This is a genomic window from Leifsonia sp. McL0627 (assembly GCF_058244615.1).
The window spans coordinates 1-54,852 of sequence record NZ_JBZCGM010000002.1 but is presented as its reverse complement, the minus strand read 5'-3'; the positions used below and the strand labels follow the sequence as shown (position 1 = coordinate 54,852).

General features: G+C 68.3%; 55 protein-coding genes, 3 tRNA genes and 1 pseudogene (1 of these 59 only partly in view). 36 read left to right on the top strand and 23 right to left on the bottom strand.

Annotated features, from left to right (window positions below; all coding sequences use genetic code 11):
• Together AC37TH_RS00715 and AC37TH_RS00710 are read left to right on the top strand one after the other, a co-directional pair.
• A protein-coding gene (locus tag AC37TH_RS00715; protein ID WP_490762433.1) for a M20/M25/M40 family metallo-hydrolase crosses the window boundary here: on the top strand, positions 1–1,315 show its 3' portion. 35 nt of this gene lie to the left of the window's left edge; only the last 1,315 of its 1,350 coding nucleotides appear in the window; its start codon lies beyond the left edge, outside the window; its stop codon occupies positions 1,313–1,315.
• A 21-nt stretch (positions 1,316–1,336) separates the two neighbouring features.
• Positions 1,337–1,600, top strand: coding sequence for a hypothetical protein (locus tag AC37TH_RS00710; protein WP_490762432.1), 264 nt, complete (start codon positions 1,337–1,339; stop codon positions 1,598–1,600).
• Here the strand turns inward: AC37TH_RS00710 and AC37TH_RS00705 are convergent.
• Together AC37TH_RS00705 and AC37TH_RS00700 are read right to left on the bottom strand one after the other, a co-directional pair.
• Entirely contained in the window at positions 1,582–2,109 is a 528-nt protein-coding gene (locus tag AC37TH_RS00705; RefSeq protein WP_490762431.1) for a DUF1269 domain-containing protein, read from the bottom strand. The two genes, AC37TH_RS00710 and AC37TH_RS00705, sit on opposite strands and share 19 nt — an antisense overlap.
• A 77-nt stretch (positions 2,110–2,186) precedes the next feature.
• On the bottom strand, positions 2,187–2,399 hold the full coding sequence (locus AC37TH_RS00700) for a DUF8691 family protein (RefSeq protein ID WP_490762430.1): 213 nt from the start codon (positions 2,397–2,399) through the stop codon (positions 2,187–2,189).
• 156 nt (positions 2,400–2,555) lie between these two features.
• On the opposite strand from AC37TH_RS00700, the gene AC37TH_RS00695 reads away from it, so the two are divergent.
• Positions 2,556–5,165, top strand: coding sequence for a winged helix-turn-helix domain-containing protein (locus tag AC37TH_RS00695; protein WP_490762429.1), 2,610 nt, complete (start codon positions 2,556–2,558; stop codon positions 5,163–5,165).
• 13 nt (positions 5,166–5,178) lie between these two features.
• On the opposite strand, the gene AC37TH_RS00690 is transcribed toward AC37TH_RS00695, so the two are convergent.
• Positions 5,179–5,670, bottom strand: a complete 492-nt coding sequence (locus AC37TH_RS00690) for a hypothetical protein (protein ID WP_490762428.1) — start codon at positions 5,668–5,670, stop codon at positions 5,179–5,181.
• 110 nt (positions 5,671–5,780) lie between these two features.
• Here AC37TH_RS00690 and AC37TH_RS00685 point away from each other — a divergent pair, with 110 nt between their 5' ends.
• The 6 genes from AC37TH_RS00685 (at position 5,781) to AC37TH_RS00660 (ending at position 16,149) form a co-directional block, all read left to right on the top strand.
• On the top strand, positions 5,781–7,022 hold the full coding sequence (locus AC37TH_RS00685; RefSeq protein ID WP_490762427.1) for an ROK family protein: 1,242 nt from the start codon (positions 5,781–5,783) through the stop codon (positions 7,020–7,022).
• A gap of 187 nt (positions 7,023–7,209) precedes the next feature.
• Positions 7,210–8,550, top strand: a complete 1,341-nt coding sequence (locus AC37TH_RS00680; RefSeq protein WP_490762426.1) for an ABC transporter substrate-binding protein — start codon at positions 7,210–7,212, stop codon at positions 8,548–8,550.
• Between the two features lie 7 nt (positions 8,551–8,557).
• Positions 8,558–9,502: a carbohydrate ABC transporter permease gene (locus AC37TH_RS00675; protein WP_490762425.1), complete on the top strand. Its 945-nt coding sequence runs from the start codon at positions 8,558–8,560 to the stop codon at positions 9,500–9,502.
• A complete protein-coding gene (locus AC37TH_RS00670; protein WP_490762424.1) occupies positions 9,499–10,356 on the top strand; it encodes a carbohydrate ABC transporter permease in 858 nt (285 codons plus the stop codon). Before AC37TH_RS00675 ends, AC37TH_RS00670 begins: the two co-directional genes overlap by 4 nt.
• Positions 10,357–10,424: 68 nt before the next feature.
• On the top strand, positions 10,425–13,148 hold the full coding sequence (locus AC37TH_RS00665) for a glycoside hydrolase family 38 N-terminal domain-containing protein (protein ID WP_490762423.1): 2,724 nt from the start codon (positions 10,425–10,427) through the stop codon (positions 13,146–13,148).
• Positions 13,149–13,167: 19 nt separating this feature from the next.
• Positions 13,168–16,149 (top strand): glycoside hydrolase family 2 TIM barrel-domain containing protein, encoded by a 2,982-nt coding sequence (locus AC37TH_RS00660; RefSeq protein ID WP_490762422.1) that lies wholly within the window; start codon positions 13,168–13,170, stop codon positions 16,147–16,149.
• Positions 16,150–16,185: 36 nt separating this feature from the next.
• On the opposite strand, the gene AC37TH_RS00655 is transcribed toward AC37TH_RS00660, so the two are convergent.
• Positions 16,186–16,707, bottom strand: a complete 522-nt coding sequence (locus tag AC37TH_RS00655) for a DUF2127 domain-containing protein (protein WP_490762421.1) — start codon at positions 16,705–16,707, stop codon at positions 16,186–16,188.
• A 142-nt stretch (positions 16,708–16,849) separates the two neighbouring features.
• A complete protein-coding gene (locus AC37TH_RS00650; protein WP_490762420.1) occupies positions 16,850–17,833 on the bottom strand; it encodes an AraC family transcriptional regulator in 984 nt (327 codons plus the stop codon).
• 541 nt (positions 17,834–18,374) lie between these two features.
• Between AC37TH_RS00650 and AC37TH_RS00645 the strand changes: the two genes are divergently transcribed.
• The 11 genes from AC37TH_RS00645 (at position 18,375) to AC37TH_RS00595 (ending at position 30,170) form a co-directional block, all read left to right on the top strand.
• Complete coding sequence (locus AC37TH_RS00645) at positions 18,375–18,695, top strand: hypothetical protein (protein ID WP_490762419.1); 321 nt, start codon at positions 18,375–18,377, stop codon at positions 18,693–18,695.
• Positions 18,696–18,833: 138 nt separating this feature from the next.
• Positions 18,834–19,919 (top strand): nitrilase-related carbon-nitrogen hydrolase, encoded by a 1,086-nt coding sequence (locus tag AC37TH_RS00640; protein WP_490762418.1) that lies wholly within the window; start codon positions 18,834–18,836, stop codon positions 19,917–19,919.
• Between the two features lie 121 nt (positions 19,920–20,040).
• Complete coding sequence (locus AC37TH_RS00635) at positions 20,041–21,144, top strand: sugar ABC transporter substrate-binding protein (RefSeq protein WP_490762417.1); 1,104 nt, start codon at positions 20,041–20,043, stop codon at positions 21,142–21,144.
• A 100-nt stretch (positions 21,145–21,244) separates the two neighbouring features.
• The gene (locus tag AC37TH_RS00630; RefSeq protein ID WP_490762416.1) at positions 21,245–22,753 is read left to right on the top strand and encodes a sugar ABC transporter ATP-binding protein; all 1,509 of its coding nucleotides are present in this window, start codon (positions 21,245–21,247) and stop codon (positions 22,751–22,753) included.
• A gap of 53 nt (positions 22,754–22,806) precedes the next feature.
• Positions 22,807–23,874: an ABC transporter permease gene (locus AC37TH_RS00625; RefSeq protein ID WP_490762415.1), complete on the top strand. Its 1,068-nt coding sequence runs from the start codon at positions 22,807–22,809 to the stop codon at positions 23,872–23,874.
• Between the two features lie 55 nt (positions 23,875–23,929).
• Entirely contained in the window at positions 23,930–24,937 is a 1,008-nt protein-coding gene (locus AC37TH_RS00620) for a LacI family DNA-binding transcriptional regulator (protein WP_490762414.1), read from the top strand.
• 61 nt (positions 24,938–24,998) lie between these two features.
• The gene (locus AC37TH_RS00615; RefSeq protein WP_490762413.1) at positions 24,999–25,940 is read left to right on the top strand and encodes an aldo/keto reductase; all 942 of its coding nucleotides are present in this window, start codon (positions 24,999–25,001) and stop codon (positions 25,938–25,940) included.
• Positions 25,941–25,983: 43 nt separating this feature from the next.
• On the top strand, positions 25,984–27,633 hold the full coding sequence (locus AC37TH_RS00610) for a GMC family oxidoreductase (RefSeq protein WP_490762412.1): 1,650 nt from the start codon (positions 25,984–25,986) through the stop codon (positions 27,631–27,633).
• Between the two features lie 38 nt (positions 27,634–27,671).
• A complete protein-coding gene (locus AC37TH_RS00605; protein WP_490762411.1) occupies positions 27,672–28,388 on the top strand; it encodes a gluconate 2-dehydrogenase subunit 3 family protein in 717 nt (238 codons plus the stop codon).
• Between the two features lie 155 nt (positions 28,389–28,543).
• Positions 28,544–29,530: a LacI family DNA-binding transcriptional regulator gene (locus tag AC37TH_RS00600; RefSeq protein ID WP_490763837.1), complete on the top strand. Its 987-nt coding sequence runs from the start codon at positions 28,544–28,546 to the stop codon at positions 29,528–29,530.
• 31 nt (positions 29,531–29,561) lie between these two features.
• Positions 29,562–30,170 carry an NADPH-dependent F420 reductase gene (locus AC37TH_RS00595; protein WP_490762410.1) on the top strand — a complete coding sequence of 203 codons (609 nt, stop codon included), beginning with the start codon at positions 29,562–29,564 and terminating at the stop codon, positions 30,168–30,170.
• Here AC37TH_RS00595 and AC37TH_RS00590 read toward each other — a convergent pair.
• Entirely contained in the window at positions 30,167–31,333 is a 1,167-nt protein-coding gene (locus tag AC37TH_RS00590) for a low temperature requirement protein A (RefSeq protein ID WP_490762409.1), read from the bottom strand. The two genes, AC37TH_RS00595 and AC37TH_RS00590, sit on opposite strands and share 4 nt — an antisense overlap.
• Before the next feature lie 7 nt (positions 31,334–31,340).
• A complete protein-coding gene (locus tag AC37TH_RS00585; protein ID WP_490762408.1) occupies positions 31,341–32,123 on the bottom strand; it encodes an SDR family NAD(P)-dependent oxidoreductase in 783 nt (260 codons plus the stop codon).
• Positions 32,124–32,246: 123 nt separating this feature from the next.
• Here AC37TH_RS00585 and AC37TH_RS00580 point away from each other — a divergent pair, with 123 nt between their 5' ends.
• Positions 32,247–33,152, top strand: a complete 906-nt coding sequence (locus tag AC37TH_RS00580) for an AraC family transcriptional regulator (protein ID WP_490762407.1) — start codon at positions 32,247–32,249, stop codon at positions 33,150–33,152.
• Here the strand turns inward: AC37TH_RS00580 and AC37TH_RS00575 are convergent.
• Positions 33,149–34,081, bottom strand: coding sequence for an EamA family transporter (locus tag AC37TH_RS00575; protein WP_490762406.1), 933 nt, complete (start codon positions 34,079–34,081; stop codon positions 33,149–33,151). The two genes, AC37TH_RS00580 and AC37TH_RS00575, sit on opposite strands and share 4 nt — an antisense overlap.
• Before the next feature lie 84 nt (positions 34,082–34,165).
• Here AC37TH_RS00575 and AC37TH_RS00570 point away from each other — a divergent pair, with 84 nt between their 5' ends.
• Complete coding sequence (locus AC37TH_RS00570) at positions 34,166–35,050, top strand: LysR substrate-binding domain-containing protein (RefSeq protein ID WP_490762405.1); 885 nt, start codon at positions 34,166–34,168, stop codon at positions 35,048–35,050.
• A gap of 83 nt (positions 35,051–35,133) precedes the next feature.
• Here AC37TH_RS00570 and AC37TH_RS00565 read toward each other — a convergent pair whose 3' ends face one another.
• Both AC37TH_RS00565 and AC37TH_RS00560 read right to left on the bottom strand, forming a co-directional pair.
• Positions 35,134–35,481, bottom strand: a complete 348-nt coding sequence (locus tag AC37TH_RS00565) for a DUF7882 family protein (protein ID WP_490762404.1) — start codon at positions 35,479–35,481, stop codon at positions 35,134–35,136.
• A 131-nt stretch (positions 35,482–35,612) separates the two neighbouring features.
• Positions 35,613–36,041 (bottom strand): Hsp20/alpha crystallin family protein, encoded by a 429-nt coding sequence (locus AC37TH_RS00560; protein WP_490762403.1) that lies wholly within the window; start codon positions 36,039–36,041, stop codon positions 35,613–35,615.
• 151 nt (positions 36,042–36,192) lie between these two features.
• Between AC37TH_RS00560 and AC37TH_RS00555 the strand changes: the two genes are divergently transcribed.
• The 3 genes from AC37TH_RS00555 (at position 36,193) to AC37TH_RS00545 (ending at position 37,451) form a co-directional block, all read left to right on the top strand.
• The gene (locus tag AC37TH_RS00555; protein WP_490762402.1) at positions 36,193–36,522 is read left to right on the top strand and encodes a MerR family transcriptional regulator; all 330 of its coding nucleotides are present in this window, start codon (positions 36,193–36,195) and stop codon (positions 36,520–36,522) included.
• A complete protein-coding gene (locus AC37TH_RS00550) occupies positions 36,522–36,959 on the top strand; it encodes a VOC family protein (protein ID WP_490762401.1) in 438 nt (145 codons plus the stop codon). The genes AC37TH_RS00555 and AC37TH_RS00550 overlap by 1 nt, the downstream gene beginning before the upstream one ends.
• Before the next feature lie 153 nt (positions 36,960–37,112).
• Positions 37,113–37,451, top strand: a complete 339-nt coding sequence (locus AC37TH_RS00545; protein WP_490762400.1) for a hypothetical protein — start codon at positions 37,113–37,115, stop codon at positions 37,449–37,451.
• A gap of 51 nt (positions 37,452–37,502) precedes the next feature.
• On the opposite strand, the gene AC37TH_RS00540 is transcribed toward AC37TH_RS00545, so the two are convergent.
• The 3 genes from AC37TH_RS00540 to AC37TH_RS00530 are packed head-to-tail and all read right to left on the bottom strand — an operon-like array spanning position 37,503 to position 40,915.
• Positions 37,503–38,519 (bottom strand): SDR family oxidoreductase, encoded by a 1,017-nt coding sequence (locus AC37TH_RS00540; RefSeq protein WP_490762399.1) that lies wholly within the window; start codon positions 38,517–38,519, stop codon positions 37,503–37,505.
• 26 nt (positions 38,520–38,545) lie between these two features.
• A complete protein-coding gene (locus AC37TH_RS00535; protein WP_490762398.1) occupies positions 38,546–39,211 on the bottom strand; it encodes a DUF1345 domain-containing protein in 666 nt (221 codons plus the stop codon).
• A 30-nt stretch (positions 39,212–39,241) separates the two neighbouring features.
• Positions 39,242–40,915 (bottom strand): alpha-amylase family protein, encoded by a 1,674-nt coding sequence (locus AC37TH_RS00530; protein WP_490762397.1) that lies wholly within the window; start codon positions 40,913–40,915, stop codon positions 39,242–39,244.
• Positions 40,916–41,089: 174 nt separating this feature from the next.
• Here AC37TH_RS00530 and AC37TH_RS00525 point away from each other — a divergent pair, with 174 nt between their 5' ends.
• Positions 41,090–41,809, top strand: coding sequence for a histidine phosphatase family protein (locus AC37TH_RS00525; protein ID WP_490762396.1), 720 nt, complete (start codon positions 41,090–41,092; stop codon positions 41,807–41,809).
• A gap of 10 nt (positions 41,810–41,819) precedes the next feature.
• Complete coding sequence (locus AC37TH_RS00520) at positions 41,820–42,671, top strand: ADP-dependent NAD(P)H-hydrate dehydratase (protein WP_490762395.1); 852 nt, start codon at positions 41,820–41,822, stop codon at positions 42,669–42,671.
• Positions 42,672–42,690: 19 nt separating this feature from the next.
• Here the strand turns inward: AC37TH_RS00520 and AC37TH_RS00515 are convergent, their stop codons facing one another.
• The 4 genes from AC37TH_RS00515 to AC37TH_RS00500 all read right to left on the bottom strand — a co-directional run bounded on the left by AC37TH_RS00515 (position 42,691) and on the right by AC37TH_RS00500 (position 45,204).
• On the bottom strand, positions 42,691–42,891 hold the full coding sequence (locus tag AC37TH_RS00515; protein WP_490762394.1) for a CDGSH iron-sulfur domain-containing protein: 201 nt from the start codon (positions 42,889–42,891) through the stop codon (positions 42,691–42,693).
• On the bottom strand, positions 42,888–43,925 hold the full coding sequence (locus AC37TH_RS00510) for an iron-containing redox enzyme family protein (RefSeq protein WP_490762393.1): 1,038 nt from the start codon (positions 43,923–43,925) through the stop codon (positions 42,888–42,890). Before AC37TH_RS00510 ends, AC37TH_RS00515 begins: the two co-directional genes overlap by 4 nt.
• An 86-nt stretch (positions 43,926–44,011) precedes the next feature.
• Entirely contained in the window at positions 44,012–45,079 is a 1,068-nt protein-coding gene (locus tag AC37TH_RS00505; protein WP_490762392.1) for a carboxylate-amine ligase, read from the bottom strand.
• Positions 45,076–45,204 carry a hypothetical protein gene (locus tag AC37TH_RS00500; protein ID WP_490762391.1) on the bottom strand — a complete coding sequence of 43 codons (129 nt, stop codon included), beginning with the start codon at positions 45,202–45,204 and terminating at the stop codon, positions 45,076–45,078. The genes AC37TH_RS00505 and AC37TH_RS00500 overlap by 4 nt, the downstream gene beginning before the upstream one ends.
• A gap of 35 nt (positions 45,205–45,239) precedes the next feature.
• On the opposite strand from AC37TH_RS00500, the gene AC37TH_RS00495 reads away from it, so the two are divergent.
• From AC37TH_RS00495 to AC37TH_RS00485, 3 genes are read left to right on the top strand one after another with little or no spacing between them, the layout of a single operon-like run.
• Entirely contained in the window at positions 45,240–45,962 is a 723-nt protein-coding gene (locus tag AC37TH_RS00495; RefSeq protein WP_490762390.1) for a hypothetical protein, read from the top strand.
• A complete protein-coding gene (locus tag AC37TH_RS00490; protein ID WP_490762389.1) occupies positions 45,959–46,375 on the top strand; it encodes a phage holin family protein in 417 nt (138 codons plus the stop codon). The genes AC37TH_RS00495 and AC37TH_RS00490 overlap by 4 nt, the downstream gene beginning before the upstream one ends.
• Positions 46,372–46,944 (top strand): DUF3618 domain-containing protein, encoded by a 573-nt coding sequence (locus tag AC37TH_RS00485; RefSeq protein ID WP_490762388.1) that lies wholly within the window; start codon positions 46,372–46,374, stop codon positions 46,942–46,944. Before AC37TH_RS00490 ends, AC37TH_RS00485 begins: the two co-directional genes overlap by 4 nt.
• 74 nt (positions 46,945–47,018) lie before the next feature.
• Here AC37TH_RS00485 and AC37TH_RS00480 read toward each other — a convergent pair whose 3' ends face one another.
• A complete protein-coding gene (locus AC37TH_RS00480; protein WP_490762387.1) occupies positions 47,019–47,297 on the bottom strand; it encodes a hypothetical protein in 279 nt (92 codons plus the stop codon).
• 91 nt (positions 47,298–47,388) lie between these two features.
• Positions 47,389–48,603: pseudogene (locus tag AC37TH_RS00475) on the bottom strand (cation:proton antiporter).
• 141 nt (positions 48,604–48,744) lie between these two features.
• Between AC37TH_RS00475 and AC37TH_RS00470 the strand changes: the two are divergent.
• The 4 genes from AC37TH_RS00470 to AC37TH_RS00455 all read left to right on the top strand — a co-directional run bounded on the left by AC37TH_RS00470 (position 48,745) and on the right by AC37TH_RS00455 (position 52,186).
• A complete protein-coding gene (locus AC37TH_RS00470; RefSeq protein WP_490762386.1) occupies positions 48,745–48,924 on the top strand; it encodes a multidrug transporter in 180 nt (59 codons plus the stop codon).
• 87 nt (positions 48,925–49,011) lie between these two features.
• Complete coding sequence (locus AC37TH_RS00465; RefSeq protein WP_490763836.1) at positions 49,012–50,445, top strand: serine hydrolase domain-containing protein; 1,434 nt, start codon at positions 49,012–49,014, stop codon at positions 50,443–50,445.
• Positions 50,446–50,549: 104 nt separating this feature from the next.
• Positions 50,550–51,329 carry a class I SAM-dependent methyltransferase gene (locus AC37TH_RS00460; RefSeq protein WP_490762385.1) on the top strand — a complete coding sequence of 260 codons (780 nt, stop codon included), beginning with the start codon at positions 50,550–50,552 and terminating at the stop codon, positions 51,327–51,329.
• A gap of 167 nt (positions 51,330–51,496) precedes the next feature.
• Positions 51,497–52,186, top strand: coding sequence for an SDR family NAD(P)-dependent oxidoreductase (locus AC37TH_RS00455; RefSeq protein ID WP_490762384.1), 690 nt, complete (start codon positions 51,497–51,499; stop codon positions 52,184–52,186).
• Between the two features lie 21 nt (positions 52,187–52,207).
• Here AC37TH_RS00455 and AC37TH_RS00450 read toward each other — a convergent pair whose 3' ends face one another.
• Positions 52,208–52,489: a helix-turn-helix domain-containing protein gene (locus AC37TH_RS00450; RefSeq protein WP_490762383.1), complete on the bottom strand. Its 282-nt coding sequence runs from the start codon at positions 52,487–52,489 to the stop codon at positions 52,208–52,210.
• Between the two features lie 53 nt (positions 52,490–52,542).
• Here AC37TH_RS00450 and map point away from each other — a divergent pair, with 53 nt between their 5' ends.
• A complete protein-coding gene (map, locus tag AC37TH_RS00445; protein ID WP_490762382.1) occupies positions 52,543–53,331 on the top strand; it encodes a type I methionyl aminopeptidase in 789 nt (262 codons plus the stop codon).
• A gap of 84 nt (positions 53,332–53,415) precedes the next feature.
• Here the strand turns inward: map and AC37TH_RS00440 are convergent.
• From AC37TH_RS00440 to AC37TH_RS00430, 3 genes are all read right to left on the bottom strand, one after another.
• Positions 53,416–53,491 (bottom strand) — tRNA-Phe (locus tag AC37TH_RS00440).
• A 62-nt stretch (positions 53,492–53,553) separates the two neighbouring features.
• Positions 53,554–53,630: transfer RNA gene (locus AC37TH_RS00435), tRNA-Asp, on the bottom strand.
• Positions 53,631–53,681: 51 nt separating this feature from the next.
• Positions 53,682–53,749: transfer RNA gene (locus AC37TH_RS00430), tRNA-Glu, on the bottom strand.
• A 490-nt stretch (positions 53,750–54,239) separates the two neighbouring features.
• On the opposite strand from AC37TH_RS00430, the gene AC37TH_RS00425 reads away from it, so the two are divergent.
• Positions 54,240–54,852: coiled-coil domain-containing protein (locus tag AC37TH_RS00425; protein WP_490762381.1), on the top strand; the 613-nt coding region annotated here is incomplete at its 3' end.

Here is a 54,852-nt window from a genome sequence, read left to right as displayed (position 1 = left end):
CGCACTGATGCCGGATGTGCTCGAGCGCCTTCGTGCGCTGGTGCGCATCCCGTCGGTCGCCTTCCCCGGCTTCGACCCAGAACCCGTGAAGCGCATGGGCGAAGCGGTCGTGGAGATGTATAAGGCGGCCGGCGCCACCAATGCCGAACTGCTGGAGGTGCCGGGCGGCTATCCGTGCGTGTACGCCGACCTGGAAGGGCCGGCCGGATCGCCGACGGTCCTGCTCTACGCGCATTACGACGTTCAGCCGGCTCCGGCGAGCCAGGGCTGGTCGAGTGAGCCGTTCGAGCCGACGACGAAGGAGGACGGCCGCATCTACGGCAGAGGCGCCGCCGACGACAAGTCCGGCCTCGTCATCAACTACGCCACGCTCAAACTCCTCGCCGACCAGCTGCCCTGCCACATCAAGCTGCTGTCGGAGGGCGAGGAGGAGACGATCTCGCACCTGGAGCAGTTCGTCGAGGACAACCCGGAGCGGTTCGCCTGCGATGTCGCCGTGATCGCCGACATCGGTCCGCAGGACGTCAACCGTCCTGGGCTGACCACCGCCCTGCGCGGGGACGTCGCCTGCACACTGACCGTGCGCACCCTCGCCAACCCGGTGCACTCCGGGATGTTCGGGGGAGCAGCGCCCGACGCGATGACGGCCATGATCCGGATCCTGGACACGCTTCACGACGAGAACGGCGACACGGTGATCCCCGGCGTCGATTCGGGGCAGTGGTCTGGCGCCGACATGGACGAACCCGTGTACAGGGACGGTTCGGCGATCCTGCCGGGCGTCGACTACCTCGGCACGGGTTCGCTGTCCGACCGGATCTGGATGAAACCGTCCGTCACGGTGCTGGGCATGGACCTGCCCAACACGGCGGAGGCGTCGAACGTCCTCCTGCCAGAGGTGACCGCCAAACTCTCGATGCGGATCATCCCCGGGTCGGACGCCGACGCGCAACTGGACGCACTGATGGAGCACCTTCGCTCGCAGCGCCCGTGGAACTGCGAGGTGACGGTCGAGAAGGTGAAGGCCGGTCATCCGTTCGCGGTCGACGAGTCCCACCCGGCGATCGCTGCGGCCGTCGAGGCGCTCGGCGAAGCATACGGTGCGTCGGTCGAGACGATCGGGAGTGGGGCGTCCATCCCGTTGGTGTCCTCCCTGCAGAAGATCGCCCCGAAGGCGGCCATTGTGCTGTGGGGCGTCGAGGACACGAAGAAGTCGCGCATCCACGCGTCGGACGAGTCGGTCGATCCGGACGAGATCCAGCGGATGATCGTGGCGCAGGCGCGGTTCATCCAGAGGGTCTCCGACGCGATGTGAGCGGACCCGGTCAGGTGAGTGATGGAGCAGAGTCTTCGTTCGGTGGCCGGGTTCGCGGCCGCGGTCGCTGTGACCGCTGCCGTCCTCCTGCTCACCTCGCCCTCCGGCGACCGCGAAGCCGTGCGGATCGTCGACGCAGTGGTGGCGCTCGTCGCGGCAGCGGTCTCGATCGGGGCGCTGCTCGCTGCCCGGCATCGTCGCCGGGAACAGGGAACCGCCGCCCGGTCGGCTGTCGAGCCGAGTGATCTCCGAGCGGCGGAAGCGACCTACTCGAACGCGTCCTGAACCTCGTTGTCCAGCTTCTCGTCATCGACGGTGATCTCCTTCTTTGTGACACCGGTGGCGTGGGTCAGCAGCGCAATGACCTCATCCGCGGTGGCCGGGTCGACGACGACCACGATCCCGGCGCTCCCCGCATTCAGTGTCTCGCTGATGGTCTTCAGATCGTCTGCGGACGTGTTGTTGGAGATGTGCCCGGCCAGGGCCCCGATCCCCGCACCCGTGCCTCCGGCCGCCAGCAGGGCGCCACCTAGGGCGACCGCGGGGAAGAGCGCGACGACGACCCCGCTGGCGAGACCGATGGCCAGGCCTTTTCGTCCGCCGTGATGCTTGGCCTTGTCGTCGCGTTTCGGGATGGAGACCTTGCCCTCCTTGTCCCGCACGACCACGGCGGCATCGAAGGACGCATGCTTTCCCGCGTCCTTGAAATGCTCGTGGATCCTGTCGAAGTCGGCGACCGCTTCTTCCTCGCCGGCGTACTGCGCGGCAATCGCCACGTAAGGCTGATCAGACATGCTCGTGCTCCCGTCTCTTCCCAGAAGCATCGAGCCCGGCGGGGCGCTCGTGCATCACCCGCGCAGGATGATCCGGCTCAGTTCTGATCGACCCTGTTCACCGATACCAGCTCCACAGTCAGGTCGCGCAGCAGTTCGAGGATCCCCTGCAGCCGCGCCTGATCGGGGACCTCGCCGACCAGATGGGTGTTGCCGCTCTCGACCCGGCTGACCGCGAAGCCGTCGAGCGCCGCGACCAGGGGTGCGCTCAGCGTTCCCTTCACCACGATCTCGAAGACTTCGGGATGCACGGCCGAACCTCCCCCCGGTTGTGCCGGGAACCGTCATGTTCCCACTCATGTTCCGCGCGTCGCGCCCTCGCGTCATCATCCCTGGAGGGTGATGCGGTACCTAGCCGAGACGGCCGCAGCGTGTCACACTGAGCACATCCTCTGGAGGGCGGCGCCATGCTGGGAGGGCAATACATACCTGCGTATGCGGTCGACCGGCCGCAGTTGCTTCACCACCTCGACGTGGCGCTAGCGCGGCCTCTGACCCTCCTGGTCGCTCAGGCCGGGTCCGGAAAATCGGTGCTGCTGAGCCAGTGGGTCGAGTCGCATCCCGAGGTCTGCGCCACCTGGGTCGACGTCGTCGAAGCCGATGACGACCCGACGGTCTTCGGGGCTCATCTCGTGGACGCGCTCGTCGGGAGCAACCCGGCGTGCGGCGACCTCGGGTCCATCGTGCTCGGGGCGGGGACCCCGTTCGGCCGTGAGTTCGTCTCCGCGCTGATCCCGAAGCTGAGCGCGGCGATCGAGACCGTGATCATCCTGGAGGATCTCCACCATCTGACCGATCAGGGGATGCTGACCGTGCTGGGCGACATCGTCGAACTGCTGCCGCCGAACATCCACCTGCTGATCTCCAGCCGCTCCGACTCCCCGGTGGCGTGGAGCAGGGTCCGGCTGCGCTACGAGGTCCCCGAACTCCGGCAGGCCGCCTTCGCGATGTCGTTCGACGAGTCGGCAGAGCTCGTGTCGGCGATCGCCGGGCACGAACTGGACAGAGCAAGCCTGGCGACCCTGCTGGATCGCACGGAGGGGTGGGTGGCCGGGATCCAGATGGCCGCGATGACCTTGCGGCTCCGCCAGGACCCCGCGCGGTTCATCGCCGAGTTCGGCGGTTCGGACCGGCTCGTCGCCGACTACCTCACCGGCGAGGTCCTGGATGCGCTGCCCGCACCGGACCGCGAGACCCTCTTCGGGCTCTGCGCGCTCGACCATTTCAACGCAGAGCTCATCTCCGAGCTCGATCTCGGACAGTCCGGCCCCGACCTGCTGGCCAGGCTCGAGCACCACTCCATGTTCCTGGTGCCACTGCACGATTCGCGCGAGTGGTTCCGATTCCATCAGCTCTTCCGCGATCTCCTCCGCTACCGGATGCGGTCGGAGGTCCCGGCCGCCGAAGCGCGGATCCTCATCCGGGCTGCCGCCTGGCATCGGGCGCACGGCGACGACGAGCGGGCGATCGAATACCTCTTGCGCGCGCACGAGTGGGACAGGGCCATCGACGTGATCCTGTTGAACGCCGTCGCCGCGATCGAGGCGGGGGAGGTCGGCACGGTGATGCGGTGGATGAACGCCCTCCCTGCGCCGGTGCTCGCCGACCGTGTCGATGTGCAGCTCCTGCGAGGAATCCTCACCGGGATGAGCGGCGACGCCGCCCTGGCGGAGGACCGGTTGCGCGCCATCGTCGCAGGACCGGAGAGCTCCCTGTTCGAGACGGCGTGCGCGCAGACCTTCCTCGCGGCCCTGGTGCACTGGGGCCACCGGCCGCACGCCGCGATGGTGTGGGGCGAGCGGGCACTCTCGTCGGTCGCGCTGCTCGGCGACTCCGTCACTCCCGATCACCTTCCGGACACGGCAGCGATGACCACGATCGCGATGCTCTCGCTGGGCCGAGCCCATTTTCTGGCCGGTGATCTTCCGAGCGCCCGGCGCTGGCTCACCGAGGCCCGTGAGACGGACGGGGCAGGTCACTCCATCTGGCGGGTCTCGGTCCTCGGCTCTCTCGCCCTCCTTGACGCCTGGTGCGGGCGCACCCACGACGCCGTCGACGTCGCCGGTGAAGCGCTCGCCGTCGCCCGCGAGACGAACAACTGGCGGCACGCGGCGACGGCGGAGGCACATCTCGCCCTGTCCATCGTCGCGATCGAGCGGGCGCAGTTCGACAGGGCGGGCATCGAGTATCGGGAGGGCGTCGTCCGTGCCGAGGCGAACGGTCGCCACCAGCTCTCCTGGGTCGCCTTCGCCGTGATCTGCGAGGTGAGCGATCTGGTGGAGGGCGGCAGGATTCCCGGGTCGCCGACCGGTCCGATGCCGCCCATCGTCGCGGACCGGCTGCTCGCGCGGCAGAGCCGTTCCCTCCGGCTGAACGGCGCACCGGACAGCGCGAGGCGACTGCACAGCGACGCGGGAGCGACCACCACCTCCGTGGCGTTCGAGGAGGCGGCGGCAGAACTCACCGTCGGCCATCCGGAGGTCGCCAGGGAGTATCTGCGGCGCCTCACCGACCTCCCGGATGCCGATGAACCGCTCGGCAGGGTCAGGGCGCTCATCCTGGAATCGTGGTGTGCCGCAGCGGTCGGACGCGACGAACGAGCGGACGGCCTGCTCGCCGAAGCGTTGGATGTCGCAGAGCAGGACGGGCTCGTCACCGTCTTCCTGCAGGCGGGCGGGGTCGTCATCCGGAGGATGGGGATGCTCGCGGACGGCGCGCTCCATTCCACGTCCCGTGCGGTGCTCGCGATCGCCGCCGACCAGCTGGAGGGGCCCGACCGGCTCGACCAGGTCGGCGAGTTCACCAACCGCGAACTGGACCTGATCACCCTGCTCCCCACCCGGCTGACGAACAACGAGCTGGCCGCCAGGTTCGTCGTCTCGGTGAACACGATCAAGACCCACATGGCGCACATCTACCGCAAGCTGGGCGTCGCGAATCGTCGGGACGCGATCGCGAGGGCGACGCAGTTGGGCCTGATCGACAGGACGGCCGTGGTGGTCGAAGGCGCGCGGTAAGCGCGTCGGCCGGCTATCTCGGAGCGGAGTCCGGACCGGGGCCGCCGGTGTCGATGCGCGGTTCGCTGTGGCGCGGTTCGGCTCGGACGCCGTCGGCGGTGCCGCCGGCCGGAGCCGTGCCGCCGGCCGGCGCGGTGCGGTCCGTGCGGTCGGCACGGTCGCTGCGGTCGGTGCGGACGTCGGGGTCGACCTCGTCGGCGCGCGTCAGCTTCTCGTCGACGGAGGAGCGGGCGTCGCGGGCTTCGGCGGCGTGCGCCTCCGCCTCCCGGCGTCTGCGCTCCGCCTCGACTTCGGCCGCCTTCGCATCCGCCTCTGCACGGGAGGCCTTCGCCTCCCGTTCCCTGGCTGCGAGGTCGTCATCGCGTGCTGCCACGCGAAGCTCCTCAGCACGATGCCTGTCGGCTTCCTGCTTCCGCCGCCGCCCGACGGTCATGGCGATCACGACGATCAGTGCGATCACGACGATGACGACGACGATCAGGACGATCCATCCGGTTGCGTTCATGTCGGGTCATCGTACGCGCGCGGTGCGCGGTTGCTAGGGGTGGCGGACGAAGTCATCCACCGACCGTGAGTAGGCTTTCGGGGTACGCCGTCGAACGAGAGGGGTGGTCGGTGGATCGCACAGGCACCAACCTTCCGGCGGTGGGGGAGTACAACCAGGCGGTCGTGCTCGACGCCATCCGGAGGCGGCCGGAGGGGATCACACGGTCCGAGCTCGCCGGCCTGACCGCGTTGAGTGGGATGACCGTCACCAAGGTGTGCAGGCGGCTGCTCGACGCCGGGCTCGTTGAGGAGCACGGCACACGCATCACCGGGCCGGGGAAACCGGCGGCGGTGGTGAAACTGAACCCGAGCGGCGGGTTCGCCGTCGGCGTCCACATCGACCCGGCAGCCGTCACTTACGTCCTGGTCGATCTGTCGGGGGAGGTCCGCGACCATTCCCGCACCGGCACCCCGACGGCCGGCGATCCGAGAGCGGTCATTTCCGAGATGGCGGACGCAGTCGAGGTGCTCATCGACCGGTCCGGGGTGGATCGCACCCGCATCCTGGGCATCGGGATCGCGTCTCCGGGTCCGGTCAACGTGGACGACGGCATCGTGCTGAACCCGCCGATGATGCCCAACTGGCACCTCGTCCCTCTGCGGCGCGCCCTCGGCGAGGCGACGGGACTGCCCGTGCTGCTGGAGAAGGACACGACGGCGGCCGTGGTGGCCGAGCTCTGGTTCGCGGAGCCTGGCAGCAGCAGAGACTTCGCCTTCATGTACTACGGTACCGGCCTCGGCACCGGGATCGCCGTCTCCGGTGAGGTCGTGCGCGGCATCAGCTCGAACGCCGGAGACGCCGGGCACATCACCGTCGACCCCACCGGCCCTGTCTGCACCTGCGGGCGGCGCGGCTGCGTCGGGTACATCACGGTTCCCCGCGCCCTGGTCGAACGGGCGGTGCTGGACGGGGTGCTGACTGCCGCCGAAGCTGGCAGTCTCGACGACATGGACGACGTGGATGCCGCGTTCACGCGGCTGGCGACGCTCGGTGCGCGTGGCGACGAACGCGTGGGCATCATCCTCGACGACACGGCGCGGGCGCTGGCGCGCTCGATCGTGGTGATCGTGAACCTCCTCGACATTGACGAGGTGATCTTCGGCGGGCCGTTCTGGGGGCCGGTCTCCGCCGCCATCCTCGCAGCGCTCCCGGATGCGGTCCGGTCGGATCCCGCGCTCATTGCCGAGCATCCTGTGCGGTTCGTCCAGTCGACAATTCCCGTGGATGTCGCCGCCGTCGGCGCGGCGACGCTGGTCCTCGACAACGCGTTCTCGCCGCGTCCGTCCGCTCTCCTGCTGACCGCGGACTGAACGCTCGCGCAGTCGTGCATTCTCGTGTTGCGCTGAATTAGAAAATATGATTTGCTAATTCAGCTCGACACCCGGAACCCTGCCGGGACGTCGTATCGCATCCATTCCAACCTGAAGGCAGCACCCCCTGCCTCCCTGTCAAAGTCGACCCGTTTTGCGCTGCCGCAGACGGCCCCGGAAGGAAAACATGAGTACCAGAAGCACGCGCACCCGCCTCGCGGGCGCCGTCATCGCCGCCGTCGCCAGCATCGCTGTCCTGGCCGGTTGCTCCTCCTCCGCCCCCACGGAAGGCTCGTCCGCAGCATCCTGCGAGCCGTCGAAAGGCAAGGTCACCCTGCAGTACTGGAACACCGTGCCCGGCATGGACAAGGTCGTCGACCTTTGGAACTCCAAGCACCCGGATGTCCAGGTCCAGACCAAGAACATCTCCAACGACCAGTACGGCACCATCGGCAACGCGCTGAAGGCAGGCAAGGCGCCCGAACTCGCGCAGGTCGGCTACGACGAGCTCCCCGATCTGCGGACACAGGACGCGTTCGTCGACGTCTCGGCGTGCAAGGCGGCCGTCGCCGCCAAGTCGAAGTTCGTGCCGTGGACCTGGTCGCAGGCCAGCTTCGGCGGCACCGGCGTCTTCGCCTTCCCGCAGGACACCGGCCCCATGGCCCTCTACGTGCGCAGCGACATCTTCGCCCAACACGGCCTCGAGATCCCGAAGACGTGGGACGAGTACGCGGCCGACGCGCAGAAGCTGCACGCCGCAGACCCGAACCTCAGCATCACATTCTTCGACCCGAACAACGCCGAGTGGTTCAACGGTCTGCTCTGGCAGAACAGCGCAGAGATGTACAAATACTCCGGCGACAAGTGGCACGTGTCCGTCGACAACGACAAGAGCAAGCAGGTCGCCGACTATTGGCAGAAGCTGATCGACGCCAAGCTCGTCCGCAGCGACCTGGCCAACGGCTCCACCCCGATGTACGCCGCCTACCAGCAGAACCAGATCGCCAGCTACGTCGGCGCTGCGTGGGGCTACAGCATGTTCCGCGACAACCTGCCAGACCAGGCCGGCAAGTGGTCCATCGTCCCGATGCCGACCTGGGGCAGCAGCCCCGCCTCCGGCGACTGGGGCGGATCGACCGTCGCGTTCATGAAGGGAAACACGCACCTCTACGAGTCCGTCGAGTTCAACGAGTGGCTCAACAGCGACCCGGAGGCACTGGCGCTGGAGAACAAGCTCGGGGGCCTCTACCCGGCAGCGCTCGCAGGCTCGAAGCTGCCCGCGCTGTCCGAAGGCGTCCCGTACTACAACAACGAGAAGATCTTCGACGTCTTCGCGGAGTCGTCGAAGAACATCGACACGAGCTTCACCTGGGGCCCCACCCAGAAGACCGTGAACCTCGCCCTCCAGGACTCGATGGCCAAGGCCACCGCCGGAAGCGGCACCCTCACCGACGCCCTCGGCGCGGCCCAGGCCGCAGCGCTGAAGTCGCTGAAGGACCAGGCCATCCCGGCGACGGCGGCCAAGTAATCCCCGCATGACCGAGATCGCAACCCGCGCGCCTCGCGCTGTCGCAGTACCCCTGGGTCGTCGCCGTAGCGGCGGCGGCCCTGGGGCCCGCACCATCGTCGCCTTCCTCCTCCCGTTCTTCCTGCCGTTCGTGCTCTTCTACCTGGTGCCGGTCTGTTACGCCATCTGGCAGAGCTTCCTCGTCGTTCGGCGCTCCGGCGGACAGTACGGAGTCGCGTACACGACGTTCGGCGGTTTCGAGCAGTACGTGCAGGTGTTCCAGAACACCGAGTTCTGGGCGAGCATCGGCCGGATCGGCCTTTTCGGCATCGTCCAGGTGCCGCTCATGCTGCTCATCTCGCTCGTCATGGCGCTGCTGCTCGACACCCCACTGCTCAAGCTGAAGTCCTTCTTCCGCATCTCGGCGTTCATGCCGTATGCGGTGCCGGGCGTCATCGCCGCGATCATGTGGTCGTTCCTCTACTCCCCGCAGCTCAGCCCGGTCGTCGACCTGCTCAAGGCCGTCGGACTCCAGCCCGACTTCCTCGGCCCTGGTGCCATCCTGTGGTCGACGGCGAACGTGTCCACCTGGCTGTGGACCGGTTACAACATGCTGATCATGTTCTCGGCGCTGCAGTCCATCCCGCAGGAGCTGTACGAGGCCGCCAAGCTCGACGGCGCTTCCAACTGGACGATCGCCTGGCAGATCAAGGTGCCGATCATCGCGCCGTCGATCATCCTCACCACGGTGTTCTCGATCATCGGAACCCTGCAGCTCTTCGCCGAGCCTGCCGTGCTTCGCCAGATCTCCTCGAACATCTCGAGCACCTTCACCCCCAACATGCTGGCGTACGCCGTCGCCTCCGGGAACAACTACCAGCAGGCAGCGGCGATCTCCGTCGTGATCGCGCTGATCACTTTCGTGCTGAGCTTCGGCTTCATGCGCCTGACGTCGAGGAAGGCCGGACTGTGAGCACAGCGCAGGCAAGCCGGGAGAAACTGCTCAGCAGGACGGGGGCGATGGCCCTGATGTTCCTGCTGGCGATCTACTTCCTGCTCCCCATCTACTTCCTCATCGTGGCGGCCACCAAGCCGCAGGGGGACCTCGCGTCCACGTTCGGTCTCTGGTTCTCGCATTTCGATCTGTTCGCGAACCTGAACACGCTGTTCAGTCGCAGCAACGGGATCTTCGGGCAGTGGGCGGTGAACAGCGTGATCTATGCGGTGTTCGGCGCCGCCATCGGCACGCTCATCTCGGCGCTCTGCGGCTACGCGCTCGCGAAGTTCCGGTTCCGCGGACGCGAGGTCCTGTTCTCGGTCATCCTCGGCGGCGTGCTCGTTCCGACGACCGCGCTCGCGCTCCCGCTGTTCCTGCTGTTCTCGGCGACAGGGATCGTCAACACGTACTGGGCGGTGCTGCTGCCGAGCATCGTCAGCCCATTCGGCGTTTATCTCGCGCGCATCTTCGCCTCGGCAGCGGTGCCGGAGGAGCTGCTGGAGTCCGCCCGCCTCGACGGCGCCGGCGAGTTCCGCACATTCTTCTCCGTCGCCTTCAAACTCATGACGCCGTCGCTGGTGACGATCTTCCTCTTCCAGTTCGTCGGGATCTGGAACAACTTCTTCCTGCCGATGGTGATGCTGCAGAAGGAGTCGCTCTTCCCGATCACGCTCGGCCTCTACGAGTGGAACGGCCAGACCGCCCGGGTGTCGCTGTTGCAGGGATCTGTCATCACCGGCTCGCTCGTGTCGATCATCCCGGTCATCATCCTGTTCATCCTGCTCCAGCGGTTCTGGCGCACGGGCCTGGCCGCCGGCTCGCTTAAATGACGAGCTGACCGCCGCGCTCCACCCGCACGCCGCTCCACCCTCCCCGACTCAGAAAGTACGTCCCCTCCATGCAGAACTCCGCCGTCTTCGTGCCCCATTTCCACTGGGACAGGGAATGGTACGAGCCTTTCCAGGTCTTCCGGCACCGGCTCGTCACCGCCCTCGACACGGTGATCGCCACCGCGGAGACCGACAGGGACTTCCGGTTCACGGTCGACGGCCAGATGGCGGCGATCGAGGACTACCTCGAGATGCGGCCGGAGAACCGCGACAGGATCGCTGCCCTCGTCGCGAACGGGCAGCTGGCCATCGGGCCATGGCTGATCCTGCTCGACGAGTTCCTCTGCTCCGGCGAGACGATCGTGCGTAACCTGCAGATGGGCTGGGCCGCGGCCGAGTCCCTGGGCGGCTCCATGCCGATCGGCTACTTGCCGGACATGTTCGGGCACGTCGCGCAGATGCCGCAGATCCTGGCGAGGGCCGGGATCGAACACGCGGCCCTGTGGCGGGGAGTGCCTGGCGCGATCGAGGGGCACGCCTTCCGTTGGCGTGCGCCCGACGGCTCCGAGGTGCGCACGGAGTTCTTGTTCGACGGCTACGACAACGGCCTGGATGTGCTGCTCGTGCCGGAGCAGATCGGCCGGGCACTCGGCGACTACGCGGAGATGACGGCCGACCGCTGGGGAGACGACCCGGTGCTCGCGATGGCGGGCACCGACCACAACGCTCCGGATCCGCGCCTCGCCGACTGGCTGCGCCGCGCGTCCAGCGAGGAGCGCGCCATCACGATCGCCACCCTCGACGAGTACATCCGCGACCACGTCCGCGACGACGTCTCCGCTGTCGTCACCGGGGAGCTGCGCAGCCATGTGCGCGGCAACATTCTGCCCGGTGTGCTGTCGGTGCGGCTGGCGTTGAAGCAGCGGATGGCAGCGGCAGAGCGAACGATCGCGCAGGCGGAGCGGGCCGGTGCACTGTGGGCGCGGAGCGACGATGCGCCGTTCCTCTCCCTCGCCTGGCACAAGATCATCGAGTCGACCGCACACGACTCGGTGGTCGGCTCCGGCACGGACGAGACGTCCGACCAGGTCGAGGCGCGCCTCGCCGAAGCTGCGCAGACGGCACGCGCCGTCCGGGATGCGGCACTCGCCGTGCCGGCGAGCCTGGTGCCGAGCAACGCCTACCTGGTCGCGAACCCGCTCCCGGCGCCGCGCACGGCCGTGGTGGAGCTCGACGTGCTCGCCCCGGCCGCCGGGACTGTGCTCACGGCGGTCGCCGACGACGGGATCGCGCGTCCCGTCCAGCTCACCTCCGAGGCGCCCACGGTGCTCAGCGACGAGTTGATGGACGCGACGCAGCTCGAGCGGGTGCTGCGGCGCATCCATCGGCGTGAGCTCTTCGGCCGGCTGATCGACCACTACGAGCTCACCTCCGGGTCGCTCGTCTTCCACCTGGCGGAGGTCCCGAACACCGACGAGTTCGACCTGCTGACGCTCCGCAAGGAGGTCGCAGCGGCCGCGGCGGCGACTCCGGGGGAGTGGCGCGTGCTGACCGTCGAGGAGGCCAGGGCGACAGCGCTCGTCGCCGTCGACGTTCCCGCGTCCGGTCTCACGTCGTTCCGTCTGGAGGAGCGCGCCCCCGAAGACGCCGCGACCACCGCGGCACCGGCGACCTGCACCGGCAGGACGCTGGGCAACGGAATCGTTTCGGTGACGGTCGCCGACGACGGAACGCTGGACATCGCCGGAGCGGACGGCACCCTGCTGCGCGGGGTCGGACGCCTCGTCGACGGCGGAGACCGCGGAGACAGCTACAACTACGCCCCGCCCGCACAGGACACGCTCATCTCCGAGCCCGTCTCCGTGTCGCTGGAGACCCTGGAGGCCGGTCCGCTGCGCTCCCGACTGCTGGTCACCCGTGTGTACGAGTGGCCGGCAGCGCTGACTTCCGACCGGGATGTCCGGTCCGGCGACACCGTGTCGACCCCCGTCGAGACCATCGTCGAGGTGCGCGCGGGTGAGCCGTTCGTTCGCGTCTCCACCTCGTTCCTCAACCAGTCGGCCGACCACCGCCTCCGGTTCCAGCTGCCGCTGCCGGAGCGGGTGGCCGTCTCCGCCTCGTCCGGGCAGTTCTCGGTCACCGAGCGCGGGTTGGCCGCCGAGGGCGGCTGGGGTGAGTTCCCCCTCCCCACCTTCCCCGCCAGTGAGTTCGTGTCGGCGGGATCCGCGACCGTGCTCGTCGACAACGCCACCGAATACGAGGTCGTCGGCGACGGCACCGAGCTGGCCATCACGCTGCTGCGCGCGATCGGGTCGATCAGCGTCAACATCCACCCGCTGCGCGACGAGCCCGCCGCCAGCGAGATCGCGGCGCCCGGCGCTCAGGACCTCGGGGTCCGCATCCAGAACCGGTTCGCCATCGTGCCGTCCGCCGCCGGGTGGCAGGGCGCCGACGCGGTCGCCCTCGCCGAGGACTTCCGCACCGACCTGCTCGTCACGCGCGGCACCGCTTCCGCCGACGGCCCGCTGCCCCGCACCGTGGCCGGTCTCCGAGTGGACGGCGCCGGCGTCCTGGTCACGAGCATCCGCCGGGTCACGACCGACGGCCGTGCTGGAACCGAGGTGCGTCTCGTCGCCATGTCGGACCGCGGCGCGACGCCGTTGCTGACCGGCGACTTCGCCGAGGCGGTCCAGGTCGACCTGCTCGGCCGACCGCTCTCCACCATCGCGGCCCCTGGATCGCTCGAGTTCACGCTCGGCGCCTGGGAGATCCGCACCGTCGTCCTCCGCTAGCCAGAGCGAAAGCAGCAGCATGACCACTCCGTCGTACCTCTCCGACACCGCACCCGGCCACGGCGCCCGCCGTCCGGCGCGCTCCTGGCTGCACAGCGACGCCCCCAGGCTGTCTCTGAACGGCGACTGGCGGTTCCGGCTCTCGCCGTCCGCGCCGGCGGCAGAGGACATCGCCGAGGTGGACTTCGGCGACGCGGGCTGGGACAGCATCCCTGTCCCGTCGCACTGGGTGCTCGAAGGCGACGGCGCGTACGGCAGGCCGATCTACACGAACGTGCAGTACCCGTTCCCGATCGATCCGCCGCACGCGCCGGATGAGAACCCGACCGGCGACTACCGTCGCTCCTTCGAGTGGCCGGGCGCGTGGCCGGACCGGGCCCGTGCCTCTCTCCGCTTCGACGGCGTGGAGTCGACGTACAAGGTGTGGCTGAACGGCCGCGAGATCGGCGTCGGCACCGGGTCGCGTCTCGCCCAGGAGTTCGACGTCACGGAAGCGCTGAGCCGGGGGACCAACACCCTCGTCGTCCGAGTGCACCAGTGGTCGCCCGCCAGCTACCTCGAAGACCAGGATCAGTGGTGGCTGCCGGGCATCTTCCGGGATGTGACGCTCGAAGCCCGTCCGGCCGACGGCCTCGAGGATGTCTGGCTGCGCACCGGGTTCGCCCGCGGCGTCGGCACGGTCGAGGCGGAGATCGTGGCGGACGCAGCGGCCTTCCCCGTCACGCTGCGCATTCCGGAGCTCGGCGTTGAGGAGGTCTGGGCGAGCGCGGCCGACGTGCAGCCGGTGACCGTGGATGCGGTGGAACCGTGGTCGGCGGAGACGCCACGGCTCTACGACGTGACGGTGACCGCGCAGGGAGAGACCGTGTCGCAGCGCGTCGGCTTCCGCACGGTCGAGATCCGGGGTGACCGGTTCCTCGTGAACGGCCGTCGGGTGGTGTTCCACGGGATGAATCGGCACGAGACGCATCCGGTTCGTGGCCGTGTCTTCGACGAGGAGCACGCCCGTGCCGACCTCGCCAGGATGAAGCGGTTCAACGTCAACGCCATCCGCACCAGCCACTACCCGCCGCACCCGCGCCTGCTCGACCTCGCCGACGAGCTCGGCTTCTGGGTGGTCCTCAAGTGCGACCTCGAAACCCACGGCTTCGAGTCGATCAGCCCAGAGCGCGGCGGCCGAGTGCTGACGCCCAGCGACGACCCGCGCTGGCGGGGGGCGTACCTCGATCGCATCGAGCGCACCGTCGAGCGCGACAAGAACCACCCGAGCATCGTGATGTGGTCGCTCGGCAACGAGGCGGGCACCGGTGCCAACCTCGCCGCGATGGCGGACTGGGTGCACGGGCGCGATCCAGAGCGCCCGGTGCACTACGAGGGCGACTACACCGGCGAGTACACCGACGTGTACTCACGGATGTACCCATCGATCGCCGAGACCACCGCGATCGGCACGGACGGCTCGCTCGCCCCGCTGTTCGGGGCGACGCCCGCCGAGGGTGCACGGCAGCGGACGAAGCCGTTCGTGCTCTGCGAGTACGCGCACGCGATGGGCAACGGCCCCGGCGCGCTCGACCAGTACGAGGAACTGACCCGCCGCTTCCCGCGTCTGCACGGCGGGTTCGTCTGGGAGTGGCGCGACCACGGAATCCTGGCGACCACTCCGGATGGCACGCCCTTCTACGCGTACGGCGGCGACTTCGGCGAGGTCGTCCACGACGGCAACTTCGTGATGGACGGGATGGTGCTCTCGAACGATGAGCCCATGCCGAGCCTGCACGAGTTCAAGGCGGTCGTCCAACCTCTGCGTTTCAGGTTCGACGGCGACGGACTGGTCGTGGAGAACAGCAGGCACACGGCGGACACCTCCGACCTCGCCCTGCGCTGGCGGGTGGAGCACGATGGCCTGGTCGTCGGCTCCGGCACCCTGGAGGCCGCGGCCGTGCCCGCCGGAGGAAGCGCCAGACTGCCCCTGCCCTTCGTCCCCGTGGCCGCCGGTGCGGAGACGTGGCTGACCGTGGAGGCGGTGACCGCCGAAGCGACCACCTGGGCGCCGGCAGGTCATCTGGTGGCGAGCATCCAGCAGGATCGCTCCCTCGCCGTTCCTCGCGCATCCGTTCGACGGGTGTCGAGGTGGGTCGATGGCACGGGGACAGGCCGCCTGGGCATCGCGGACTTCGAGTCCGGTGTCCTCGTGCGCCTGGCCGGACGCCCGGTCGCCGGACCACGGCTGGAGCTGTTCCGGGCGCCGACGGACAACGACGAGGGCGGCTCGGACGAGGTCGACGGGAGCGACGCGAGCATTCCTGGCGTCTCGAACGCTGCGCTGTGGCGACGCCAGGGACTCGACCGGCTGACCCAGCGCGTTGTCGCCGTGCAGGAGGCGCCGGGCGGGCTCCGCACGCGCACTCGTGTCGCCGCCGCCGACTCGGCACTCTCCATGACCGTCGAGACGACGTGGACGCTCGCGGGCGACGACCTGGACCTGCACATCAGCATCGAGCCGTCTCGCGGGTGGCTCACGGTGCTCCCCCGGATCGGCGTGCGATTCACCGTCGCGGACTCGGCGGAGCCTGTCGATGGCGCATCCTGGTTCGGTCTGGGGCCGCTGGAGTCGTATCCGGACAGCATCCACGCCGCGCGCGTCGGTCGGTTCACGGCGACGATCGACCAGCTCGGCGTGCCGTACGCACGCCCGCAGGAGACCGGCCACCGCTCGGCGATCCGGCAGCTGGCGCTCAGGAGCGGCGACACCACGGTTCTCGCGCTGACCACGCATCCGGAAGCCGACGGCCGGCTGCCCGGTTTCACGCTCTCCCGTCACACGCCGCAGGAGATCGCGGCGGCTGCGCACCCGCACGAGCTCCCCGCGTCGTCCGCGACTCACCTCATCCTGGATGCGGCCCAGCACGGCCTCGGCTCTCGCGCCTGCGGGCCGGACGTCGCGGCCGCCTTCACTCTGAGGCCGAGGGCGGCGACGATCGCGCTCCGGTTCAGCCGGTGACCTGAGCCGGTCCGAGAGACGCTGACGATCGACTGGTCACGTCGTGGCAGGGCGACGACGGAGGATCCAGTCGATGGTTCCGCGCCAGGTGTTGCGCAGTTCACGGTCGCGGCGCCACTCCCGCCAGGTGAGCCAGATGATCAGGGCGTCGAACACGGTCAGGATCGCCACTCCCACGGACGGTTTCGTCACGAGCTCATAGATCTGAAAGACCAGGAACGCCCCGAGCGCCGCCATCGCCCACGGGTACACGCGCCGCGACCCGAACAGCAGCGCGACCACGATCGCGATCTTCACTGCGCCGTGCAGCAGCAGGTATGCGGCGACGAACAGCTGCCCGCCAGGGTGGATGTGCGAGGCGCTCTGGACGACGAGGTTGGCGATGAGGTCGTGCGGGTCCTCCGACAGTTCGTCCGACGTCACGGCGCTGGCGGCCCCACGGATCTGCCCTGGGCTGACGAACAGGAGCACGGCCCCGCCGATCAGCTCGACGACGCCGTCGATCGCTTTGAGCAGCACGCCGATGAGGAAGAGCAGGTCGAGGACGCGCTCTCTCATCGCACCCCCTCCGCGGTCCGTGGATGCCGCGGCGACAGCTCAGCGGGGGCATGAACTGTCGCCACGACAGCGCCAGGCTATGGGTGCGGTTCCAAGAATCCACCAAGAGATGCCGGATGACCAGCGGTGACCGTCAGGCGGGTCAACGGCGCAGGGTCTCCGACGGGAACTCGCCGAAGGCCCGGTAGTACGCCGCCGCGAATCTGCCCAGGTGCACGAATCCCCATCGGGTGGCGACCTCCGTCACACTCGCCAGATCCGGCTCAGCGGCCGAAAGCTCCTCGTGAACCTTCTCGAGCCTGACCCTACGCAGGTAGGTCATCGGTGACGCACCCAGCGACCTGCGGAACCCTTCTTGCAGGCTGCGGACACTCGACGACGTCTCTGCAGCGAGCTCCGCCATGGTCCAGTGACGCGCCGGATCGCTGCGAAGCAGCTCCACCGCCTGGGCGACGGGCCTGACACCGGCAGGCAGCGGCGCAGTGGAGAGAGCTGCCCGGTAGTTGTGCGGTTGCCCGAACAGCAGGCTCTGCATCAGGACCTGCTCCAGCCGCTGTGCGGCCAACGGGTGGGCGAGCGGTCCGCACTCCTGCGCCGATGCGCCGTCGATCATCCGGAGCGCCTGCATGATGTGCTGCCCACCCGGGGTCGTCAACCGCAACTCGGGGTCGAACACGAGGGGGCTCGCCGCGTGTTCATCGAGCATGCTCTCCAGCTCGAGCTGCAGCTGGTCGCGCGGAATCATCAGCGCAAGCTGGGAGAAGCGCTCGCCGCAGTCGAGCTCGGCCGGCCTCCCTGGCATGAAGACGGCGGCCGTTCGTGGGGTTCCGTAGACCTGCCGGCTGTGCGCAGCGCGCATGGTTGCGCGCCCGCTCGTCGGGATGTCGACGTGGTAGTTCTCTGCTTCTGCCGTGTGGATGCGCACAGCATCCCTGAATCGCATGAAGCCGCACGTGACCCGTCCGACCGTGACGGCGTTCAGAGCCAGGTCGATGACGCTCGCCGGCTTCGCGGAGGGGAAGTCGACAGGGAGGTAGACGTCGGAGAGCACCTGTCTGGCCTGCTCCACGTCGCGCCCCGAAGCGATGCGGCGGTTTCCGAACATCTCGTATGGATCCGGTCGCATTCACAAATTGTAAGCACCTCGCCGCGACGCGAAAGACGGCCTGTCGCGTAGATCGGATAGTAATCCGCGCGCAGCGGATATCGGTGAGGGATGCCGCCCGCTTAGCGTGGAAGCGTCGTCGAGTCCCCGTGTCGGCGACGCCAGATGGCCCTCCTCTTCGGGTGAGGAGGGCCATCCACGCTCTTCTGCTCCGTCCGGGTGACCGCACGCAGCGGACCATCCCCCGAGGCGGCCACGAATGCATCGCACAAACGCATCCATCGCATCCGATGAATGAGCCGAACACGTGGAGGCGCCCGCGGTGGTGCCAGATCTGCGGTGCCCGCGCACGGGTCGTCGCCAACCCCTATTACGGCGTCGGCCTGGCGGTCCACAGCCACATCTCGTGCTGCACGCGCTGTGATTTCGCCGAACTGCTGAGCATGGCTTCGGAGCGCGTCGAGGTCGACCGGAGCGATGCCGCCCCCCTGCCGTTCTGGCGCAGGATGCGAGCCGGAGTCGTGCGCGCGATCCGGCCAGGCCGCACTCCACGGCAGCCTGGATGACAGAACCCCGGTTCGCCGGCGGCGACGTCTGGTTCGTCGCGGTCGTCCGCGCGCTGGAGCGCCCGGCCGCCGGACGGATCCTCGCCACGACGGCCGTCGACCCGGGGACGGTGCTCGCCGTCGCACGCATCGAGGCGTCCAGCGCAGACGACGGCGGGATCACGATGCTGAGCCATCAAGAACTGGCGGAGTCGGCGGGAGTATCGCGCTCGACCGTCCTTCGCGTGCGCCTTGCCCTGGTCGAGTTCGGGCTGCAGGACGTGGTGGCGGTCTCTGGCGCTCCCGGACGGGTGAACAGGATGCTGCACCACGACTGATCCGTTGTGTGAGTGCGCTCACTCGTTCCGCTAGTCTCGGCCAAAATCAAGCTGTGAATGGGTTATCAGGCATGATTTGACACGCGTTGATAGTGCGCTAACATGAGCTTCACGAACCCATCAACGAAGGAGTTGGACGTGACTGAGCCGTACACAGTCGTAGCGCTCTCGCCGCTGCAGATCCCGATCGTCGAGCCTGAGGACGCGCTGAAGAACACCAAGCGCATCATCTCGTTCATGAAGACGGCGGTCGGAGTGGCAGCGACCGAAGGACACCCGGTCAAGCTGGTCGTCATTCCCGAAATGGCGATCCAGGGAATGCACATGGCATTCACCGCGGGCAACCGCGACGCGGAGAAGAAGTTCGCCCGCACGATCCCCGGTCCGGAGACCGACGAGCTGGGAAAGGCCGCTCGGGAACTGAACACCTACATCGCCGGCGAGCTGTACCTCGTCGCCGACGACGACTTCCCTGACCGCTACTTCAACTGCGCGTTCATGATCGACCCGAACGGCGACGTGATCTACCGCCGCGCCAAGGCGACGAGCGACGGCTTCGAGGGTGGAACCCTCGGCACCACCAACCCGCACGACCTGTGGGACGAGTGGATCCAGAAGAAGGGCGGCGGCAACGTGATGGACGCCATCTACCCCGTCGCCAAGACCCCGGACATCGGCAACATCGGCTATGTGATCTGCCACGAGGGTGCATACCCGGAGATCGCCCGTGGCCTCGCGATGAACGGTGCGGAGGTCATCATCCGCGCGACCCTCATCGAGCCGCAGACCTCGCAGGGGATGTGGGAGGTGCAGAACAAGGCGCACGCCCTGTTCAACAACGCGATCGTGGTCGCACCGAACCTCGGCCCGGAGCTCGGCCCGGACGGCGTCATCAACGACCTCTTCGGCGGCCGTTCGATGATCGTCAACCAGCGCGGGAAGATCATCACCGAGACGCCCGGCGTCACCGCGGGCGACACGTTCGTCAGCACGACCATCGACATCGACGCGCTGCGTCGCGACCGTCAGTCGAACGGCGTCTTCAACGGCTTCAAAGACTTGCGGACCGAGCAGTACGCAGCGATCTACGAGAAGCCGATCTACCCGAAGAACCAATACCTCGACGCCCCTCCCGGCGAGGACTGGCTGGCACGGGAGCGTGCGACGCGCGCGCGCAACATCAAGCTCCTCGAGGAGCGCGGGGTCTTCACCCCGCTCGACTGACTCCGGGCATCAGTAGCACATCCGGCACCAGCACCACCCCCGAAAGCTCCCGGCGCCGCCCGGCGCCGGGAGCACCCCTCAGCTGTACCCAGCACCGATCACCTCACAAGGAAGTGGAAAAATGATCAGTCCCAGCAGCACAACCAAACGAGCCCGCACCCGTACCCGCACCCTCCTCACCGTCGTCGGCATCGCCGCGACGACGGCCCTTCTCTTCACCGGATGCGCGCGCGGAGGAACAGACGGCGCCGCGGCGAACAACGCCGACAAGAAGACGGGCAAGGGCCTCGTCATCGGCTGGAGCCAGCGCGGCATCAGCGGTAGCGACTGGTGGAAGACCCTGGTCGAGGGCGGGCAGGCCGAGGCGAAGAAGCTCGGCGCGACCATCCAGCTCCTCGACGCCAACGGCGACACCGTCCGCCAGAACGCCGACGTGCAGACCCTCATCACGAAGAACGTCGATGTCGTCATCATGAACCCGAACGACCCGATCGGCGTCGGAGCGTCCGTCGCCGCGCTGCAGGCAGCAAAGGTCCCCCTCGTCACCGTCAACTCCAACCTCGACCCCTCCCTGGTCAAGGACATGTACTGCTACGTCGCCGAAGATCAGGGATACACCGGGTCGCTCGCGGGCGTCGTCGCTGCGAAGAAGGCGATCGCGAAGTTCGGCGAGACTGGCGAGATCAAGCTGGTCGGCATCGGCGGCTTCCCCGGCGACGTGCTCAGCGACCTGCGATTCAACGGCTTCCTCAAGGGCTACGAGAGCGTCATGAAGGACTATCCCGGCGTCACCACCAAGAAGCTGGAGATGAAGTACGGCGAGTGGAAGCCCGATAAGGCGCTCGCCCCGATCCGCGACGTCGCCACCGCCAACCCGGACCTCAAGATCGTCTACAGCATGAGCGACGTGATGGAGGGCGGCATCGAGCAGGGCCTCCAGCAGGCCGGTGTCTGGGGCGACGGTGTGATCGTCGCCGGCTACGACGGCGGGATGAACGCGGTGAAGGAGATGGTCCAGAACCCGACGGGTCCGCTGCAGGCGACCGCCTCCAACCAGCCGTGGGACCAGGGCGTCGCCGCGGTCAAGATGGCCGTCGCCGCCTACAACAACGACGCGTCGGCGTGCCCCAAGAAGGAGGTCTACATCAAGACCACCGTCGTCACGCCCGAAAACGCCAAGCAGTACTACAAGCCCGAAGACACCTACGTGCGGGCGAACGGCTAGCACCTCCGGGTGCCACCAGGAGTCGCTGCGCCCGATGTCATCGGTTCGGGCGCAGCGGCCACCTTCATACGAACACGCCACAAGGAAGTGCAGAGCAAACATGGACGAGCTTCAGCTCGAGGGCATCACCAAGGGCTACCTCGGCGTTCAGGCGCTCAAGGGGGTCAGTTTCTCGGTCAAGCGGGGGAGCATCCACGCCCTCGCCGGGCAGAACGGGGCCGGCAAGTCGACGCTGGTCAAAATCCTCTCCGGAGCCGAGACGCCGGACGGCGGCACCATCCGCCTGGGCGGGGAGGTCGTGAAATTCCGCGAGCCGACCGACGCCCAGGCCGCGGGGATCCACACCATCTATCAGGAGCTGAGCCTGGTGCCGTCCCTCTCGGTCGCCGAGAACATCTTCCTCGGCACGCTGCCCACCAGGGCGAGCGTCGTCGACTGGCGGGAGATGCAGGCCAAGGCGCGGGAGGCGCTCCAGCGCGTCGGCTTCGACCTCGACGTGCGCCAGCCGGTCTCCAGCTTCTCGGTCGCCGAGCAGCAGGCCATCGAGCTCGCCAAGGCTCTCCACAAGGATGCGCGCGTCCTGCTCCTCGACGAGCCCACCTCGACGCTTCCGCTCCCCGACGTCGAGCGCCTCTTCACCGTGCTGCGCCGTCTCGCCGCCGAAGGGGTCACGCTCCTCTATATCTCGCACAGGATGGATGAGCTCTACAGCCTGTGCGACGCGGTCACGGTGCTGCGCGACGGCATCACCGCCGCCGACCTGACCACGGCGGAGACGCGGCCGGCCGACGTCGTGACCGCCATGGTCGGAAAGAGCCTCGAAGGCTCGATCGCGGACGCCGCCCTGCGCGGCGAGCGCAGCCCGAGACTCGGAGCGGGCCGCACCGACACCATCCTGATGTCCGCCAGAGGTCTCGGCGAGGACGACAAGGTCGTCGACATCGACTTCGATCTCTACCAGGGCGAGGTGCTCGGCATCGCCGGGCTGATCGGCTCCGGACAGTCCGAACTCGCCAGTCTGCTCGCCGGCGCCCGCAAGAAGACGGACGGCCAGCTTGCGATCGATGACGCTCCCGTGACGTTCTCCTCGCCGAGGGACGCCATCCGGCGCGGGATCGGCCTGCTTCCGCAGGACCGCAAAGCGCAGGGCTTCATCCCTGACATGGGCGTCGCGGGCAACATCACGCTGGCGAGCATGCCGATGTTCAGCAGGCTCACCGTGATCGACGGCAAGCGCGAGAAGCGCGCGGCGCAGGACATGGTGGCGAAGCTCGGGATGAAGGTGTCGAGCGTCAACCAGCCGATGAAGACGCTGAGCGGCGGGACGCAGCAGAAGGGCATCCTGGCCCGTTGGCTGGTGCGCTCCTCCCGGCTGCTCATCTGCGACGAGCCGACGCGCGGGGTGGACGTCGGCGCCAAAGAGGACATGTACGAGCTGATCCGCGACTTCGCCCGGTCGGGCGGAACCGTGATCATCGCGAGCTCCGAGATCTCCGAGGCGATGATGTGCGATCGCGTCCTGGTCATGGCCAGAGGCCGCGTCGTCGCCGAGCTCGACCACGACGAGATCGATCCGCAGGGTCAGCGCATCCTGCAGCTGCTCGCGTGATCCGCAGTACCCACACCCACTGACTGACCCATACCCACTGACGGGAAAGACACATGTCGAACAACACTCTTCAAGACCCGGTGAAGCCGACCGGTGAGCCCACCCCAGCGCACCACCGCTCGACCTGGGGAGGCGTGGTCAAGCGCCTGCTGCCGAAGAGCTACCTCCTCCTGGTGCTCGTCGCCATCATCGTGATCGGCTACTACGTCTCCGCCGACTTCCTCACGCTGAGGAACGCGGAGAACGTGATCGCAGCCGCCTCCATCGTCGCCGTGCTCGCCGTCGGCCAGTTCTTCGTGATCCTCACCGGCGGCATCGACCTCTCGGTCGGTTCGATCCTGGCGATGTCGACGGTGATCGTGGCCCTGACGCTCCAGGCAGGCCTTTCCACCGGGCTCTCCGTAGCGTTCACGCTGTTCTGCTGCGGCATCGCCGGGCTCGTCAACGGGCTCCTGGTGGTCTGGTTGCGCATCCCGCCGTTCATTGCGACGCTCGCCATGATGAGCGCCGTCAAAGGCTTCAGCTACATCATCCAGTCGACCAGCCTCATCCAGATCACGGATCAGACCTTCATCGACCTGTTCGCCCGCGGCACGAGCCTGGGGCTTCAGAACCCGGTGATGATCTTCCTCGTCGTGATGATCCTGGCGGCGCTCGTCGCGAAGTTCACGACCTTCGGCCGGTCGCTGTACGCGATCGGCGGCAACCCGGAGGCGGCACGGCTCTCCGGCCTCCCCGTCGCCCGCAACCTCATCATCACGTACACGATGTCCGGTCTCCTCGCCGGGCTGGCCGGGCTCATCGCGGCCGCGCAGCTCCGCCAGGGCAGCTCACTCATCGGCGTCGGCTACGAGCTGGACGCGATCGCGGCCGTCGTCGTCGGCGGCGCCTCGCTGATGGGCGGCAAGGGCGACCCCATCAGCGCCGTCATCGGCGTGTTCGTCCTGGCCACCATCATCAACGTGATGAACCTGGTGGGCATCTCCTCCGAGCCGCAGCTCGTGATCAAGGGCGCCGTCATCATCATCGCGGTGTTCCTGTCCAGCGCGGGCGGCGTGCAGAGGATCTCCGGATTCTTCCGCGGGCATTTCGGCCGCCGCACGGCACGGGCTGCGAGCTGAGACGGTGACGGCGCCTTCGAGCAACGAAAAGCAATCGACGACTCGCGGTGCCAGGATGATCGATGTCGCACGGCTCGCCGGGGTGTCCCAGCAGACCGTCTCCCGGGTGGTCAACGGAAGCCCGACGGTGTCCCCGGATGTCCGTGAACGCGTCGAGACCGCGATCCAGCAGCTGCGCTACCGGCGCAACCCGGCGGCCCGTGCCCTCGCCAACGGCAGGACCATGAACCTCGGGATCGTGAGCTTCGGCCTCGCCCAGTACGGCCCGTCCGTGGCTCTCAGCGGCATCGCCGACGAGGCCAGGAACGCCGGATACGCGACCAACCTCGTGACCCTCGGCGACGTGGACAGGGCAGCGATGAAGGCGGCGCTCGACCATCTGACGGCCGACGCGGTCGACGGGATCGTCGTCCTGGCCCCCGTGCGGGCTGCGCTCGAAGCGATCTCGGGGCTCGAAACGGACGTCCCCCTCGTGTTCTTCGAGCCGGGTGCCCCCGAGGGCACCACCAGCGTTGCCACGGACGAACTGGGCGGGGCCGAACTCGCCACGCAGCATCTCCTCGACCTCGGTCACGACACGGTGTGGCAGGTGGCCGGTCCGCGCGGCTGGCTCGGAACGGACGCCAGATTGCGCGGCTGGTCGCGAGCCCTGGCGGCGGCCGGGCGGGTGACGAACCCGGTGTTCACGGGCGACTGGTCGACACGCTCCGGCTACGACGCCGGATGCGAGATCGCGCGCAGCCCGGACATCACGGCGGTGTTCGTGGCCAACGACCAGATGGCGCTCGGCGTCGTCAAGGCGCTCGTGGACCACGGCCTGCGCGTGCCGGAGGACGTCAGCGTCGTCGGGTTCGACGACGTTCCCGAATCGCAGTACTACAGCCCGGGGCTCACGACCGTCCGCCTCGACTTCGAGGAGGTCGGCCGGCTCACCGTCGGCCGCATCCTGCACCTCATGCGGGGCGGTCAGGCCCACGCCCTGCCCCGCGTGCTGCCGAGCCTGGTCGTGCGCCAGAGCACCGCGCCTCCCTCGCGGAGGCGGAAGACCACCGATCAGCCATGACAGCAATGACAGCCACGACAGCCACGACAGCCAAGACAGCCACGAAAGAGAGAGAAATCGCATGAGCAACAAACAATTCGGGCGTACCGGCCTCACCGTCTCCGACGTCTGCGTCGGCACGAGCGCCCTGGGCAGCTTCCCCGCCCAGTACGGCTACGAAGTGGACACGGAAACGGCCGTCGCGACCATCCGCGAGGTGTTCCGCGGGCCGTTCACCTTCATCGACACGTCGAACGAGTACGGCGGGGGCGAGAGCGAGAGGCGCATCGGGCAGGCGATCCGCGAGAACGGGGGAGTGCCGGAAGGATTCCTGGTGGCCACCAAGGTGGACCCCGTCCCCGGCACGACGGACTTCTCCGGAGACCGGGTGCGCCGGTCGGTGGAAGAGAGCCTCGAACGACTCGGCCTGGACACGCTGCCGCTGGTCTACCTGCACGATCCGGAGAAGATCTCCTTCGAAGAGGGCGTCGGGGCCGGTGGGCCGCTCGAAGCCCTGATCGCGCTGCGTGACGAGGGTGTGATCGACTACCTCGGCGTCGCAGGCGGCCCGATCGATCTCGAACTGCAGTACCTGGCGACCGACGCCTTCGACGCCGTCATCAGCCACAACAGGTTCACCCTCGTCGACCAGTCCGCCGAGCCTCTGCTCGACGACGCGCAGGCGCGCGGGGTGGCTTTCGTCAACGCGGCGCCGTTCGGCGGCGGGATGCTCGTGAAGGGCCCGGACGCCGTCCCCACCTATTGCTACGCGCCCGTCTCCGACGAGGTGCTGGAGCGGGTGCGCCGGATGGAGTCGCTCTGCGCCGTGTTCGGCGTGCCGCTCGCCGCCGCTGCGCTGCAGTTCTCGCTCCTCGACCCGCGCGTCACCTCCACGATCGTCGGCATGTCAGAACCCAAGCGCGTCGCGCAGACCGTCGACCTCGCCTCGGTGGAGATCCCGGACGGGCTGTGGGCTGCGCTGCTGCCGATCGCCCGGATGGGCAGGAACGGCGTGCTGGCGTGACCCGCGCATCCAGGACAGATCGTCGAGAAGGAAAGGACACAGAATGACCACCATCAAGAACCCAGAGCCCGTCGACGTCGTGATCGTCGGCGCCGGCGCCGGCGGGGCGACCGCCGCGAAGGTGCTGACAGAGGCCGGCCTGCGCGTCGTGGGTCTCGAACGCGGTCCGTGGCTGAAGCCGGAGCACGCCTCCGGCGACGAGCTGAAGTTCCTCAACCGCAACTTCATCTGGCAGGACCCCAAGCTCAAGCCCCGCACCTATCGCCAGAACGACAGCGAAGAGGCCGTCATCACCAACTTCTCCGCGACCCCGCAGGTGGTCGGCGGCGGCACGACCCACTGGGGCGGCATGGTCCCCAGGATGACGGAGAACGACTTCCGCCTGCGCTCGCTCCACGGCGACGTGGAAGGCGCGAGCCTCGTCGACTGGCCGATCAGCTACGACGACCTGGAGCCGTACTACACCCGCGTCGAGTGGGAGTTCGGCACCTCGGGTCTCGGCGGCGCCAACCGCTGGGAGGGACGCCGGACCAGGGACTACCCGACCAAACCGGCGCCGCTCAGCCAGATCGGCCGCAAGTTCGCCACCGCGATGAGCTCGCTGGGACACAGCACGTTCCCGATGCCTCAGGGCATGGTCACCGAGCCGTACCGAGGCCGCACGCCGTTCAGCGAGAACGGGTTCTGGCAGCAGTACCCGGACCCGGGCACCGGCAAGTCGTCGACCCTGATCAGCTTCATCCCGGATGCGGTGAACACCGGCCTCTACGACCTGCGCTCCGACTGCTACGTCAGCGAGATCCTGGTCGACAAGACCGGCAAGGCCACGGGCGTGCGGTACCAGGACGAGAACGGCAACGAGTTGGTGCAGAACGCCAAGGCCGTCATCGTCTGCGGCGGTGGAATCGAGACGCCGCGCCTCCTCCTCATGTCGAAATCGGCGCTGTTCCCTGACGGCCTCGGCAACGGGAGCGGCCAGGTCGGCAGGAACGCCACGTTCCACCAGTACTCGTTCTCCGTCGGGCTGTTCGACAAGGAACTGCACGACCCGCTCTACGGCTGGTCCGGCCACTACATGAACCTGTGCTCGTTCGACTTCTACGAGACGGACGAGTCGCGTGGGCACATCCTGGGGTCGCTCATCTTCCCGTCGATGCTCGGTCACCCGGTCAACTGGAGCTTCCCTGGGCGCCCGACCTGGGGCCAGGCCGCGAAGGACGCCGACAGGGACCTGTTCAACTACAGCATGAAGATCGGGATCCTGCTCCACGATCTGCCCGTCGAGTCGAACCGCGTCGATCTCGACCCGACCGTGAAGGACGCCTGGGGTCTCCCCGTCGCGCGGATCACGCACACGCCGCACGCGAACGACTTCGCCCAGGAGAAGTGGCAGGTGAAGAAGAACGGCGAGATCCTCGAAGCCGCCGGAGCGTCGAAGGTCGTCCCTGTCAACATGGAGCGCATCACAGGGAACACGTCGCACGAGCTCGGCACGGCCCGCATGGGCGACGACCCCGCCACCTCCGTGGTCGACCGGTGGTGCCGGTCGCATGAGGTGCCGAACCTCTACGTGTTCGACGCGAGCTTCTTCCCCACCGCGACGGGCATCAACCCGGCGCTGACCATCATGGCGAACGCCTGGCGGTGTGCCGACCGCATCATCGCTGTGGACCGCCATGGCTGGACCGACTGACATCGTCGACGAAGACCTCAGAGGAGAGGACGAAGAATATGGGACAGGCAGAATGGGTCACAGTGCCGATCTCGACGCGAGACACGACTGGGCCGCTCTTCTTCACGGAGCACGAATGGGCGACTGTCGAGGCCGCCACTGCGCGCATCATTCCGACGGACCGGCATCCAGGAGCGAAAGAGGCGGGGGTGGTGCGCTTCATCGATCGGATGCTGGCGGGAACCCGCTTCGTCTTCCCCGCGGCTGACGGCAACGGGTTCCTGCGGATGGAAGGCCTGGAAGAGCAGGCCTGGCAGGAGCGCATCGAGAGCAGGCAGAGGTTCTACCGCGAGGGGATCGTAGAACTCGACGGCATCGCCGACGAGCGGTTCGGGGCTCCGTTCGTCGACCTCGACGACGACCAGCAGGATTCGGTGCTCGAGATCATCTCGAAGAAGGAGAAACCGTCCGCGTTCGCCTTCGCCGACGCGGACGGCCAGGGCAGCGGAGGAGCGCCGGCCGGCAACCAGCCGGTGAACGAGGACTTCCTCGAGTTCTTCCCGCTGCTCGTGCTGAACACCCGGCAGGGGTTCTACGGCGATCCGGTCTACGGCGGAAACGACAACCGCGTCGGCTGGCGGGTGATCGGCTTCCCCGGCCCTCCGTCGCTCGCCTCCACCATGGACGGCAGCTACACGACGCTCGACTACATGATCCCGGAGGCGGAGTGGCCGTATGAGCAGCATCCTGCCGTGCTGCGCTACGGGAGTCGCTGAGCCCCGTGCATCCGGCGCACCGGACGGGCGCTCCCCGGCGCCCGTCCGGTCGCGGCCATAATTGGAGGCATGATCTTCCATGCCGCGCTCTGCTCCGTCGCTCCGGTGCGCAAGCGGTGACGGAGCCGAACGGCGCCGGCCCTCGTCCCGCCCGGATGATCGACGTCGCCCGCCTCGCCGGGGTCTCCCAGCAGACCGTGTCCCGTGTGGTCAACGGGCATTCGAACGTGGCGCCGGAGATCAGAGAGCGCGTCGAGGGGGCGATTGCGCAGCTGCGCTATCGCCGCAACTCCGCGGCGCGCTCGCTGGCGACGAGCCGTTCGATGAATCTCGGCGTGCTCAGCTATGCGCTGTCGGTGCACGGCCCTGCTCTCGCCCTGTTCGGCATCGCAGAGGAAGCACGTCGGAACGGCTACTCGACGAGTCTGGTGAGCATCGCCGATGTCGACAGGGACAGCATCAAGGCCGGGTTGGACTCGCTCGTCGACGACGGTGTGGACGCCATCGTCGTCCTCGCCCCGATGACAGCGGCCACCGAGGTGCTGCAGCGGCTCGACGCAGACGTGCCGATCGTGCGCTTCGAGCAGGGCTCGCCGGCCGGCCCGGCGACGATCTCGATCGACGAGACGCTCGGCGCCCAGCTCGCCACCCGGCAGCTGCTCGAGCTCGGCCATGACACCGTCCACTTCGTCGGAGGTCCGGCCGGGTGGATGGCGTCGGAGGCCCGCCGCCGCGGATGGCAGACCGAGCTCGCCCTCGCCGGACGATCGAAGCCCGCCGAGTTCGCATCGCCGGATTGGTCGGCGGAGTCCGGCTACCGCGCCGGTGCCGAGATCGCGGCCGACCGCTCCATCACAGCCGTCTTGGCGATCAACGACGTCATGGCGCTCGGTGTCATGAAGGCGCTCGAAGATCGCGGGATCAGCGTCCCCGGCGACGTGAGCGTCGTCGGGTTCGACGACCGCGACGAGGCGGCGTACTTCCGGCCGGCCCTCACCACCGTCCGGCTCGACTTCACCGAGGTCGGTCGCCGTGCCGTCGAGAGCGTGCTCCGCGCTCTGCGCGGCGAGGCGCCCGCCACGATCCCCCTCATCCAGCCCGAGCTGATCGTGCGGGACAGCACGGGGCCCGCCCGCAGGTGACCGGGCCGCCCCGAACGGCTAGGGTGCGCGTATGAGAATCGCGATACTCGGAACGGGACGTGTGGGATCGACGGTGGGCGCTGGGCTGATCAGGGCCGGCCATGAGGTGGTGTTCGGATCCAGGGCACCGGAAGCGAAGGGCGGCCTTCCAGCGCCGAGCCTTCCGATCCGCGAAGCGGTTGACGGCGTCGACGTCGTGTTCGTCGCCGTCCCAGGCTCCGTGTCGCTGGGGGTGCTCGCGGAGATCGGCCAGGATGCGCTCGCCGGGGTGGTGCTGGTCGATGTCGGCAACGACCTGACCGAGCGGTTCGAGCTCGCCTTCCCGAACGGCAGCCTGGGGGCGACCATCCAGGCGGAGTTCCCGTCGAGTCGGGTCGTCAAGACGCTCAACACGGTGAGCGCGCCATTGATGGCCGATCCCGGCAGGATCGCTCCGACCACGGTGTTCCTCTCCGGAGACGACGGCGAGGCGAAGGCGATCGTCGCCGGTCTGCTCTCCGACCTCGGCTGGGCGGAGGATTCCCGCATCGACCTGGGCGGGATCGCGACGGCACGCGGGCCGGAGCATTACATCTTCCTCTCGATGCTGATCGCCCAGAAACTCCAGACCACCTCCTACGGCATCGCCGTCGTGCGCTAGGACGACCGCGCCCGCCACCCTTCGGCGGCGAGCACCGCGACGAGCAGGAGAGCCGACACCGTCAGCGCGGACAGCGGGTCGAGGGGAGCCAGCAGCGGGATCGTCCCCGCCGTGACGAGCGCTCCGGCGCTGCGGACCAGCAGCAGGCGACCCGTTACACGGTGCGCGAACCAGACCGTCGCCGCGAGATACCCGGCGATGCCGCCGCCGAGCGCTGCTGCAGCGAACCAGCCGAGGGGCTCGGGGTCGCCGATGTGCGCCAGGGACTCCTCGACGCCGAGCGCGGCGAAGACGATGCCCGCGATGATCAGCAGGTGGAGATAGGTGTATGCGTCGCGCGCCGTGCGCGCGCGGTCGGCGTTCGACCGACGGCTGAGTTCCTGCTCGGTGTCCCGCTCCAGCCGGTGGAAGTACGCCCACCAGAGGCCGGCCGCGATCACCAGGGAACTGCCGACACCGGCGAGGATGGGCGGGCTCAACGGCTCGTGTGAGACGCCGGCGCCGATCGCGATGATCGACTCGCCGATCGCGAGGATCACGATGAGTCCGTGCCGCTCGGTGAAGTGCGCGGTGGACCCCACTCTCCAGTCCACTCCGCTGCTCATCCTGTGTGTGACGATCGGTTCGATGGCCGCGGCGGCGAGCCACAGCGCGATCTGCCAGCCTCCCCCCGCCACAGCGCCGAGAACGAGCAGCACACCGGCCGGTGCGACCGCGAGCGCGGAGGTGTTGAAGGCGCGCCTGCGCAGGCTCGCTCCGGACAGGGCGGCGAAAGACACCGCGTGAATGCCGCGCGCCACGAGGTAGGCGCCGATGAACACGAACTGGGCGAACATCCCTCCCGTCGGATCGTCGTACGCCTCGAGCACCGTGACGCCGACCACGACCATCGCTCCCATCGCCGCGAGCATGACGGCGCTCACCCACCCGCGGTCGGCGTGCGCGAGGTTCGCGAGCCAGCCGTAGGAGTTCCAGCACCACCACAGCAGCGTGAGGATCGTCATCGCCTGCACGATGCCGACGAGGTCGTGCTGCTGCGCCATCAACCGGCTCAGCTGAGTGAAGGCGAACACGAACGCGAGGTCGAAGAAGAGCTCGAGAGTGGTGACCCTGTCGCCCTCGCGTGTCCTCACGGACGAGAGCGCCACGCTGCCTGACTTCATCGCCCGCTCACAGCGCGTACCCGCCCGCCACCTGGATGTCCTGCCCGGTGACCCAGGCGGCATCGTCGGAGACGAGGAAGGCGATGACCGTGCCGATGTCGCCGGGCTCGCCGACGCGCCCCAGCACGCTTCCGGCGGCCAGCGCATCCAGAAGCTCCGGGTGGCGGTCGAAGGCGTCGTCGGAGATCCTGGTGCGCGTCGGCCCTGGGGCGATCGTGTTGACCCGGATGCCGCGGCCGCCGAGCTCCTTGGCCAGGTAGCGGCTGGCGACGACGAGGGCCGCCTTCATGCCGGCATACCCCGAGTAGCCGGCTTGCGTTTCGCCAGGACGCACGGAGCTGCTGGACACGCTCACGATGGATCCGCCGTCTGCGATGAGCGGGAGAAGATGCTGGGTGAGGAAGTACGGTCCTTTGACGAGCACACGGTAGTACCGGTCGAAGTCCTCCTCCGTCATGCTCTCGAAGGGGACGCCGCCGCCGAAGCCGCCGTTGTTGACGAGGGCGGTGATCGACTCCGCTCCCCATTCGTCCCGGACCGCGGCGCGGACCTCCTCCGCAAAAGCGGCGAAGCTCGAGGTATCGCCTAGATCGAGGTGGATCGCGCGCGCAGTGCCGCCGAACCCCCGAACGTCGGCGACGGTGCGTTCGGCCTCTTCGGGACGCGACCGGTAGGTCACCAGGACACCGGCGCCGCGGCGGGCGATCTCGATGGCGGCAGCTCGTCCGATCCCGGCGCTGGCTCCCGTGACGATGGCGATGCGTGGAGGATTGTTCTGTTCGTTCGTCATGGTCCCAGCCAAGCCGGGAAGAGGTCGAGAGGGTGAGGGCGATCCCGCCCTCCTCTTGCCTGATCCTCCCATCGTCGCCAGGATCCGGCGACGCCCGACCCCCTGCCGTGGTTCAATCGGGCCATGACACTGCAGGAGCTCGGCGCGCTGGTGGCGCAGCACGCGTCGCAGGGAGTCACACCGACGCGCATCCCTGGCGTGTCCGTCGCGCGCATGGACGGGGCCGGCTCATTGGACGAGTCGTCGACCGGCACCGTGCTCGCCATGATCGCCAACGGCACGAAGCGGCTGTCGGTCGGCGACACGGTGCACGATTATGGTCCCGGCCAGTATCTGGTGGCGTCGGTGGACCTCCCCGTCACCGGGCAGTTCACCGATGCCACGCCCGAGCGTCCCGCGCTCGGCTTCGGCCTCGAACTGCGCCCGGAGGTCATCGCCGAACTGATGCTCAACCCCGCCGCGGCGGACTTCACCCGCCCGAGTCGAGGCGAGTCCTCTCCACCGGCCGTCGCTGTCGGGACGGCCTCCGCGCGTCTGATCGACGCGACTGTGCGGATGCTGCGACTCCTTGAGACGCCTCACGACATCCCTGTGCTCGCGCCGATGATCGAACGCGAGATCCTGTGGCTGCTGATGTCGGGGGAGCGCGGGGCGACGGTGAGGCAGCTCGGCCTCGCCGACAGCAGCCTGAGCCGCGTGCGTCAGGTGGTCCGCTGGATCCGGGAGCACTATCCGGAGCCGATGCGCGTCGACGACCTCGCGCGTCTTGCGAGCATGAGCTCGTCGGCCTTCCATCGTTCCTTCCACGCCGTCACCGCGATGAGCCCCATCCAGTACCAGAAGAGCATCCGGCTGCAGGAGGCACGCCTCCGGCTGCTGACCGGCCCGACCGACATCGCCGGCACCGCATACGCCGTCGGCTACGAGAGCCCGTCGCAGTTCAGCCGCGAGTACCGCCGTCAGTTCGGCGCCCCGCCCAGCGAGGACATCGCCGGGCTGTTCGCTGCGGCCGGCGGGGCGCCGAACTAGGCCTCGGCTGCGTAGACCGCGACGTCGTCGGCAGGCGAAGCCGTCGCCCCGGGATGCGCCGCGCGTTCTTCGTCCGACCGGGCGGCGCCGCGGGTCGAGGCGATCGAGGCGACGACGACAGCGACCATGGCGGCGACGTGCAGCCAGGTGACGGACTGGCCGAGAAGCATCCAGCCGGCGAGGGTCGCGACGACCGGCTCGAGGCTGAGCAGGATCCCGAAGGTGCGCGCGTCGAGGCGCCTCAGCGCGGCGAATTCCAGCGTGTACGGGACGAAGGACGACAGCACCGCCACGACCGCGAGCGGGAGCAGGGTGAGCGGCTGGGCGATGAGCGTGCCGATCGAGCCGACGCCGAACGGCGCCACGGCAGCGGCTCCGATGAGCATCGCCAGTGCGAGTGCTCCGTGCCCGGGAACCGCAGCACCGGCCCGCGCGCCCGCAAGGATGTATGCCGCCCAGAACGCGCCGGCCGCGAGGGCGAATCCGATCCCGATCGGGTCGAGCTGGCCGCTGCCTCCTGTTCCGTCCATCCCGAGCACGACGACGGCCGCGGCGGCGAGGATCACCCACCCGATGTCGCGCGCCCGCCGTGAGAGCAGTGCAGCCAAGGCGAGCGGCCCGACGAACTCGATCGTCACGGCGGTGCCGAGCGGGATGCGGTCGATCGCCGCGTAGAAGCAGCCGTTCATGCCGGCCATCGCCACGCCGAAGAGTGCGATGGAGCGCCACTGCCGTGCAGTCCAGGTCCAGAAGCGGGGCCGGAAGGCAGCGAGGAGGAGCAGACCGGCGAGAAGCAGCCGCGCCGTCGTCGTGAGGGACGGACCCAGTATGCCGAACAGCGGCGTCGCCATGGCCGCGCCGAATTGCAGCGAGACACAGGAGCCGACGATCATCAGCACGGCGGTGGGGGTCTTCGGGACTCGCTTCACACCTCCATGGTCCCTTCGAAATTTCAATCGGTCCAGCGAATCATTCCGACGTATACTCATCGGTGATTCCGAATGGAGGGGGCAGTGTTCAGTATCCAGAGACTGTCGCTCCTCGACGAACTCGATCGTCGAGGCACGCTCGCCGCCGTCGCGGAGGCGAAGGCGTTCGCGCCGTCCTCGGTCTCGGAGCAGCTGGCGCAGCTCGAGCGTGAGGCAGGCGTGCAGCTGTTGGAGCGCGTCGGGCGCGGAGTCCGGCTCACGACAGAGGCGCAACTGCTGCTGAGGCACGCGCGGGTGGCGATGGCCTCGCTCGAGGAGGCGGAGTCGGAGCTCGCGGCCGCACAGAGCCTGGTCGCCGGCGTGCTTCGCGTCGCCGTGTTCCAGACCATCGCGTTGTCGGTTCTCCCGGCTGTGCTGACGGACCTCGCCGCGCGTCATCCAGACCTGACGATCGAGGTCGCGCAACGCGAGGAACAGGCTGCGCTCTCCGGCGTGCACACCGGCGACTTCGATGTCGTGGTCGGCGAGGAGTATCCGGGGCGGCCGGTGTCGCCGAGCGACCGGCTCCAGAGGATCGACCTGCGCGAGGATCGACTTCGGCTGGCGGTGCCGCTGAGCGGCCGGTGGAGCGATGCAGGTGCGCTCGCGGACTACGCGGAGGCGGCGTGGGCACTGGATCCCGTGGGAACGGCGCCCGGCGATTGGAGCCGCGCCCTCTGCCGTGCCGCGGGTTTCGAGCCTCGCGTTCGGTTCGACGGAGTCGACCTGATCTCCCACGCGCACCTGGTCAGGACGGGGCACGCGGTCGCTGTTCTCCCCGACCTCCTCGGCCAGGAGAACACCGCAGGCGTCCGGCTGGTCGACCTGCCCCTGCACCCTGCACGCACGCTGTTCACGCTGGCGCGCACCACGCGCGCCGAGCACCCGACGGTACGCGCGTTCCGGGCGTGCCTGGCGCGGTCGATCTGACGATCGGCAACCGTCCGATCGCCGAAGCAGAGCGCCTGCGACGGCGCGACTACGCGAACGGGGCGACTAGGCGAATCGGGCGTTTAGGCGAACGGCTGGGCGGCCAGATCGAGGTGGGCGCAGTCGTTGTCGTCGCTCTCGGGGGGCTCCGACGTGACGATCATCCCCATCGCACCGTCGGCGGATTCGTCGAGCTGGGCCAGCCAGGCCCGGTTGATCGAGGGGATCCTGGAACCCTCGAAGTGGAAGAGGAGCGGGATGGATGGATGCACCCAGAGGGTGGTCCTGCCGCCGCCCTGTTCGCGGGAGTCGCGCCAGGAGAGCGAGAAGGGCTTTTCGCGCTTGAGCCGGTTGATCGCCACGACCTGCAGGTGCGTCAGGAGGCGGTCGTCGATGTCGATCTCGTGCGACCCGTAAACCAGTTTTCCCATCGTGCTCTCCTCGTGAACCGTCACTGGACCTCATCCAGTGCGGACTGAACTGAACTGGTGCGTCGCGTCAGGCGCCGGACGCCGGTGGCCGCCTCGGGATTCGCGGGCGGCGGCCACCGGACGGCGGCGGACTAGGCGGCGACCGCTTTGTGCTGATCCGCTCGGGCGGACCCGACCGTGATCTTCCGCGGCTTCGCCCGTTCGGCGACCGGGATGACGACGCTGAGCACGCCGTTGTCGTAGCTGGCGCTGATGCCCTCGGCGTCCACGTCGTCGCCGATCGAGAACTGTCGCAGGTACGACCCGAACGGGCGTTCCTGCGCGAGCCAGCGCGCGTTCTCCCGATCGCCGGCCGAACGCTGCGCGCGGATTGTCAGGAGGTGACCGTCGACGTCCACATCGACCGAGGCGGGGTCGACGCCGGGAAGATCGGCGTTGAGGACGTAGTGGTCGCCGTCGCGAAACAGATCCACGGGCATGATGCGCGGCTGCCTGCTGGTGTCGAAGACGCTCTGAGCGATCCTGTCCAGCTGGCTGAAAGGATCAAATGACATCGACATCGTGAGATTCTCCCTTCATCGTTCGGAAGGTCGACCGTGGGCGCGAGGCCAGCGGATCGACCGGGTCTTTGTCACATAATCTAGATCATGTGACACAACTTTTTTACCGCAACTCTTGACAGTTTGCAACATCACCGGACACAATTCTTGTATGACTCAGACGCCGGGAAACCAGCCTGTCTACAGCATGGCTGTGGCCGCCGAACTGGTCGGCCTGCCGCCTGCGACGCTGCGCCTCTACGAGCGCAGGGGCTTCATCATGCCTGCACGCACGGACGGCGGCACCCGCAGATACAGTGCGGACGACATCGACCGGATGCGTCGCATCGCGGCGTTGCAAGCTGACGGCGTGAACCTCACCGGCATCGGAAAGGTGCTCGACCTCGAAGGCGAGAACGCGACCCTCCGCCGCGAGGCCGCCGAGCGAAGCACACTCGACGACGACGACATCGTGGCGGCGGAGGACGGTAGCCTCGGCTGATGGCCATCAGAATCGACAATGTCGGCATCGCCGTCCGCGACCTCGAGGAAGCGATCTCCTTCTTCACCGATCTCGGTCTCACGGTGCTGGGCCGCGACACGGTCAGCGGCGAGTGGGCGGACACTGCCGTCGGCCTCGACGGAAACCACGCGAAGATCGCCGTGCTCCAGACTCCCGACGGTCACGGGCGCCTCGAGTTCTTCGAATACCTCCACCCGGACGCGATCGAGACGCAGCCGACGCTTCCCAACGAGATCGGCATGCACCGCGTCGCTTTCGCCGTCGACGACATCGACGACGCCCTCGCGATCGCCGCGAAGCACGGCTACCACCCGCTCCGCGGCGTCGCCACCTATGAGGACGTCTACAAACTCACCTACCTGCGCGGGCCGAGCGGCATCCTGGTGATGTTCGCCCAGCAGCTGACGTCGGGCTAGCGCTCGCCGAGACATCCGATCCGGCTCGTCACGACAGGGAGACGCGCATCTCGCGCTACCTCTTGACTCCTGGGCTGTCGAGGCGAACCATCGGAAGCAGGAATCACAGCGCCCCAGACCTCGGCGCTCGGGTCGAGACTGAGGGTTGAGGACATGAAGAAGATATTCGTCGGTACGTTGTCGTTTCTCACCGGGTCGGATCTCGCGGACGCCGTCGTCAGTTGTGCTTTGGCCGCCGCGCGAGCCGGACGGGTGGAGGTCGTGGACATCCCGATCCTGGTGACCGGCGGCGAGACCAGGCGGGCCCGTTTCCCTGTGGGGTGGCAGGTGGATCTGGCGGCGGTGACATCGGAGACTTCCGCTAGTGAGCTTGAGGAGCCGGGCACCGTGATCGATCTGCTCGACCGGGTGCCGCCGAAGCGGGGCATCAGGGCGCTCGCGTTCACCGAGGCGGAGATCGCGCAGATGGGGAAGGCCACGGCGGACTTCTGACCGCCCGGCGGCCGCGCGCGCCCGGCGGCCGCGCGCGCGGCGGTCGCGGCCTCAGCTCCGACGCCGCAGCCAGAACGTGCCGGCCAGCGCTGCCGCCGCAACGCCGGCACCGCCGAGCCCGAGACGGTGCCTGGACGCCCACGGCTGCACACCCACCGCGTGCGCACGAGCGTCGAACGGACCGTGCGCGCCATAGTCCACCTCGTCGTCCGCCGCGTGCCACAGGTTCGCGGGCTGGTCGGACGGCCGCGGTTCCTTCGTCTGCTGCGACGCGTATCCGGTGCGGGCCAGGTAGTGGTCGAGCAGTCCGGGGAACGTCCGGTTTCCGACGATGGTGGCGACAGTGGAAGCGCCGACCCAGTATGCGCGGCGGCGGTGGGTCGCCGCCCAGACGATGGTCTGCGCTGCGACCTCCGGCTGGTAGATCGGCGGCACCGGCTGTGCCTTGTCGGGCAGCCGCGAAAGCGCCCACTGGAACTGCGGCGTGTTCATCGCGGGCAGCTGGACCATCGTCACCGTGACGGCGCTCTTGTCGTGCAGCAGCTCGCAGCGCAGCGACTCGGTGAAGCCCTGGATGGCGTGCTTGGCGCCGCAGTACGCGCTCTGCAACGGGATGCCCCTGTGCGAGAGAGCAGAGCCGACGTTGACGATCGTGCCCCTGTTCACCGCCCGCATCCGGCGGAGCGCCGCCATCGCACCGTAGACGTACCCGAGGTAGGTCACCTCCGTCGCGCGCCGGAACTCGTCCGGCTCGATCGCGGTGAACTCGGCGAACACGGACGAGAAGGCGACGTTGACCCACACGTCGATGCGCCCCCACTCGTCGACCACCCGTTGGGCAGCCGCCTCCACCGCCTGCGCGTCGGCCACATCCACCTCCAGGGGCAGCGCCTGGCCTCCGCGCTCTCTCACCTCGGCGGCGGCGGCGTCGACGCCCGCCTGCCCGCGAGCGACGACGGCCACGCGCGCGCCGTGCCTGGCGAACTCGACAGCCGTCGCCCGTCCGACACCGCCGCTCGCCCCGGTGACGACCACGACGGCCTCAGCGAGGGATGCTGACCGGACCATTTCGACTCCCTTCTTGTGTTCGCCGGCTATGCGAGCCCGGCGACGATGTTGACCGCGGCCGCAAGGATCACGGCACCGAACAGATACGACAGCAGCATGTGGCGAAGGATCACCGCACGGATGGTCCCGGACCGGATGTCGGTGTCCGAGACCTGGAACGTCATGCCGACGGTGAACGCCAAGTACGCGAAATCGAGGTAGCGCGGTTTAGCGTCCTCGTTGAAGTCGATGGGCTGTTTGCCGTCGGAGTAGTAGAGCACCGCATACCGGAGCGTGTACAACGTGTGCACGAACAGCCAGGAGAGCGCCACGCTCGCGATGCCGATGACCGCGGCGAACGCCCGTTCGGTGGTCGACCCGGTGTGGGTCTGCGAGGTGAGGTAGCCGAGGGCGACGAGACTGGCGAGGCTTCCGACCAGGAGCAGGGTGTGGATGGTGGTCCGCGACGGGTCCTCGCGGGACGCGTGCTGCTCCGTCCGCTCGCCGTCGAGCTTCGCGATGGTGAGCCAGACCCAGAGGTTGTAGACGGCGCATGCCACGATCCAGCCGACCACCGGGGCGTAGAGCCAGAACCCGGTCACACCGACGATCACGGCGGCGACCACGCCGGCGATCAGCATCACCGTGACGCGGATCCGCGAGGTCGAATGGGTGCTCACGGCCTGTTCCGCATCCTCGTGTTTCGTTGGCATGTCGTCTCCGTTCAGTACAGCCCGAGCTCGTCAGTACAGCCCCAGCTCGTCCGCGTCGGACGCGATCCGGAGCCAGCGATAGCCGTACCCGTCGAGGGCGATGTCGACCGTTTCGCCGTCCAGCGGGAACTCCTCCCCAGTCAGCACGTCGGCGAGCCGCGGGGTGGCGTCGAGACCCGGGAGGCGCAGGTGGACCGTTCTCGGCTCCGCGTCGAAGTTGTGCAGCGCGATCGTGGTCTTATCGCCCCAGGTCAGGCGGTGGGCGAGCACGGCCGGATCGGCCTGTTCCAGCACGTCGAAGGCGCCCCAGCCGAGTTCGTGCGCGTTGCGGTAGTGGCGGATCAGGGTGCGGATGAACGCGATCAGCGACTCGGGGTCGCGCCGCTGCTGCGCAACGTTGACGTGCTCCGGACCGAACCCGCCTTCCGTCAGGGGAGTGCGCAGCCTGGACGGTTGCGCCGTGGAGAAGCCGCCGTTGCTGCCGGCGTTCCACTGCATCGGCGTGCGCACCGACATCCGGCCCCCGACGTCCAGGTTCTCTCCCATCCCGATCTCCTCGCCGTAGAAGAGCACAGGGGTGCCCGGCAGCGAGAAGAGCAGGCTGTAAACCATCCGGATGCGCCGCGGGTCGCCGTCGAGCATCGGAGGCAGGCGTCGCACGATCCCCCGCGCGTACACCTGCATCCGCTTCTCGGGCCCGAAGGCGTCGAAGACCTCCTGACGCTCGTCGTCGCTCAGTTTGTCGAGAGTGAGCTCGTCGTGGTTCCGCACGAAGTTCGCCCATTGGATGTCCGGCGACCCGGCCGGACGGCTCAGCAGCGCTTGCGCGAGCGGCCGGGCGTCCCCGCGCGCGAGCGAGAGGTAGAGGTTCTGCATCGCGATGAAGTCGAACTGCATCGTGAGCTCGTCGCCCTCCGCGCCGCCGAAGAACTCGTTCTGCTGCTCCCGATCGAGGTTGACCTCCCCTAGCAGGATCGCGTCGCCGGAGCGCCGCTGAAGGAAGGACCGCAGCGCACGCAGGTAGGCGTGCGGGTCGGGAAGGCGACGCTTGCCGTCGACCACTCCGTCGGTCTCCAGCAGGAAGGGGACCGCATCCACCCGGAACCCGGAGACGCCCAGCTGCACCCAGAACCCGACGACCTTCGTGATGGCGTCGCGCACCCGCTCGTCGGTGATGTTGAGGTCGGGCTGCTGGCGGTAGAAGACATGCTGGTAGTACTGTCCGGCCTTCTCGTCGTACTGCCAGTCGCTGGTCTCCTGGTCGGGGAACACGGGCGCAGCCTGATCCTCCGGGGGCTCGTCCCTCCACACGTAGAAGTCGCGGTACGGCGAGTTCGCGCTCGACCGGGCCGACCGGAACCACGGATGCCGGTCGGAGGTGTGGTTCACGACCAGGTCGATGATGACCCGGATGCCCCTGTCCTTCGCGATCCGGATCAGTTCGACGAAGTCGCCGAGATCGCCGAGCCGATGGTCGACACCGAAGAAGTCGGTGATGTCGTATCCGTCGTCCCGGTCGGGCGACGGGAAGAACGGCATCAGCCACAGGCAGGTCACGCCGAGCTCGGCGAGATAGTCGAGCCGGTCGGCCAGCCCGCCCAGATCGCCGATCCCATTGCCGTCGCTGTCGAGGAACGCCTCGACGTCGACGCAGTAGATCACCGCGCTCTTCCACCACAGGTCGCCGGTGTCGCCGATTTTCATCGGTGCACGACCGGCCTGGCGCATGGTGCGGAGAATTTCATGCGGCGGACGGTACGCCGCCGCCGCAGTCGCGGCAAGTACGGCAGCTCCCGTCTTCGCCTTCGAGCACGGCACGGCGAGCTTCGGCAAGAGCAGCAGGTGGCACGGATTCCCGTCCGGTGTACTGTGCGCGCCATGAGTGCGGGAAGGATTCTGCTCATCCGTCACGGTGAGAGCACGGCGAACGTCGCGGCCGCGGCCGCCGAGGCCGCAGGGGCGGAGGTGATCCCCGTGGAGGCGCGCGACGCGGATGTCCCGCTCTCGCCGCTCGGGGAACAGCAGGCGCGGTCACTCGGCTCTCGACTCTCGGAGGAGCTCGCCGGGCGAGCGAGTGACGCCCTGGTCTGGAGCTCGCCGTACCGGAGGGCGCGCGAGACGGCAGCGCTCGCGCTGGCGGACGCCGCGACCTACAGCGTCGACGAGCGGCTCAGGGATCGGGAGCTGGGGATCCTCGACGCATTGACAGCGCGCGGTGTGGAGGCGAGATTGCCGGCCGAGGCCGCGCGGCGGCGCTGGCTCGGCAAGTTCTACTACCGGCCGCCGGGAGGAGAGGCGTGGACGGATGTCGCCCTCCGCGTCCGCTCGTTCCTGAGCGAGCAGACGACGGACGGTCGCCCTCTCGTGCTGTTCACCCACGACGCCGTCGTCAGCCTGTTCCTGTACGTCCTGTGCCGGTGGAGCGAGCAGCAGCTGAACGAGTTCCTTCTGACCCGCGTCGTCGGCAATGCGTCGGTGACCACGGTGGCGGCTGACGGAGCGGGGTGGCGGATCGAGGGTTTCGCCGACGACGCGCACCTCGTCGACGCCGGCCTCCCGCAGACCAAGCATCCGGGAACAGCTCGTGTCGCGGAGTGAGCCTGCAGCGGTGCCGGTGGAGGAGTTCCTGCAGGATCGGCCGCTTCCTGCGCCGGGGTCGTCGAAACGGGATCGCGGCGAGATCGTCGTGATCGGCGGTGCGGCACGTTCGCCGGGCGCCGCCCTGATCGCGGGCCGTGCAGCCCTTCGCGTCGGCGCTGGGCGGCTCACCATCGCGCTGGCGGCGTCGGCTGCCGCCGCCGCTGCGGTCTCGATGCCGGAGTCGGGCGTCGTCCCGCTCGCCGAGACCTCCGCGGGAAGCATCCGCGGGCGTGGGATCGACCCCGTTGCGCGAGACCTGGGAACCGCCGACGCCGTGCTCGTGGGTCCGGGCCTCGACGACATCGACGAGACGCGGCGCCTGGTGCGGCGCCTGCGCTCGACCGTCGCATCGGGCGCCACCGTCGTGCTGGACGCGTTCGCGCTCGGCGCCATCGCTGGGCGCCCGAAGCTGGCCGCAGGCCGGGCCACCATCCTGACCCCCAACAGCGACGAGGCGGCTGCTCTGCTCGGCCGGCCGATCGCCGACGTGGCTGCGGACACGGTGAGGATCGCTGGGCGGTATGGGGCAGTGGTGTCGTGCAACGGCTGGGTCGCCGACCAGCGCGGACGCGTTGTCCTAGTCGGCGACGGTGGGCCGGGGCTCGGCACGTCCGGTAGCGGGGATGCCCTGGCCGGCGCGATCGCCGGCCTCGCGGCACGGGGGTGCGACCCGCTTCAGGCCGCGGTCTGGGGAACATACGTGCACGTGGCGGCCGGACGGACGCTCGCCAGGGAGTACGCGCCTCTCGGCTTCCTCGCGTCACAGATCGTGGACCGCTTCGCGCTCGAGCTGGACGCGGCCGCCAGAGCCTCCCGCTGAGACGACCCGACGGTCTCGGTCACTCGGCAGTGAAGTGGATGGCCTTGTGCGTCCCGTCGCAGAACGGCTTGATGGAGGACACCCCGCAGCGGCAGAGCGCCACGGTGCGCCGACGCTGCTCCACCGGCTCGCCGTCTGGTGTCGTGAGTTCGATCTGCCCCCGCACGAGCAGCGGCCCGTTCGGGCACACCACGATCTCGGGCGGCTCCGTCCCGCTCACGCGCCGACCCGCTCGCGAACGCGCAGGGAGCTCGCCCCCGCCTGCCAGCTGTCGAGCATGTGCTGCCCCGCCAGGCCGTCGACGTACAGGCACGCCTTCGCGCCGAACATGATGTCGGGCAGGAGTTCGGGGTGGTCTTCGGCCAGCCCACCGGCCAGGTCGCGTCCGGCGATCTGCTCGTGCACGGCGTCCGCCTCCACGTGCTCGTCGTAATACTCGGTGACGTCCTCGCCGAACCCCAAGCGCCGGAACCCGTTGCCGTAGAACCGGTTCGGTATCGAGGAGGTCATCTCGAACGCCGCGAGATGCCCGGCGATCGCGCCGCGCAGGCCGCGATTCAGGCCGAACATCGACATCATCGTGAACGACGCCAGAGTGACGGCCGGGACATCGTCGACGTAGACTCCGTAGCTGTCGTCCAGGCCGACGCCGCGCATGGTGCGAGCGAAGATCTCGGCGTGGATGCGGTGCGGTCGGCCGCCGCCGTACTCGTCCGATTGCACCTCGACGAGCGCGGCCTTGGCCCGCCCGGTGAGCCGGGGGATCGCCCAGGAGTGCGGGTCGGCCTCCTTGCGGGTGTAGATGGAGCGCTGGATGAGGAACTCGATCGCCTGCTCACGGGTCGCCTTCTTGGCGAGGTACCGGGAGAGGCTCGGCCCTCCGTCGTCGGCGGTGAGCGCGAAGAGATAGGACGCGACGCTCTCGGCCTGCGCGTCCGGGAGGTCGTCCAACGGGATGCGTCCGCGGAGTTGTTCCTCGAAACGCCGCTCGATGAGCCGCCGCGCCAGAACGATCTCGGGATCCCATTCCCACTCGTCGTCCGCATCGACGGTGTCGCCGTAGGAGAGCCCATAGATCAGGTAGAGGCTGAGCTGGAGGTCGTCGTCCGTCAGGAGGTCGGGTTCGGCATCCAGGGCGTTGCGGGTCTCCTCGACGATCCGGAGGGCATCGGAGCGGTCGGCGCCTGCTTCGTGGGCGAACGCCTGCAGGAGCGCCGCGCTCACAGGGCCGCGGGGCGTGATGCGTGCTGTCATACCTTCGACGGTGCCGGTCGCGGGCGGCCCGATCAAGTGGTTGCCCCGTGTTCCGTTCCGTGCATGGCTGCCGGAGCGCTGCCGCCTCAGCAGGACGCGACGAGCGCGAGCTCGCTGATTCCGCCCCGGGCGATGGCTCTGCGCTGGCCGGTGGCGCCGTTCCCGTCGGCGAGCAGGCGCTGGAGTGCCCCGTCCACCCGGTCGGCGTCGCCGTGCTCGTCGAGCCCGGGCGCGGCTTCTGCGCGCAACAATCCCACGACCTCCGCGGCCGGCCGAAGCCGAGCGCTCTGCGGGTCGAGGAGTTCGCCGCCGACCCCGTCGCGGGCAGCGTGCCAGTGCGCGGCGTCCAGCAGCTCCGGTTCGGGAGTGACGCGGATCGAAGACGGTGACGTCACGATTCCGCGGACGAGCGCCGCCAGTGCGACACTCGTCTCGCCGTCCAGCTGCGCGTCGAAGGCCCGCACCTCGATGGTCGGGTAGCGCTCCGAAGGGCGGACGATCCAGTTGAGTGTCCCGGCGTCCGTCGTCCCGCCCACGCCGCTGAGTGCCGACGCTCGCCGGCCGTAGTCGGCGCCATCCTGGAACGAGGGCGGGATCCCGTGGGTGGTCCACCGCCGGCTGTGGATGGCGCGCCAGCTGTCGAATCCGGTGTCCTCGGCCTGCCAGTACGGCGAGTTCGCCGACAGCGCCAGCAGCGCGGGCAGCCACGGCCGGAGGCGGTTGAGCGCCGCGACCGCCTCATCCCGGTCGGCGACGCCGACGTGCACGTGCAGCCCGTTCAGCTGGTGGTCGGGAACGATGCGCCCGAAGTGGGAGGCGATGTCGCGGTAGCGCGTCTCCTCCGTCACGTGTGGAGAGGGGGAGCTCCGGTACGGCAGACCGACGCCGGCCGCGACGAGGCCGTGTTTCGTCGCCCAGCGGCGCAGGTCGTCACGGAAGCCCAGAAGGGAGTCGGTGAGCTGTTCCGCGTCGGTGCACACCGGCGTCGCGTGCTCGAGCTGGGACGGGAAGAACTCGGGGGAGAGCACACCCCCGTCGTCGCGGTGCGAGCCGAGCGCTGCGATGGCATCGCTCGCGCGATCCACCGTGGTCAGGGTCCGCGGCTCGAGGAGGACGAACTCCTCCTCCACTCCGATCGTCGTCGTCGTCCTCACACGTCCTCCTTCGCATCGGCTGCCGGCGGATCGACAGCGAGTGGGTCGACTGCCAGCGCATCCCTCTTTTCCTGCGGTGTCAATCGGCTCTTCAAAATCCGGGCGTCGGGGTTGAGTTGCGCCATTCACATCAGCGCACGAGGAATCGAAGGAGATTGCGATGTCAGAGCTAGGTTCACCGTATGGCGGGCCGGCCGACGCCGGAGGTGCGGTCGACGCCGAAGGAACGGTCGATACTGCTCGCGAGCAGGCCGCACACGTGGCGGAGTCCGCCGCAGACGAGGCGCAACATGTCGCCGAGGTCGCCAAGGAGCAGGCGGCAGGGGTGGCCGACGAGGCGAAGACCCAGGCCAAGGATCTGTTCCGGCAGACGCAGGACGAGTTGCGGGAGCAGGCTGCGCAACAGCAGGAGCGGGTCGCATCAGGGCTGCAGTCTGTCGGCGACGAACTCTCGCAGATGGCGCGGGCGTCCGAGTCGCAGGGGGTCGCGAGCGACCTTGTCCGTCAGGCCGCCGACCGGGCGAACGGCATCGCAGCGTGGCTGGGACAACGGGATCCCGGATCGCTGCTGAGCGAGGTGAAGTCGTACGCGCGGCGCAACCCAGGGACGTTCATCGCTGCCGCTGCCGTCGCCGGTGTCCTCGCCGGTCGGCTCACCCGGTCTCGGTCGAGCGGAGCGCCGGAACCGGGCAGCACATCCAGTGGACCGTCCGAGCCTGGAACTCCGGCGGGAGAACATCGCGCACCCGACACCGGCAATCCGCTCGACGGAGGGGCCGAGCGAGCCCCGATGCGCGCTCCCACTGCGCGCATCGTTCCGGCCACCGGCACCGACCCTGTCGTTGAACTGGGATACGGCGAACAGCCAGGGCAGCGACCATGAGCGACGATCCCACCCCATCCGAGGCGAAGGCCGCCTCGACGTCGCTCGGCGACCTCCTGAGCGAGGTCACGCGCGACCTGTCCACGCTGATCAGGCAGGAGGTCGAACTCGCGAAGGCCGAGTTGCGCCAAACGGCGAAGCAGGCGGGCAAAGGAGCAGGGATGCTCGGCGGGGCGGGCTATGCCGCCCTGATGGTGCTGTTCTTCCTCTCCGTCGCTCTGTGGTGGGGCCTCGGCTACCTCGTGGGCAACGCCTGGTCGGCGGTGATCGTCGCCGTCGTGTGGGCGATCGTCGCGCTCATCCTGTTCCTCGTCGGCCGTAGGCAGCTGGCCGAGATGCGGGGTGTACAGCAGACCGTCGAGACGGTCAAAGAAATTCCTGAGACATTGAAGCGAAATGGAGAGAACCGATGAGTGACGACCCCGACGCGATCCGCGCCGACATCGAGAGCACGCGCCGCGAACTGAGTGGCGATGTGGATGCGCTGGCAGACAAGGTCACGCCGTCCAAGATCGCGCACCGCCAGAGCGAGAAGGTGAAGTCGGCCTTCCGTTCGGCGACCGAACGGGTGATGGGGTCGAGCGACTCCGGCGCCCATGCTTCCGCGTCGTCCGTCGGTGACAGCGTCTCCGACGCTGGGAGGGCCGTCGTCGAGAAGGCGGAAGGCAATCCACTCGCCGTCGGCCTGATCGCGTTCGGCGCTGGCTGGCTGGCTGCCTCGCTCATCCCCGCGAGCCAGAAGGAGCGCGAGATCGCGGCAAATGCCAAAGAGGCGGCGCAGCCTCTCCTCCACGAGGCGGCCGACGCGGTGAAGCATGTCGCCGACGACCTCAGGGAACCTGCGAAAGATGCGGCGGGAGCCGTTGCCGATACAGCGAAAGACGCGGTCTCGACGGTGCGGGAGGAGGCAAGTGACTCCGCTCAGACCGTCGCCGGTCAGGCGAAGGACGCCGGGCGCAGCATCGGCGAGAGCAGCACTTGACCCTCACCACGGGGTGCGGAGCGCGCGAAGCCAGCTCTCGCCGCGCTCCGCGCCTATCCCAGCTGGTTCCGCGCCTATCCCAGATAGGTGAAAGGTGGATCGCTCTCGGACGTGCGCAACTCGTCCGTACGCGTTTCGAGTTCGTCGACCGCTGCGTCGTCCTCCACCGTGAACCCGGTGTCGACCGCGTCCTCACTCACGAGCTGGCTCGCCGGGCCGACGAGGACCTTCAACGTACCGAGTTCGCCGTCGCTGCTCCGGCCGGGAATCTCGATGATTCCAGCGTCGCCGGCGCGCGCGAGTTCAGCCGCGTACTCCAGAAGGGCATCTGCGACGCGGTCGCTCGTATACAACGAGATCCCCGCGTATGTAATCCTGCGCATGCCCACACTGTGCTCCGAAGAAAGGATCCCCGCGAGGGGGTTGAAGCCGCGTGGTAACGCGTTACGAGCGCTGGACTGATGACGCCAGGGTTCGCCGGCGGAGGCTGAGCGCCACGGTGGGAAAGAGCAGGACCGAGCACATGCCGGCCCCGATGAGGGCAGCGGCGGTCACGGAGCTCAGCGCCCCGGTTTCCACGCCGGTGTCGGCGACGGCGACGACGATCGCCAACGCTGTCGAGGTCAGCAAGGCCGCCGCGACCCGATCGGACATCGGCGAACCCGCCGGCAGGGTCGCGCTGCCGGGGATGCCTCGCACGATGAAGAAGAGCAGCAGGAACACGGGGATCAGCAGCAACGCGGCGGGTTGCGCGATGAGCCCGCGAAGGTCGAACGTGATCCCGGTCTGCACGAAGAAGATCGGCACGAGGAAGCCGAATCCGATGCCCTGCAGTTTCTGTTCGGTCGGTCGTCGATCCTCGACAGGGACACCGCCGAGGAGCACCCGGCCCAACGCTCCGGCTGCGAACGCCCCGAGGAGCATGTCGAGGCCCAGTGCCACGCTCAGCCCGACCAGGGCGATCAGGATGCCGAGTACCAATCGAACCGCCAACTGCCCGCTGGTGTGCACGGTCAGGGAGATGACTTTCTGCAACCAGCCGGGAAGCCCCCGCGACGCAACTAGGAGACACACCGCGACAAGCGCGAAGAAGACGACGAGGCAGAGGACGGAGATCAGCGGATCGCGGCCGCCCAAGATGACGGCCAGCGCCAGGAGCGGACCGAACTACCCGACCGCACCGGATGCGATCACTGCACGGCCGAAGGGTGTGTCGACCTCGTGCGAATCACGGAGGGTCGGCATGATCGTGCCCAGCGCCGTCGACGTCAGACAGATCCCGATGAACACGCCGGATACCAGGACCGAGTCTCCCGCCGGTGCCACGGCAACGGCCACCGCCAACCCCACGAGAAGCCCGGCGACGAGCGACACCAGCCAGCCGAGCGAGGACCGGACAAGCGGTCGCCCCAGTAGTCGGGTGTAATCGATTTCGTACCCCGCCAAGAAGAACAACATGGCGACGCCCAGCCGCGACAGCAAAGCCGTCACCCCGTCGGGAGCCACCCAACCGAAAACGGCGGGGCCGATCAGCAGGCCCAGAACGATCTCCACCACCACGAGCGGAACCCGCACGACCCGCCCCAGAGCCGAGACGATGACGGGGGCGACGACGACCGCGCCGAAAACGATCACCAAGCCAAGCAGCGAATCGCTCATGATCGCAGCCTAGCGTCGGCGCGCGCGGCGAATCGGCGCCTCCCCGCTGGCTGGCGACGGCTCGGCTCAGCCGCCTTGACTGTTCGGGGATTCCGGGCGACGTTTGTAGTGATGACCTGCCCGTTGGAAGGAGCACCCCTGATGAACGCCGAACCCGACGACGAGCGGACGCTGGACGAGAACAGGCGGGACCAGCTCACCACGGCGCCGAAATCGACGGACGCAGACGCACGGCCGCGCATCGAGACGACGAAATCGGGCTCGCGCACACGCATCGACGTGCGTGACGACGCGAACGCGCGTCCGGGGAAGCCTGACTGACGGCGTGCACGCTCGCGGACTGACCGCAGCGCTCGCAACGAGATCGACGCGCCCGTCCCAGAGAGTGGTTGGTATGGTGTCCCGGTGATGCACGACGCCCTGCTTCCGCGATCGACCCCGGATGCGGAGGGCGTCTCGTCTCTCGCTATCGGTGCGCTGCTGGATCGTCTCGCTGAGAAGTCGGTCGAGTGCCATTCGGTCATGGTCGTGCGTCATGGGCGCATCGTTGCTGAAGGCTGGTGGGCGCCGTACTCGGCCGGGCAGCCGCATCTCCTGTATTCGTTGACCAAGTCGTTCACCTCGATCGCTGTCGGCGTGGCGATCGGCGACGGAGTGCTCTCCCTCGACGACCGGGTGGTGGATGTCCTGCCGGACCACGTTCCCGATGATGTGTCGGCGCAGGCGCGGCGGATCACGGTTCGACACCTGCTCTCGATGACCGCGGGCCACGCCACGGACAGCCTCGAAGAGGCCTGGCTGCTGGAGCCCGGCGATCTGGTCAAGGGCTTCCTCCGGGGGCCGTTCGCCGCGCCGGAAGGCACCCTGCACACCTACGACAACGCGACGACCTTCGTGCTGGCCCGCATGGTCGAGCGGGTGACAGGGAAGGCCCTTCCTGAGTTCCTTGACGAGCGGCTGTTCGCCCCGATGGGTATCGACGGCGCCGAGTGGGACACGGTCGCCAGCGGCCTCGCGTTCGGGTTCCACGGGCTGCACCTGACCACCGAGGCGATCGCCGCCTTCGGCGAACTGCTCCTGCGCGACGGTCTCTGGAGAGGTCGGCAATTGGTGCCGCGCGAGTACGTCGAGCTGGCCACCCGGAAACAGATTGCCAGCCGGCACTATTCGGAGGGAGGGGACGGCGCAGATTTCCTGCGCGGGTACGGCTACCAGTTCTGGATGGCGCGACACGGCTTCCACGGCAGCGGCGCATACGGGCAGCAGCTCGTCGTCGTGCCCTCGGACGATCTGCTGGTCGTGGTGACCTCGGCCCAGCGCGAGGTGCAGCAGGCTCAGGATGTCCTCGACGCCATCTGGGAGTGTGTGCTTCCCGGCATCGACCGAACGGACGGCGCTGAGCAAGACGCAGCCCTTGCATCCCGGCTCCGGGGCCTTGCACTGCCTGTCGTGCGCGGCGAGGCCGGATCGCAGCAGCCCTTCACGGCAACGCTGGATGCGTCGGCTCCTGACTCGGCGTTGCCTCCTGGCACCGTCGTACTCGTTGAGTCCACGGCCGGTGGCTGGCTGATGCGGATCCCTGGGGTCTTCGAAGTCGAAATCGGTCACGAACGCTGGGCAGAGAGCTCACCGCTCGGCCGCCCGGTCAGCGCGCGCGGAGCGTGGCAGGGTGACAGCTTCGTCGCGGATCTCTTCGTGATCGCCAGTCCGCACTCCGTTCGGCTGACGGTCGACCTCAGCACAGGGACGGCGCGTCTGGTCTGGACGACCGTGCCACTGACGGGGCCCGATCTGCTGCTGCATCTGCGTTCCCCGCTGATGACCCGGCCCGACGTCGCGTAGGGAGCCCGGAACCGCGTCAATCCGGTCGCTTCTCAACGATGCGTCCATCGGATCGGGCAGCAGAGGTTGCGATTCGGTGGTCAGGAAGGCACAGAATTGGACGCATGGCGGGTGGATTCGAGGGTGAGGCGGCGGACTATTACGCCCGATATCGACGGGGTTACCCTGCGGCAGTCGTCGATGCAGTGGCCACAGCGCTTGCGCTGACTCCGGCCGACACGATCGTCGACCTCGGATGCGGCACTGGCCAGCTGACACTGCCCTTGGCGCGCAGGGTCGGCCGGGCGGTGGGTGTCGATCCCGAGGAAGACATGCTCCGGCATGCCCGAGCAGCGGGACGTGAGGCCGCCGTGTCCAACGTGCAGTGGATTCGCGGTACCGCCGATGACCTCGAAGCGATCGCGGAAGAGTACGACGGTATCGGAGCGATCACTCTGGCCAACGCGATCCATCTCGTCGACCGTGCCAGGTTGTTCGACGCCGCCAAGGTGGCGCTGAGGCCGGGGCGTGGTCTGGCGATCATCGCCAACGGCACGCCTCTGTGGTTGCAGGACACCCCGTGGTCAGTTGCGTTGCGGGAGTTCATGCAACGCCGGCTGGGCGTCAGCTTGACCAACTTCTGCGGCACCGATGACGAGACCCGCTCGACGTATCGGCACGAGCTGACGGCCGCCGGCTACACCGTCGACGAGGTTCGCGTCACCTACACCGACACCCTCACCCTCGACCAGATCGTAGGAGGGGTCTTCTCAGCCATGTCCGACCGGATCCCCGAAAGGAAGGATCGCGCCGATTTCGTCGCGGAGCTGGGCCGAGCGTTGGCCGGTTCGGATCCCTTCCTGGAGCACGTCGACGTCCGCGCACTCGTCGCGCTCCGTCCGTGAACGGGTTCCGCAGCAGCGGCCGCCTTCCGGTATGAGAAGACGGCGCTCTCCTGGTGCAGCGCGGCGCTGAGTTCGGCGACATCCTCGAACTGGGTGCGGGTAGTAATGCCGGTCCTACGGACTGTTGCGGCCTGGGAAGGTTGGAGGCCGACTGACAGCATCGTGAGATGACGATCACACTTATCACCGGTGGCACCAAGGGGCTGGGACACGAGACGGCTCGCCGGCTCGTCGACGCTGGACACGACGTCTGGCTCACGGCGCGGGATCCCGGACGGGGGAGGGTCGTCGCGCGCGGGCTCGGCGCCCGCTTCGTCGAACTCGACGTCACCGATGATGCGTCGGCTGCCGCCGCTGCGGCGGAAGTGCAGGATCGTTGCGGCCGGTTGGACGTCCTCATCAACAACGCGGGAGTACGCGGCACCCGTCTCCCCGTGGCCGAGGTCGAAGGCGACGACGTCCAGCATGTGTTCCAGACCAACGTGTTCGGCATCGTGCGAGTAGTGCACGCCTTCCTGCCGCTCCTGCAGCGGTCGCCGGCGGCGTCTGTCATCAACCTCTCAAGCGGGCTCGGCTCATTCCATCAGATGACCGAGACAGAGTGGGCGCCGTTTGGAAACCTCGCATACAGTTCCTCGAAGGCGGCGGTCACGATGCTGACGCTTCAGTACGCCCAAGCCTTGGCTCCGATCAGGTTCAACGCCGTCGACCCCGGCTACACCGCGACCGACCTGAATGGGCACACGGGAACCCAGACCGTCCAGGAGGGAACGGATGCCGTGGTGCGTCTGGCCACGCTCGGTGAGGCGGCTCCCACGGGGACGTTCACCGACCGGAACGGTGCCGTCCCGTGGTAACCCCTCAGCCCGGCCAGAAGCTTAGCGCTGCATTGAAGGCTGCAACGCACCGGTGCCCTGGACCGTATTGATCTCTTCCCACACGGCGTCGAGCGAGAGGCTGAGGACGGCGGCGAGAGCAGCGATCGTCGAGAAGGCGGGCGTCGCTACTCGGCCGGATTCAATCTTGCGCAGGGTCTCTGGCGAGATCCCCGCGGCGATGGCCGTGTGCAGCATGGAGCGTTCGCCACGGGCACGGCGCATCAGTGCGCCGAGGCGCCGGCCGCGCTCGAGTTCGGCGGGGGTGAGCGGAAGACGGACCATGCACCGACCTTACCCGCCACGACGCGATTTCTATACCGGTATAGTTATTGGTCATGATCGAGATTCTCACCACGCAGGAACTAACGCGAGCCCGGGCGACCGGAGCGCTCGTCGCCGACATTCTGCAGGAACTCAAGCGACACAGCGCTCCCGGTGCCAATCTTCTTGACCTCGACCGGCGCGCGAAGCACCTGATCGAGGTGGCGGGGGCCGAATCGTGTTATGTCGACTACGCGCCGTCGTTCGGTCGGGGGCCGTTCGGGCACTACGTCTGCACGGCAGTCAACGACGCCGTGCTGCACGGAATGCCGCACGACTACGCTCTCGTGCCCGGTGACCTCCTCACCCTCGACCTGGCTGTCACGCTCGACGGGATCGCCGCGGACGCGGCGATCAGCTTCCTCGTGGGCGACCCGAGACCCGCCGAGAGTGTCGCGCTGATCGATGCGACCGAGCGCGCGCTCGCCGCGGGAATCGCGGCCGCTCGGCCCGGCGCACGGACCGGGGACATTTCGTACGCCATCGGTGAGGTGCTCGGCGCGGCCGGATACCGGGTCAACACCGAGTTCGGCGGTCACGGCATCGGATCGACGATGCACCAGGATCCGCACATCTCCAACACCGGACGTCCAGGACGCGGGTACCGCCTCCGTCCTGGGCTGCTCCTCGCGCTGGAACCATGGGTCATGGCGGACACAGACCGGCTCGTCACGGACCCGGACGGATGGACTCTCCGCAGTGCCACCGGCTGCCGTACCGCCCACACCGAGCACACCATCGCGATCACGGACGACGGAGCGGAGATCCTTACACTCCCCAGCCATGCCGGCACGGCCGGCTAGATGTGCGCCGCGGGCCCAGGACCGATATCGATTGATGGTCTCATGAAAAACCCCCGGAATCCACAGGGGACCGGGGGTTCTATCTGGTGGCTCCGACCGGCGTCGATCCGGTGACCTTTCGATTTTCAGTCGAACGCTCTACCAACTGAGCTACAGAGCCTCTCGAAGCAACCGAAGCCGCTTCTGAACGGAAGCCCTTCCGAATTGGAAGGGCTTCCGTCGTGGCGACCCTGACGGGACTTGAACCCGCGACCTCCGCCGTGACAGGGCGGCACGCTAACCAACTGCGCTACAGGGCCTCGATGTGAAGCTATTCAATTATATAGGACGCCGTTACCTTCAACGGACAGTGACCCCAACGGGATTCGAACCGGCCGCCGTGAAAGGGCGGTGTCCTAGGCCGCTAAACGATGGGGCCGGAACGTCACGGATCGCTTTCACTTTCCGATGACCACCGACGAACAAGCATCACGGAAACCCCCCGGCAAAAGCGAATCCGGCCTGCATCCCGGGCGGGTCCCCCATTCCGGATGCGCGGAGCCGGGTTGACGGCCCGAACTCCGGTCTGCGAGCCAACCCGCGACCAGCCAGCGAATGGTCACGGTTTCCTTACGATCGCGGGTTAGATTCGCTGACGACGGCCGCCCGGGTCGTCCGTGCAGTCGCGCGCCGCCCCCGTCGTCATTGGCGCTTCCGAGCGCTCGAAGCCCCCGTCCGAGCCCGCCGACCTGGGCTCCAGAGGGGCTTGTTGCTAAAGTTGCACACGTTGACAACGGGACCCGTGTGACTCATGTGACTTAACGAGCACGAGCGAACGGGTTCGAGGAAACGATGAAGCGTACTGAACCGGTCTCCCCCGCCCCCCGTCGAGCCCCGCCGCCGGGCGAGCCGGCCTGCTCAAACGCCGGATGCGCGCGCTGATCGCCGCCGTCGGCGTGGCCACTGTTTTCGCCGTCGGCGCCGTCGCCGCCCCCGCGTACGCGGACCAGTATCCGAGCTGGCAGGACGTGCAGAACGCCAAGGCGAACGCGGGCGCAGCCTCCGCCCAGGTCGACCGGATCAATGGACTCATCAGCCAGCTCAAGGGCGAGGTGGCGACGACGCAGGCGGAGGCCGTCAAGCGCGGCCAGGAGCTGCAGGCGGCCGAAGCCGCGTTCGACGATGCCAACATCAAGGCCGAGCTGATCCAGAAGCAGGCCGACGCCAGCCAGCAGAAGGCCGACGACGCGAGCGTTCAGGCGGGCAAGCTCGCCGCGCAGCTGTACCGCACCGGTGGACGCAACCTCACGGCCAACCTGTTCCTGAGCGGCAACGGTGCCTCCAGCACCAGCCCGGACAAACTGCTCTCCGATCTCGGCAGCATGTCGAAGCTGGTCGAGCAGTCCAACAGGGTCTACACCGATGCGAAGGCCGCGCAGAACACGGCGAAGGCGCTGTCCGCGCAGGCCGTGGTCGCGAAGGCAGAGCGCGAGAAGCTGCGGATCGCAGCCGAAGCCGCGCTGAAGGCCGCCGCTGAGGCCG

Bases quoted from the DNA above. Each gene is read 5' to 3' on its own strand.
- AC37TH_RS00530 (WP_490762397.1), bottom strand. From the start codon at position 40,915: ATGAAAATCGGCGACACCGGCGACCTGTGGTGGAAGAGCGCGGTGATC.
- AC37TH_RS00605 (WP_490762411.1), top strand. From the start codon at position 27,672: ATGGGACAGGCAGAATGGGTCACAGTGCCGATCTCGACGCGAGACACG.
- AC37TH_RS00665 (WP_490762423.1), top strand. From the start codon at position 10,425: ATGCAGAACTCCGCCGTCTTCGTGCCCCATTTCCACTGGGACAGGGAA.
- AC37TH_RS00460 (WP_490762385.1), top strand. From the start codon at position 50,550: ATGGCGGGTGGATTCGAGGGTGAGGCGGCGGACTATTACGCCCGATAT.
- AC37TH_RS00535 (WP_490762398.1), bottom strand. From the start codon at position 39,211: ATGCCAACGAAACACGAGGATGCGGAACAGGCCGTGAGCACCCATTCG.
- AC37TH_RS00545 (WP_490762400.1), top strand. From the start codon at position 37,113: ATGAAGAAGATATTCGTCGGTACGTTGTCGTTTCTCACCGGGTCGGAT.
- AC37TH_RS00585 (WP_490762408.1), bottom strand. From the start codon at position 32,123: ATGACGAACGAACAGAACAATCCTCCACGCATCGCCATCGTCACGGGA.
- AC37TH_RS00450 (WP_490762383.1), bottom strand. From the start codon at position 52,489: ATGGTCCGTCTTCCGCTCACCCCCGCCGAACTCGAGCGCGGCCGGCGC.
- AC37TH_RS00610 (WP_490762412.1), top strand. From the start codon at position 25,984: ATGACCACCATCAAGAACCCAGAGCCCGTCGACGTCGTGATCGTCGGC.
- AC37TH_RS00500 (WP_490762391.1), bottom strand. From the start codon at position 45,204: ATGGCGCAACTCAACCCCGACGCCCGGATTTTGAAGAGCCGATTGACA.
- AC37TH_RS00645 (WP_490762419.1), top strand. From the start codon at position 18,375: ATGACAGAACCCCGGTTCGCCGGCGGCGACGTCTGGTTCGTCGCGGTC.
- AC37TH_RS00555 (WP_490762402.1), top strand. From the start codon at position 36,193: ATGACTCAGACGCCGGGAAACCAGCCTGTCTACAGCATGGCTGTGGCC.
- AC37TH_RS00455 (WP_490762384.1), top strand. From the start codon at position 51,497: ATGACGATCACACTTATCACCGGTGGCACCAAGGGGCTGGGACACGAG.
- AC37TH_RS00490 (WP_490762389.1), top strand. From the start codon at position 45,959: ATGAGCGACGATCCCACCCCATCCGAGGCGAAGGCCGCCTCGACGTCG.
- AC37TH_RS00615 (WP_490762413.1), top strand. From the start codon at position 24,999: ATGAGCAACAAACAATTCGGGCGTACCGGCCTCACCGTCTCCGACGTC.
- AC37TH_RS00590 (WP_490762409.1), bottom strand. From the start codon at position 31,333: ATGAAGTCAGGCAGCGTGGCGCTCTCGTCCGTGAGGACACGCGAGGGC.
- AC37TH_RS00635 (WP_490762417.1), top strand. From the start codon at position 20,041: ATGATCAGTCCCAGCAGCACAACCAAACGAGCCCGCACCCGTACCCGC.
- AC37TH_RS00680 (WP_490762426.1), top strand. From the start codon at position 7,210: ATGAGTACCAGAAGCACGCGCACCCGCCTCGCGGGCGCCGTCATCGCC.
- AC37TH_RS00660 (WP_490762422.1), top strand. From the start codon at position 13,168: ATGACCACTCCGTCGTACCTCTCCGACACCGCACCCGGCCACGGCGCC.
- AC37TH_RS00675 (WP_490762425.1), top strand. From the start codon at position 8,558: ATGACCGAGATCGCAACCCGCGCGCCTCGCGCTGTCGCAGTACCCCTG.
- AC37TH_RS00510 (WP_490762393.1), bottom strand. From the start codon at position 43,925: ATGACAGCACGCATCACGCCCCGCGGCCCTGTGAGCGCGGCGCTCCTG.
- AC37TH_RS00620 (WP_490762414.1), top strand. From the start codon at position 23,930: ATGATCGATGTCGCACGGCTCGCCGGGGTGTCCCAGCAGACCGTCTCC.
- AC37TH_RS00525 (WP_490762396.1), top strand. From the start codon at position 41,090: ATGAGTGCGGGAAGGATTCTGCTCATCCGTCACGGTGAGAGCACGGCG.
- AC37TH_RS00485 (WP_490762388.1), top strand. From the start codon at position 46,372: ATGAGTGACGACCCCGACGCGATCCGCGCCGACATCGAGAGCACGCGC.
- AC37TH_RS00565 (WP_490762404.1), bottom strand. From the start codon at position 35,481: ATGGGAAAACTGGTTTACGGGTCGCACGAGATCGACATCGACGACCGC.
- AC37TH_RS00560 (WP_490762403.1), bottom strand. From the start codon at position 36,041: ATGTCGATGTCATTTGATCCTTTCAGCCAGCTGGACAGGATCGCTCAG.
- AC37TH_RS00550 (WP_490762401.1), top strand. From the start codon at position 36,522: ATGGCCATCAGAATCGACAATGTCGGCATCGCCGTCCGCGACCTCGAG.
- AC37TH_RS00595 (WP_490762410.1), top strand. From the start codon at position 29,562: ATGAGAATCGCGATACTCGGAACGGGACGTGTGGGATCGACGGTGGGC.
- AC37TH_RS00540 (WP_490762399.1), bottom strand. From the start codon at position 38,519: ATGGTCCGGTCAGCATCCCTCGCTGAGGCCGTCGTGGTCGTCACCGGG.
- AC37TH_RS00470 (WP_490762386.1), top strand. From the start codon at position 48,745: ATGAACGCCGAACCCGACGACGAGCGGACGCTGGACGAGAACAGGCGG.
- AC37TH_RS00630 (WP_490762416.1), top strand. From the start codon at position 21,245: ATGGACGAGCTTCAGCTCGAGGGCATCACCAAGGGCTACCTCGGCGTT.
- AC37TH_RS00625 (WP_490762415.1), top strand. From the start codon at position 22,807: ATGTCGAACAACACTCTTCAAGACCCGGTGAAGCCGACCGGTGAGCCC.
- AC37TH_RS00705 (WP_490762431.1), bottom strand. From the start codon at position 2,109: ATGTCTGATCAGCCTTACGTGGCGATTGCCGCGCAGTACGCCGGCGAG.
- AC37TH_RS00650 (WP_490762420.1), bottom strand. From the start codon at position 17,833: ATGCGACCGGATCCATACGAGATGTTCGGAAACCGCCGCATCGCTTCG.
- AC37TH_RS00655 (WP_490762421.1), bottom strand. From the start codon at position 16,707: ATGAGAGAGCGCGTCCTCGACCTGCTCTTCCTCATCGGCGTGCTGCTC.
- AC37TH_RS00710 (WP_490762432.1), top strand. From the start codon at position 1,337: ATGGAGCAGAGTCTTCGTTCGGTGGCCGGGTTCGCGGCCGCGGTCGCT.
- AC37TH_RS00465 (WP_490763836.1), top strand. From the start codon at position 49,012: ATGCACGACGCCCTGCTTCCGCGATCGACCCCGGATGCGGAGGGCGTC.
- map (WP_490762382.1), top strand. From the start codon at position 52,543: ATGATCGAGATTCTCACCACGCAGGAACTAACGCGAGCCCGGGCGACC.
- AC37TH_RS00600 (WP_490763837.1), top strand. From the start codon at position 28,544: ATGATCGACGTCGCCCGCCTCGCCGGGGTCTCCCAGCAGACCGTGTCC.
- AC37TH_RS00695 (WP_490762429.1), top strand. From the start codon at position 2,556: ATGCTGGGAGGGCAATACATACCTGCGTATGCGGTCGACCGGCCGCAG.
- AC37TH_RS00580 (WP_490762407.1), top strand. From the start codon at position 32,247: ATGACACTGCAGGAGCTCGGCGCGCTGGTGGCGCAGCACGCGTCGCAG.
- AC37TH_RS00495 (WP_490762390.1), top strand. From the start codon at position 45,240: ATGTCAGAGCTAGGTTCACCGTATGGCGGGCCGGCCGACGCCGGAGGT.
- AC37TH_RS00690 (WP_490762428.1), bottom strand. From the start codon at position 5,670: ATGAACGCAACCGGATGGATCGTCCTGATCGTCGTCGTCATCGTCGTG.